The sequence below is a fragment of the Massilia atriviolacea genome, from assembly GCF_003953935.1.
Classification (GTDB): domain Bacteria; phylum Pseudomonadota; class Gammaproteobacteria; order Burkholderiales; family Burkholderiaceae_D; genus Telluria_A; species Telluria_A atriviolacea.
Map to the genome: position 1 here is coordinate 222,170 of NZ_RXLQ01000008.1, position 56,812 is coordinate 278,981.

General features: G+C 66.5%; 46 protein-coding genes and 6 tRNA genes (2 of these 52 cut by a window edge). 24 read left to right on the top strand and 28 right to left on the bottom strand.

The window, feature by feature from the left end:
• From cheY to EJB06_RS16855, 5 genes are all read left to right on the top strand, one after another.
• On the top strand, positions 1-388 hold the 3' portion of the coding sequence (gene cheY, locus EJB06_RS16835; protein ID WP_054267179.1) for a chemotaxis response regulator CheY. 11 nt of this gene lie to the left of the window's left edge; the window shows 388 of its 399 coding nt (coding positions 12-399); its start codon lies beyond the left edge, outside the window; the stop codon is at positions 386-388.
• A gap of 2 nt (positions 389-390) precedes the next feature.
• Complete coding sequence (gene cheZ, locus EJB06_RS16840; protein WP_126075187.1) at positions 391-1,056, top strand: protein phosphatase CheZ; 666 nt, start codon at positions 391-393, stop codon at positions 1,054-1,056.
• Between the two features lie 76 nt (positions 1,057-1,132).
• A complete protein-coding gene (locus EJB06_RS16845; protein WP_126075188.1) occupies positions 1,133-2,341 on the top strand; it encodes an EAL and HDOD domain-containing protein in 1,209 nt (402 codons plus the stop codon).
• A 273-nt stretch (positions 2,342-2,614) separates the two neighbouring features.
• On the top strand, positions 2,615-2,920 hold the full coding sequence (locus tag EJB06_RS16850; RefSeq protein ID WP_126075189.1) for a cyclic-phosphate processing receiver domain-containing protein: 306 nt from the start codon (positions 2,615-2,617) through the stop codon (positions 2,918-2,920).
• A gap of 34 nt (positions 2,921-2,954) precedes the next feature.
• The gene (locus tag EJB06_RS16855; RefSeq protein ID WP_126075190.1) at positions 2,955-3,281 is read left to right on the top strand and encodes a hypothetical protein; all 327 of its coding nucleotides are present in this window, start codon (positions 2,955-2,957) and stop codon (positions 3,279-3,281) included.
• 835 nt (positions 3,282-4,116) lie between these two features.
• On the opposite strand, the gene panC is transcribed toward EJB06_RS16855, so the two are convergent.
• The 6 genes from panC to metG form a co-directional block, all read right to left on the bottom strand.
• The gene (panC, locus tag EJB06_RS16860; RefSeq protein WP_126075191.1) at positions 4,117-4,956 is read right to left on the bottom strand and encodes a pantoate--beta-alanine ligase; all 840 of its coding nucleotides are present in this window, start codon (positions 4,954-4,956) and stop codon (positions 4,117-4,119) included.
• Between the two features lie 35 nt (positions 4,957-4,991).
• Complete coding sequence (locus tag EJB06_RS16865) at positions 4,992-5,888, bottom strand: segregation and condensation protein A (protein ID WP_126075192.1); 897 nt, start codon at positions 5,886-5,888, stop codon at positions 4,992-4,994.
• Positions 5,889-5,905: 17 nt separating this feature from the next.
• Positions 5,906-6,115, bottom strand: coding sequence for a DUF3460 family protein (locus tag EJB06_RS16870; RefSeq protein WP_126075193.1), 210 nt, complete (start codon positions 6,113-6,115; stop codon positions 5,906-5,908).
• 115 nt (positions 6,116-6,230) lie between these two features.
• Positions 6,231-7,547: an enoyl ACP reductase FabMG family protein gene (locus EJB06_RS16875; protein ID WP_126075194.1), complete on the bottom strand. Its 1,317-nt coding sequence runs from the start codon at positions 7,545-7,547 to the stop codon at positions 6,231-6,233.
• 175 nt (positions 7,548-7,722) lie between these two features.
• Positions 7,723-8,202, bottom strand: coding sequence for a GNAT family N-acetyltransferase (locus tag EJB06_RS16880; RefSeq protein ID WP_126075298.1), 480 nt, complete (start codon positions 8,200-8,202; stop codon positions 7,723-7,725).
• A 5-nt stretch (positions 8,203-8,207) separates the two neighbouring features.
• Positions 8,208-10,337 (bottom strand): methionine--tRNA ligase, encoded by a 2,130-nt coding sequence (metG, locus tag EJB06_RS16885; RefSeq protein WP_126075195.1) that lies wholly within the window; start codon positions 10,335-10,337, stop codon positions 8,208-8,210.
• Between the two features lie 173 nt (positions 10,338-10,510).
• Between metG and apbC the strand changes: the two genes are divergently transcribed.
• The 4 genes from apbC (at position 10,511) to EJB06_RS16905 (ending at position 14,299) form a co-directional block, all read left to right on the top strand.
• Positions 10,511-11,599, top strand: a complete 1,089-nt coding sequence (apbC, locus tag EJB06_RS16890) for an iron-sulfur cluster carrier protein ApbC (RefSeq protein ID WP_126075196.1) — start codon at positions 10,511-10,513, stop codon at positions 11,597-11,599.
• Between the two features lie 151 nt (positions 11,600-11,750).
• The gene (locus EJB06_RS16895; protein WP_126075299.1) at positions 11,751-12,098 is read left to right on the top strand and encodes a DUF4399 domain-containing protein; all 348 of its coding nucleotides are present in this window, start codon (positions 11,751-11,753) and stop codon (positions 12,096-12,098) included.
• Between the two features lie 57 nt (positions 12,099-12,155).
• Positions 12,156-12,932 carry a substrate-binding periplasmic protein gene (locus tag EJB06_RS16900; protein WP_229427127.1) on the top strand — a complete coding sequence of 259 codons (777 nt, stop codon included), beginning with the start codon at positions 12,156-12,158 and terminating at the stop codon, positions 12,930-12,932.
• 173 nt (positions 12,933-13,105) lie between these two features.
• The gene (locus tag EJB06_RS16905) at positions 13,106-14,299 is read left to right on the top strand and encodes a right-handed parallel beta-helix repeat-containing protein (RefSeq protein WP_229427128.1); all 1,194 of its coding nucleotides are present in this window, start codon (positions 13,106-13,108) and stop codon (positions 14,297-14,299) included.
• A gap of 45 nt (positions 14,300-14,344) precedes the next feature.
• Here the strand turns inward: EJB06_RS16905 and EJB06_RS16910 are convergent, their stop codons facing one another.
• From EJB06_RS16910 to EJB06_RS31910, 6 genes are all read right to left on the bottom strand, one after another.
• On the bottom strand, positions 14,345-15,502 hold the full coding sequence (locus tag EJB06_RS16910) for a VWA domain-containing protein (protein WP_126075198.1): 1,158 nt from the start codon (positions 15,500-15,502) through the stop codon (positions 14,345-14,347).
• A complete protein-coding gene (locus EJB06_RS16915) occupies positions 15,492-17,768 on the bottom strand; it encodes a DUF5682 family protein (RefSeq protein WP_126075199.1) in 2,277 nt (758 codons plus the stop codon). The genes EJB06_RS16910 and EJB06_RS16915 overlap by 11 nt, the downstream gene beginning before the upstream one ends.
• A gap of 7 nt (positions 17,769-17,775) precedes the next feature.
• Positions 17,776-18,858: an ATP-binding protein gene (locus tag EJB06_RS16920; protein ID WP_198420851.1), complete on the bottom strand. Its 1,083-nt coding sequence runs from the start codon at positions 18,856-18,858 to the stop codon at positions 17,776-17,778.
• A 5-nt stretch (positions 18,859-18,863) separates the two neighbouring features.
• Positions 18,864-20,462 (bottom strand): DUF5691 domain-containing protein, encoded by a 1,599-nt coding sequence (locus EJB06_RS16925; RefSeq protein WP_126075201.1) that lies wholly within the window; start codon positions 20,460-20,462, stop codon positions 18,864-18,866.
• On the bottom strand, positions 20,459-21,811 hold the full coding sequence (locus EJB06_RS16930) for an SWIM zinc finger family protein (RefSeq protein ID WP_126075202.1): 1,353 nt from the start codon (positions 21,809-21,811) through the stop codon (positions 20,459-20,461). The genes EJB06_RS16925 and EJB06_RS16930 overlap by 4 nt, the downstream gene beginning before the upstream one ends.
• Before the next feature lie 232 nt (positions 21,812-22,043).
• Entirely contained in the window at positions 22,044-23,543 is a 1,500-nt protein-coding gene (locus tag EJB06_RS31910) for a vanadium-dependent haloperoxidase (protein ID WP_164557943.1), read from the bottom strand.
• A gap of 322 nt (positions 23,544-23,865) precedes the next feature.
• On the opposite strand from EJB06_RS31910, the gene gltX reads away from it, so the two are divergent.
• The 8 genes from gltX (at position 23,866) to EJB06_RS16975 (ending at position 28,063) form a co-directional block, all read left to right on the top strand.
• A complete protein-coding gene (gltX, locus tag EJB06_RS16940; RefSeq protein ID WP_126075203.1) occupies positions 23,866-25,260 on the top strand; it encodes a glutamate--tRNA ligase in 1,395 nt (464 codons plus the stop codon).
• Positions 25,261-25,324: 64 nt separating this feature from the next.
• Positions 25,325-25,400: transfer RNA gene (locus tag EJB06_RS16945), tRNA-Ala, on the top strand.
• A 59-nt stretch (positions 25,401-25,459) separates the two neighbouring features.
• Positions 25,460-25,535, top strand: a tRNA-Glu gene (locus tag EJB06_RS16950).
• Between the two features lie 174 nt (positions 25,536-25,709).
• Positions 25,710-25,785, top strand: a tRNA-Glu gene (locus EJB06_RS16955).
• Between the two features lie 65 nt (positions 25,786-25,850).
• Positions 25,851-25,926: transfer RNA gene (locus EJB06_RS16960), tRNA-Ala, on the top strand.
• Between the two features lie 55 nt (positions 25,927-25,981).
• Positions 25,982-26,057, top strand: a tRNA-Glu gene (locus tag EJB06_RS16965).
• A 140-nt stretch (positions 26,058-26,197) separates the two neighbouring features.
• A complete protein-coding gene (earP, locus tag EJB06_RS16970) occupies positions 26,198-27,370 on the top strand; it encodes an elongation factor P maturation arginine rhamnosyltransferase EarP (RefSeq protein WP_126075204.1) in 1,173 nt (390 codons plus the stop codon).
• 117 nt (positions 27,371-27,487) lie between these two features.
• Positions 27,488-28,063: an elongation factor P gene (locus EJB06_RS16975; RefSeq protein WP_126075205.1), complete on the top strand. Its 576-nt coding sequence runs from the start codon at positions 27,488-27,490 to the stop codon at positions 28,061-28,063.
• Between the two features lie 66 nt (positions 28,064-28,129).
• Here the strand turns inward: EJB06_RS16975 and EJB06_RS16980 are convergent, their stop codons facing one another.
• The 12 genes from EJB06_RS16980 to EJB06_RS17035 all read right to left on the bottom strand — a co-directional run bounded on the left by EJB06_RS16980 (position 28,130) and on the right by EJB06_RS17035 (position 37,833).
• On the bottom strand, positions 28,130-28,594 hold the full coding sequence (locus tag EJB06_RS16980; RefSeq protein WP_126075206.1) for a TssQ family T6SS-associated lipoprotein: 465 nt from the start codon (positions 28,592-28,594) through the stop codon (positions 28,130-28,132).
• An 18-nt stretch (positions 28,595-28,612) separates the two neighbouring features.
• Complete coding sequence (locus EJB06_RS16985) at positions 28,613-30,310, bottom strand: serine/threonine-protein kinase (protein WP_229427129.1); 1,698 nt, start codon at positions 30,308-30,310, stop codon at positions 28,613-28,615.
• Positions 30,307-31,080, bottom strand: a complete 774-nt coding sequence (locus EJB06_RS16990; RefSeq protein WP_164557944.1) for a PP2C family protein-serine/threonine phosphatase — start codon at positions 31,078-31,080, stop codon at positions 30,307-30,309. Before EJB06_RS16990 ends, EJB06_RS16985 begins: the two co-directional genes overlap by 4 nt.
• Complete coding sequence (gene tagH, locus EJB06_RS16995; RefSeq protein WP_229427130.1) at positions 31,073-31,687, bottom strand: type VI secretion system-associated FHA domain protein TagH; 615 nt, start codon at positions 31,685-31,687, stop codon at positions 31,073-31,075. Before tagH ends, EJB06_RS16990 begins: the two co-directional genes overlap by 8 nt.
• A 323-nt stretch (positions 31,688-32,010) precedes the next feature.
• Positions 32,011-33,420, bottom strand: a complete 1,410-nt coding sequence (dbpA, locus tag EJB06_RS17000; protein WP_126075210.1) for an ATP-dependent RNA helicase DbpA — start codon at positions 33,418-33,420, stop codon at positions 32,011-32,013.
• Positions 33,421-33,515: 95 nt separating this feature from the next.
• The gene (locus EJB06_RS17005) at positions 33,516-33,749 is read right to left on the bottom strand and encodes a hypothetical protein (RefSeq protein ID WP_126075211.1); all 234 of its coding nucleotides are present in this window, start codon (positions 33,747-33,749) and stop codon (positions 33,516-33,518) included.
• Between the two features lie 94 nt (positions 33,750-33,843).
• Positions 33,844-33,920 (bottom strand) — tRNA-Met (locus EJB06_RS17010).
• A 128-nt stretch (positions 33,921-34,048) separates the two neighbouring features.
• Positions 34,049-34,438, bottom strand: a complete 390-nt coding sequence (locus EJB06_RS17015; RefSeq protein ID WP_126075212.1) for a hypothetical protein — start codon at positions 34,436-34,438, stop codon at positions 34,049-34,051.
• Between the two features lie 231 nt (positions 34,439-34,669).
• Positions 34,670-35,446, bottom strand: a complete 777-nt coding sequence (locus EJB06_RS17020; protein ID WP_126075213.1) for a substrate-binding periplasmic protein — start codon at positions 35,444-35,446, stop codon at positions 34,670-34,672.
• The gene (locus tag EJB06_RS17025) at positions 35,425-36,582 is read right to left on the bottom strand and encodes a methyltransferase (protein ID WP_126075214.1); all 1,158 of its coding nucleotides are present in this window, start codon (positions 36,580-36,582) and stop codon (positions 35,425-35,427) included. Before EJB06_RS17025 ends, EJB06_RS17020 begins: the two co-directional genes overlap by 22 nt.
• 94 nt (positions 36,583-36,676) lie before the next feature.
• On the bottom strand, positions 36,677-37,516 hold the full coding sequence (locus EJB06_RS17030; protein WP_126075215.1) for a hypothetical protein: 840 nt from the start codon (positions 37,514-37,516) through the stop codon (positions 36,677-36,679).
• Positions 37,517-37,620: 104 nt separating this feature from the next.
• Positions 37,621-37,833, bottom strand: coding sequence for a hypothetical protein (locus EJB06_RS17035; RefSeq protein WP_126075216.1), 213 nt, complete (start codon positions 37,831-37,833; stop codon positions 37,621-37,623).
• 125 nt (positions 37,834-37,958) lie between these two features.
• Between EJB06_RS17035 and EJB06_RS31915 the strand changes: the two genes are divergently transcribed.
• Entirely contained in the window at positions 37,959-38,111 is a 153-nt protein-coding gene (locus EJB06_RS31915; RefSeq protein ID WP_164557945.1) for a hypothetical protein, read from the top strand.
• 34 nt (positions 38,112-38,145) lie between these two features.
• Here EJB06_RS31915 and EJB06_RS17040 read toward each other — a convergent pair whose 3' ends face one another.
• The gene (locus EJB06_RS17040; protein WP_126075217.1) at positions 38,146-41,898 is read right to left on the bottom strand and encodes an AAA family ATPase; all 3,753 of its coding nucleotides are present in this window, start codon (positions 41,896-41,898) and stop codon (positions 38,146-38,148) included.
• Positions 41,895-43,169 (bottom strand): exonuclease SbcCD subunit D C-terminal domain-containing protein, encoded by a 1,275-nt coding sequence (locus EJB06_RS17045; RefSeq protein ID WP_126075218.1) that lies wholly within the window; start codon positions 43,167-43,169, stop codon positions 41,895-41,897. Before EJB06_RS17045 ends, EJB06_RS17040 begins: the two co-directional genes overlap by 4 nt.
• A 144-nt stretch (positions 43,170-43,313) precedes the next feature.
• Here EJB06_RS17045 and EJB06_RS17050 point away from each other — a divergent pair, with 144 nt between their 5' ends.
• On the top strand, positions 43,314-46,025 hold the full coding sequence (locus EJB06_RS17050; RefSeq protein WP_126075219.1) for an ankyrin repeat domain-containing protein: 2,712 nt from the start codon (positions 43,314-43,316) through the stop codon (positions 46,023-46,025).
• Positions 46,026-46,302: 277 nt separating this feature from the next.
• Here EJB06_RS17050 and EJB06_RS17055 read toward each other — a convergent pair whose 3' ends face one another.
• A complete protein-coding gene (locus EJB06_RS17055; protein ID WP_229427131.1) occupies positions 46,303-49,245 on the bottom strand; it encodes a PAS domain S-box protein in 2,943 nt (980 codons plus the stop codon).
• 463 nt (positions 49,246-49,708) lie between these two features.
• On the opposite strand from EJB06_RS17055, the gene EJB06_RS17060 reads away from it, so the two are divergent.
• From EJB06_RS17060 to yiaA, 5 genes are all read left to right on the top strand, one after another.
• Positions 49,709-50,347 (top strand): hypothetical protein, encoded by a 639-nt coding sequence (locus EJB06_RS17060; protein WP_126075220.1) that lies wholly within the window; start codon positions 49,709-49,711, stop codon positions 50,345-50,347.
• Between the two features lie 159 nt (positions 50,348-50,506).
• Positions 50,507-53,059: a DUF349 domain-containing protein gene (locus tag EJB06_RS17065; protein WP_126075221.1), complete on the top strand. Its 2,553-nt coding sequence runs from the start codon at positions 50,507-50,509 to the stop codon at positions 53,057-53,059.
• The gene (gene moaE, locus EJB06_RS17070; protein WP_126075303.1) at positions 53,059-53,514 is read left to right on the top strand and encodes a molybdopterin synthase catalytic subunit MoaE; all 456 of its coding nucleotides are present in this window, start codon (positions 53,059-53,061) and stop codon (positions 53,512-53,514) included. The genes EJB06_RS17065 and moaE overlap by 1 nt, the downstream gene beginning before the upstream one ends.
• Entirely contained in the window at positions 53,511-53,885 is a 375-nt protein-coding gene (gene crcB, locus EJB06_RS17075; protein WP_126075222.1) for a fluoride efflux transporter CrcB, read from the top strand. Before moaE ends, crcB begins: the two co-directional genes overlap by 4 nt.
• 21 nt (positions 53,886-53,906) lie before the next feature.
• The gene (gene yiaA / locus EJB06_RS17080; RefSeq protein ID WP_126075223.1) at positions 53,907-54,344 is read left to right on the top strand and encodes an inner membrane protein YiaA; all 438 of its coding nucleotides are present in this window, start codon (positions 53,907-53,909) and stop codon (positions 54,342-54,344) included.
• A gap of 88 nt (positions 54,345-54,432) precedes the next feature.
• Here the strand turns inward: yiaA and pepN are convergent, their stop codons facing one another.
• Positions 54,433-56,812, bottom strand: the 3' portion of a protein-coding gene (gene pepN, locus EJB06_RS17085; protein WP_229427132.1) for an aminopeptidase N. The gene runs 257 nt beyond the window's last position; the window shows 2,380 of its 2,637 coding nt (coding positions 258-2,637); its start codon lies off the right edge, out of view — the gene reads right to left on this strand; it ends in the stop codon at positions 54,433-54,435.

Below are 56,812 nucleotides of genomic sequence, written 5' to 3' on the forward strand. Positions count from 1 at the left end.
AAAGATGCGTTTTTTAGTTGTTGACGATTTCTCCACGATGCGCCGCATCGTGCGTAATCTGTTGAAAGAACTGGGTTATGCCAACGTCGACGAGGCGGAAGACGGCGTCATGGCGCTGGCCAAGCTGCGCAGCGAAACATTCGACTTCGTGGTCTCGGACTGGAACATGCCGAATATGGATGGCCTGACCATGCTGCAGAACATCCGCGCCGACCCCGCGCTGGCCAAGCTGCCGGTGCTGATGGTCACGGCCGAGGCCAAGAAAGAGAACATCATCGCTGCCGCCCAGGCGGGCGCGAACGGCTACGTCGTCAAGCCGTTCACCGCGGCCACGCTCGATGAAAAGCTGAACAAGATTTTCGAGAAGCTCGAAAAAAGCGGAGCATGACCATGAGCGAGCACCTCAGCGCAGGCGCGGGCACGTCGGCCGCAGGCTCGGACGAGCCGGGCGTCCACGACGAGTTCCTCAGCCGGATCGGGCACATGACGCGCGCGCTGCACGAGAGCCTGCGCGGCCTGGGCCTGGACAAGCTGATCGAAAAAGCCGCCAGCGACATTCCGGATGCGCGCGACCGTCTCGACTACGTCGCGCGGCTGTCGGAACAGGCTGCGCAAAAGGTGCTCACCGCGACCGAAGCGGCCGGACCGCTGCAGGACCGGATCGACGGCGACGCGGCCAGCCTGACGGCCGAATGGCAGGCGCTGCTCGACGCGCCGGCCACCAGCGACGCCGAATGGCGCGCGCTGGCCGCACGCAGCATGGCCGCCATGGCCGAGGCGCGCACGGCCAGCAGCGCCACCAAGGGCTACCTCATGGACATCATGATGGCCCAGGACTTCCAGGACCTGACCGGGCAGGTGATCACCAAGGTGACCACCATTACCCGCAACCTGGAACAGCAACTGGTGCAGATGCTGGTCGATTTTGCGCCGGCCGAGGTCAAGCGCGAATACGACAACGGGCTGCTCAATGGCCCGCAGATCGACCCTACCCGGCACGACGTGGTATCGAACCAGGGCCAGGTCGACGATCTGCTGGACAGTCTGGGCTTTTAAGCTGGCTGGCATTTTTCAGCTGGCGGCGGGGCGCATTGCCCCGCTTTCGCATGGCATTACCTAAACGACCCATACAATGCACGAATCAAACTTTATCGTCCGCGAACCCCTGCTCGATCCGAAGCAGCGCGTGATCGGTTATGAATTATCCTGGCAGCACCACGAAGGCGAGCCCGTCACCGACGAGGAGCTCGAATCGCTGATCGGCTTCGTCGCCGAAAACGTCAATGACGACGAGCACGGCTGGCTGCTGAAAGACAAGGTCCTGTTCCTGGACGCGGTCCCGAACATGCTCTCGACCGACGCCCTGTTCGCCATGCCGCCCGAGCGCACGGTGCTGACCATGAAGGCTTCCGACCTGGCCGATCCGGACACGCTGGCCGCGGTGCAGGGTTTGCGCGCCGGCGGCGTCGGCATTTCGGTGCGCGACGGCGACCTGGCCCACCTCGGCAAGAACCTCGGCATGAGCGCCTCCTACATCGAAGTGCGCTTCTCGGGCGCCGACGTGGCGGCCCAGGCCCGCACCTATGCCGCCGCCAAGCAATCGTCGGTGCGCATGGTCGGCCGTCCGGTCACCACCTGGGCCGACTTCGACGCCTGCGCCGCGCTCGGCCTGGACGCCTTCGTCGGCAAGCTGCACCTGACGCCAAGGCCAGGGATTCCCGTCAAGGGCCTGAACCCGGCCCAGACCATCATCCTGCAACTGATGCAGATGGTGCAAAAGAACGAAGACATTCCCAAGATCGAAAGCGTGCTCAAGCGCGATCCGGCGCTCTCGTACAAGCTGCTGCGTTTCATCAACTCGGCCGGTTTCGGAGTCGGGCGCGAGATTCAATCGCTGCGCCAGGCCATCACCATGCTTGGGTACTCGCCGATGTACCGCTGGCTGACCCTGTTGCTGGCCACGGCCAGCACCAGCGGCTACTCGCCGGTGCTGATGGAAACGGCGGTGGTGCGCGGTCGCCTGACCGAACTGCTCGGCAACAAGGGCTTGCCACGCAGCGAAAGCGAAAACCTGTTCATGACCGGCATGTTCTCCCTGCTCGACCGCCTGCTGGGCCTGTCGATGAAGGAAGTGCTCGACACCATCCAGCTGCCCGATGAAGTGGTGCGCGCGCTGCTGACCCGTGGCGGCGCGTACGGGCCTTACCTGGCGCTGGCCGAAGCGTGCGAGCTCAACTCGCAGCTGGTGGCCTCGCTGGCCAAGTCGATCAACATCGCGCCGGTGGACGTCAACAAGGCTCACCTGTCGGCACTGGCCTGGGCGCAAAACCTGACGACCTGACCCCAGATCCTTCCGTATTGCCTAACCGGGGTCAGAGCGCCGATTCGACATCGTTCGAATCGGCGGTCTGACCCCGGTGTCGTATGGTGCCCGTTCTGGCGCACCTGCTGTTGGTGACAGTAAACAATTTTGCGCGATCTTCTACTTCAAAAGATATAATTACAGCAATGGGAATGGGTGAGGATGTCTTGCCCCTCTTGTTTCGCTAATACAAACGCCTGCGTGCTGGAGCCACATGAAACTGGTGTGTTTTCCGCGCCTGGGCCGCCTGACATGAAAATTTACTTGGACGACGAGCGCCGCACCCCGGACGGCTGGGTGCGTGTGTACTGGCCGGACGAAGCGATCGACTTGCTGCGCACAGGGGCAGTCACCGAGATCAGCCTCGATCATGACCTCGGCGACGACGCGCGCGGCACCGGCTACGACGTGGTGCTGTGGATCGAAGAACAGGTCATGACGGCCGGTTTTCGGCCGCCCGTGATGCGGGTGCATTCGGCCAATGCGTCGGCACGCGAAAAAATGCAAGCAGGTATCCGAACAATCGAAGCCTATGCCGGCCGGGCCGGCGCTGAATAGAGGAAGTTTTGTGGGGAAACAACTGATCTCGCGAATGGCCGCAGGCATCCTGATGGCGGCGCTGAGCGGCGCGGCCTTTGCCAATCCGGTCCACCTCAGCATCGCCAAGATGACGCAAACCAAGCGCCAGGCGGCGCTGGGCGAGATGGTCAGGCAGGCGGGCATCCGATGCATCGGCATCAAGCGCGCGATCTACCAGGGCAGCGACGAGCGCGGCATGGCGCTGTGGAGTGCGCGCTGCGCGGACGGGCGCCTGTTCGCGGTGGAGATCGACAACGATGCTGCCGGCACGGCGCGCGTCGTCCCATGCAAGTCGCGCAAGCGCGGCGTCAGCACCTGCAAGTTCAAAGGCAGGTTCTGAACTTCCTCAACCGGGGTCAGAGCTTTAACTTGAAAGATTTCTGGTTAAAGCGCCGCCCCCGGCGCGGAGAAGTTGCGGAAATGCCGCCCAGTCTCCTGAAGTTCCTTCCGTATTCGACCAACGAACGCGATTCCGGTCGGGGCGAAACAAAAAATTGACAAACTTTCGACTTAAAGCTCTGACCCCGGTTTGGCGGTTCTGAACTTCCTCAACCGGGGTCAGAGCTTTAACTTGAAAGATTTCTGGTTAAAGCGCCGCCCCCGGCGCGGGGAAGTTGCGGAAATGCCGCCCAGTCTCCTGAAGTTCCTTCCGTATTCGACCAACGAACGCGATTCCGGTCGGGGCGAAACAAAAAATTGACAAACTTTCGACTTAAAGCTCTGACCCCGGTTTGGCGGTTCTGAACTTCCTCAACCGGGGTCAGAGCTTTAACTTGAAAGATTTCTGGTTAAAGCGCCGCCCCCGGCGCGGGGAAGTTGCGGAAATGCCGCCCAGTCTCCTGAAGTTCCTTCCGTATTCGACCAACGAACGCGATTCCGGTCGGGGCGAAACAAAAAATTGACAAACTTTCGACTTAAAGCTCTGACCCCGGTTTGGCGGTTCTGAACTTCCTCAACCGGGGTCAGAGCTTTAACTTGAAAGATTTCTGGTTAAAGCGCCGCCCCCGGCGCGGGGAAGTTGCGGAAATGCCGCTCAGTCTCCTGAAGTTCGTTCTTTAGTCGACCAACGAACGCGATGCCGATCGGGGCGAAACAAAAAATTGACAAACTTTCGACTTAAAGCTCTGACCCCGGTTTGGCGGTTTTCTGACCCTGCCTTGGCGTTTTCTGAGGGGTCAGATTTCGAGGTTGTCGATCAGGCGGGTGGTGCCGAGCTTGGCCGCGGCGAGGACCACCAGCGGCGCGCCTTGCGCCAGGTCGCCCGCACTCGGCGGCTGCAGGTCGTTTTGCTTGCGGATCGAAATGTAGTCCGGCTTCCAGCCGCGCCGCGCCAGGTCTTCCATCGCCTTGTGTTCGAGCTGGAAGATGTCGAGGTGGCCGGAGCGCACTTCGTTGGCCACCGCATTCAGGCTCTGGTACAGCGCCGGCGCCTCGGCCCGCTCCGCTTCCGACAAATACATATTGCGCGACGAGAGCGCCAGCCCGTCGTCCGCACGCCAGGTTTCGGCCGCGATGATCTGCGTCGGCAGGGCGAATTGACGGCTCATATTGCGCACCATCATCAGCTGCTGGTAATCCTTCTTGCCGAACACGGCCACTTTCGGCTGGACGCAGGAAAACAGCTTGAGGACGATGGTGGTGACGCCGGTAAAGAATCCCGGGCGGAATTCGCCTTCCAGCGTGTTGCCGAGGTCTTGCGGCGGGCTGACGCGGAATTCCTGCGGTTCCGGGTACAAATCCTTTTCGGTCGGCGCGAACAGCACGTAGACGCCTTCCTTTTCCAGTTTTTCGACATCGGCCTGGAAGGTGCGCGGGTATTTGTCGAAGTCTTCGTTCGGCCCGAATTGCAGGCGGTTGACGAAGATCGAGGCCACCACCGGGTCGCCATGCTTGCGCGCCAGGCGCATCAGCGAGAGATGCCCTTCGTGCAGGTTGCCCATTGTCGGCACGAAGGCCGTGCGCAGCTGGCCGCTGAGCTGGTCGCGCAGTTCTTCAACGGAAGAGATGATTTTCATGGGGCTTTCCTCAAACGGGTATCAAATGGATCGGCTTATGCCGGGGAGTAGGCGAGGCGCACGTAAATCGGCGCGAACGGCTCGGCCTGGGTAATTTCGATCAGGGTTTCCTTGGCCAGTTCCAGCATGGCAACGAAGTGCACGACGATAATCGGCACGCTGCCCTGGCCCTGGAACAGGTCGGCAAATTCGACGAAGCGGGCCGATTGCAGCTGCCGCAGGATCGAGGTCATGTGCTCGCGCACCGACAGTTCCTGGCGCCCGATGCGGTGGTGCTGGGTCAGCTTGGCGCGCTTGAGCACGTCCAGCCAGGCGCGCTGCAGGTCGTGCGGGTCGACATCGGGCCAGTTGGGGATGTTGCTCTGCTCGACGAACAGGGACGGCCGGATGAAGTCGCGGTCGAGCTGGGGAATGGCGTTGATCTCGTACGCGGCCAGCTTGATCTGCTCGTAGTCGAGCAGGCGCCGCACCAGGTCGGCGCGCGGGTCGTAGGTGTCGAGCAGGTCGTCGTCGGGCAGGCGCTGCGGCAGCAGCATGCGCGACTTGATTTCGATCAGCATGGCGGCCATCAGCAGGTATTCGGCGGCCAGTTCCAGGTTGTGCAGGCGGATCTGGTCGACATATTTCAGGTATTGCAGGGTGACCTGCGCCATCGGGATGTCGAGGATGTTGAAGTTTTGCTTGCGGATCAGGTAGAGCAGCAGGTCGAGCGGACCTTCGAAGGCGTCCAGGAAGATTTCCAGCGCGTCCGGCGGGATGAACAGGTCGGTCGGCATGCGCAGCAGCGGTTCCCCGTACAGGCGGGCAAACGCGGGCGTGTCGGCCGGGCTGTCCAGCACTGCCGGCAATTCGACCGGGGCGGCCGGCGCGTCGACGGCCGAGCCGCCCGGCTCGGCGGCGAGTTCTTCCGTCGCCGCCTCTTCTGGCAACATGGTCTCGCCCTGAACCGTCAGAGTTTGTTCTGGTACACGTAGGCTTGCTGGCGTACGCGCGATTCCTTGTTTTTATCCTGCTCGGCCAGGGTGGTCGGGGCCTTGTCCCACAGCAGCGCGCGGCCGGCGATCTGGCCCGCTTCCATCTCGGGATTCTTGGCCTTGAGCTCGCGGATGAACTTGGTGTGCTCGGATTCGTAGAGCTGGAATTGTTTGGTCAGTTTCATAATTGGACGTGGGTAGCGACGTGGGTAGCGAACAATGCTATTTTACCGCGAGCAAGGCGGCAGGGGGAATCCGTCGGGCGCCAGCGGCGGCCCGACGCTGGCGCCTTGCGGGCGCTTAGGGGTGCAGTGCGTTCAGTTGCTTGGCGATGATGTCGTGGTTGAGCCACACCACCGGCGCGATTTTCTCGGCGGCGCCGTAGAACATCAGCGGGCCGGCGCTTTCCAGCACCAGCGCGCTCAGGTGGTCGGTGATCAGGGCCTTGCGGTCCTTGTGCAGCTTGGTCATCTCGTCCGAGGTGCCGATCATCACGTCCGCCAGGGCAGGGGTGTTGTCCATCGGCCAGGCGTCGAAGTTGCGGAAGCTGGCGCTGACCGGGTCGTTGTTGTAGGCCTCGATCTGGTCGATCAGGCTTTGCAGCGACACGCCGTCGTTCAGCAGGTCCTGGCAGGCTTCCCATTGTTGCAGGGCCCAGGCGGCGCCGCCTTCGCGCTTGAGGGCGCTGAGCAGGGGGAACAGGGACAGCTCGACGCCGGCAAAAATATCGGAGGAGTTGGTACGGATTTCAGGGCAGTTGAACACCGTTGCCGCGATCCCTTGTGCCCAGGCAGCTTGCGCCACGCTTTCGAGGCGCATCTTGGCGTAGCCCTGGGTATAGTTGGTGTAGGTTTGCCACTGGTACTTGCCGTCGATCAGGATTTCGCTGCCGTGGTAGCCGTAGGCCGTGTAGCGCACTTCGCCGCCCTTGGCGGTGATGCGGTCGCGGATGGCGGCGCTGGCGGTAATCAGGTGTTGCAGGGTGTTGGCGGTGACTTCGTCGAAGTTCATCAGGATCAGCTTGCCGAGGTCGCTGTCGAGCAGCTCGCGCGAGGACATGAAGCGCTCGCCGCGGCCCTTGTAGATGCGGTTGGCGATCGCCAGGAAGGCCTTGACCTTCGGAATGCCGCCGGCCATGGTGTGGGCGAAGAAGACATTGCTGCCGTCCGGGATCAGTTTGTCGATCTCGGCCATGGCCTGGGCGGCGGAGCTGGCGAAACGGCGCACGCCGACGTCGCGGCAGCGCTCGACAGCGGCCCAGTCCAGCTTTTCTTCCTGCCAGTTCTTGAGGGTGAGGCCGGACAGCATCTCGGTCGGGTTCTGCTCGCCTTCGGGGGCGTCGAGGTCGAAGCCGGCCATCAGCGGCACGTTGATGATGCGGCCGCCCAGCTTGGCTTCGGCTTCGGCCAGTTCTTCTTCGTTGAGTGCGCGCAGCGCGTTGTTCTCGTCGCGGCGGCCGACGGTGATGCCGACGATGGTCATGCCGGCCTTGCGTGCCTCGTCGATCAGGCCGTTAGCATAGCCGCGGCCGAACAGCTCGCCGAACAGTACGAAGACGTCGCCTTTGCGAAACAGATTGGCGTGCGGGATGTGCCTCAAGGAAGTCAATTCGGTCATAGATACCACTCAAAAGTAAGAAGGTTCGGGCGCCGGGCCCACCACCCCGCGCAGTTGCCGTGTTGCCGGCGGCTGGCATGCGGGGCATGTTGTTTTTCTCGTCAAGCGCGACATTATAGCCTTCGATATCGGCGTTCCGGTATTGACGCGCTGCGATTCATTGCAAGGATGGTCTTCAGTGGCGCAGCACGCGACGCATCACGCGCGGCGCCGGTTCCGCCTCGTTCGCGTGGGAATAGTCGAGTTCGTCGGCCAGGTCGAACTGGTAGGCCGCGTACAGGTCGATCAGGCGCGGCTGGTCGCTGCGCACGGCGAGCCGCAGTTCGTGCACGCCGCTGGCCAGGCCCTGGTGGATCACCGCTTCGAGCAAGTGCTGGGAGAGGTTGGCGCCACGGCAGTGCGGCAGCACGCCCATGCGCCGGATTTCCCACACGTCCGGCTCGAATTCGTGCGGCGTCCAGCGCACCGAGCCGACCGCCGCCTCGCCCTGCAGCAGGAGGAAGGCGCCGCCATCGCGCAGCTGTTCGGCCACGCGCTGGGCGGTCTCGCGGTGGCCGCTCGAGGTCACCGCCACCGTGCCGGCCCAGCACGCCCGGGTCAGGTCGGCGATCAGCTGGGCGTCGTCGTCGACGGCCTGGCGCACCACGAGGTTCACCGGCATTAGCGGATGCGCATGCCCGGCTGCGCGCCCGGCCACGGTTCCAGCACGTACAGGCCTGGATTGGCCTTCTCGTCGGCGGCGGAGGCGCACAGGACCATGCCTTCGGAGACGCCGAATTTCATCTTGCGCGGCGCCAGGTTGGCCACCAGCACGGTCAGCTTGCCGATCAGTTGCTCCGGCGTGTAGGCCGACTTGATGCCGGAAAACACATTGCGCAGGCGGCCTTCGCCCACGTCCAGGGTCAGGCGCAGCAGCTTGTCGGAGCCGTCCACGTGTTCGCAGTTGACGATCTTGGCGATGCGCAGGTCGATCCTGGTGAAGTCGTCGATCTTGATTTCCGGCGCCAGTTCCTCGATGTCGCCGCGTGCCGGCGCGTCCAGGACCGGCGCGGTAACCACGGCCGCTGCGGCCGGGGCGGCCACCGGCGGCTTGTCGATCAGCGCCTCGACCATTTTCGGATCGATGCGGGTCATCAGGTGGTCGTAGGCGCCGATTTCGCGGCCGAGCATGGTCTCGAAGACGGCCGCGCCGGTGGTGTCGCTCCAGCTCAGGTCCTCGTCGCGCAGGAAGGCGGCCACCTTGGCTGCCACTTGCGGCAATACCGGCGAGAGCATGATGGTGACCTGGCGGAACAGGATCAGGGCCGTGGTGCACACGTCGTGCAGTTCGGCCATCTTTTCCGGGTCCTTGGCCAGGATCCATGGCTTGTTTTCGTCGACGTACTGGTTGGTGATGTCGACGATTTCCATGATTTCGCGCAGCGCCTTGCCGAATTCGCGGTTTTCGAAGTTGGCGGCGATGCGGGCCTGGCGTTCGTTGCCGTCCACCGTCAGCGCGCGGCCGATCCATTGCTGCGCCTTGGGCGAGAGGGTGGCGCTCAGTTTGCCGTCGAATTTCTTGGCGATGAAACCGGCGCAGCGGCTGGCGATGTTGACGTATTTGCCGATCAGATCGCTGTTCACGCGCGCGATGAAGTCGTCGCCGTTGAAGTCGAGGTCTTCCACCTTCGAGTTCAGCTTGAAGGCGATGTAGTAGCGCAGCCATTCCGGATTCATCTTCAGGTCGAGGTAGCGCAGCGGCGAAATGCCGGTGCCGCGCGACTTGGCCATCTTTTCGCCGTTCAGGGTCAGGTGGCCGTGCACGTTGACCTTGAGCTTGTCGATCACCGGGTGGCCGGCAAAATTGAGCATCGCCGGCCAGAACAGCAGGTGGAAGGACACGATATCCTTGCCGATGAAGTGGACTTGCTCGGTGTCCGGGTCGTTCAGCAGGGCGTCGAAATCGATGCCTTTCTTGCTGCAATAGTTTTTGAGGCTGGCGAGGTAGCCGACCGGCGCGTCCAGCCAGACATAGAAAAACTTGCCCGGCGCATCTGGAATCGGGATGCCGAAGTAGGGCGCGTCGCGCGAAATATCCCAGTCGGCCAGTTTCTCGCCGGCTTCACCGAGCCATTCGGAGACCTTGTTGACCATTTCCGGCTGCAAGCGGCCGGGCGTGTTCAGCCATTCCTTGAGGAAGGTGTAGCAGCGCGGGTCGGACAGGGCGAAGAAATACTGTTCCGACGGTTTCAGGATCGGCGTGGAGCCGGTGAACACGGAAAACGGGTTCACCAGTTCGGTCGGCTGGTAGGCCGCGCCGCAGACTTCGCAATTGTCGCCGTACTGGTCCTTGGCGCCGCATTTCGGGCACTCGCCCTTGATGTTGCGGTCGGCCAGGAACATGCCCTTGACCGGGTCGAAGAAGCGGTCGACCGTCTTGGTGACGATCAGGCCGGTCTCGCGCAGCTTGCGGTAGATGCCTTGCGACAGTTCCACGTTCTCCGGGGAATCGGTCGAGTACCAGTTGTCGAAGGCGATATGGAAGCCGTCCAGGTACTGCGGGCGGTCGGCGGCGATCTCGGCCACGAATTCCTGGGGCGTGATGCCTTTTTTCTCGGCCGCGATCATGATCGGCGTGCCGTGGGTGTCGTCGGCGCAGACGAAGTGGACTTCACGCTGGGCGTCGCCATCGCGTTGCATTCGCTGGAAGCGTACCCAGATATCGGCCTGGATGTATTCCATCATGTGGCCGATATGAAAAGCTCCGTTGGCGTAAGGCAGGGCGGTGGTGACGAACAGCTTGCGGGTCATGGTTAAGATGCGCTTATTAATAAGTTTATTAGGAAATACAGAGGAGCATTTTACCAGCGGATGACCCGACTGCGCACGGGGCTTTGCCCGGATTTGCCATTCAGTCAAGGCTGGCGCGGGCGATTTGCGCTAAACTTCGGCAAGTTTCGGCATCCTATTCCTTGGAGATTTACATGAGCATCACAGTAGAAGACGTCAGGAATGCACTGACGGCGGTTATCGATCCGAACACGCAGAAAGATTTCGTTTCTTCCAAGGCGATCAAGAATATCAAGCTCGACGGCAACGACATCGCGCTCGACGTCGAGCTCGGCTATCCGGCCAAAAGCCAGATCGACGCCATCCGCAGCGCGATCGTGGCCGCCCTGCAGGCGCTGCCGGGGGCGGGGCGCATCAACCCCACTGTGTATTCCAAAATCCTGTCGCACACGGTACAGCGCGGCCTGAAGATCATGCCGAACGTGAAGAACATCATCGCGGTGGCCTCGGGCAAGGGCGGCGTCGGCAAGTCGACCACGGCGGTCAACCTGGCCCTGGCCCTGGCGGCCGAGGGCGCCAGCGTGGGCGTGCTGGACGCGGATATCTACGGTCCGTCCCAGCCGATGATGCTGGGAATTAACGGCCGTCCGGAAACGACGGACGGCAAGACCATGGAGCCGCTGCAAAATCACGGCTTGCAGGTGTCCTCGATCGGTTTCATGATCGATCCGGACGAGCCGATGGTGTGGCGCGGCCCGATGGTCACGCAAGCCTTGCAGCAGTTGCTGGAGCAAACCAACTGGCGCGAACTCGATTACCTGGTGGTCGACATGCCGCCAGGCACCGGCGACATCCAGCTGACCCTGTCGCAAAAAGTGCCGGTGACGGGCGCGGTGATCGTCACCACGCCGCAGGACATCGCCCTGCTCGACGCGCGCAAGGGCTTGAAAATGTTCGAGAAAGTCGGCATTCCGATCCTCGGCGTGGTGGAAAACATGAGCACGCACATCTGCTCGAACTGCGGCCACACGGAAGCGATTTTCGGCCATGGCGGCGGCGCCAGGATGTGCGCCGATTTCGGCGTCGAGTTCCTCGGCGCCTTGCCCTTGACCATGTCGATCCGCGAGCAGACCGATTCGGGCCGCCCGACCGTGGTGGCCGAGCCCAACGGCCCGGTGGCGCAGATCTATAAGGAGATCGCGCGCAAGGTGGCCATCAGGATCGCCGAGAAAGCGAAAGACATGAGCAGCAAGTTCCCGAGCATCGTCATTAAAAACGACTGACGCTGGTGAAAGGTGTGGCGCTTTGCCGGCGCCCGCGTGCAAAATAGGCAATGTTGGCGATTATCACGCCAACCCGCCTTTTACCAACTGCGAAGGAATCCACTTGAAATCGTTCATCCAACACCTCGTCTTTTCCGCATCCCTGCTGGCCATGGCGGCCGCGTCGGCGCAATCGGTCTCCTTCGTCGAACCGTCCGACGGCGCGACCGTGAAGAGCCCGTTCAAGGTCAAGTTCGCCGTCGACGGCATGGAGGTCAAGCCGGCCGGCGCGCTGGTGGCCAATTCGGGCCACCATCACCTGCTCATCAACGGCGCCGCGATCAAGGAAGGCGAGTCGATTCCTTTCGACGACAAGCACTTGCACTTCGGTAAAGGCCAGACCGAAACCGAAGTCAAGCTGCCGCCCGGCGAATACACCCTGACCATGCAGTTCGCCAACGGTGCGCACCAGTCCTACGGCGCGCCGATGAGCAAGTCGATCAAGGTCACCGTCAAGTAATTCCCCCGCGAGCGCTGGCGGCAGTACAATTGTTTTACCGAGAAAACAGTTACTGCCATGAAGCGCTCCGATTCTCCTGTCGATCTTGCCAGGCGCTCACTGATGCTGGGCGCGGCTGCCGCGCTGGCGCTGCCGGCCGGGGCCTCGCCGCGCGAGCTGCTGGTGGTCGGCGCCCATTTCGCGCGCGTCTACGAACGCGCCAACGGCGAATTTTCGGGCATGGCGGTCGAGATCATCCGCGCCATTGCGGGCGAACTCGGGCAGCCGGTGTATTTCGAGCTGTATCCGTGGGCGCGCGCGCAGTCGATGGTGGCCCAGGGCCAGGCCGATATCCTGGTCGGCCCCTACAAGTCACCCGAGCGGCTGGACTCGTTTTCCTTCTCCGAGCGTCCGTTCTACCAGGACCAGATGGTGTTCTTCTCGCGCAGCAATGCGCCGTTTGCCTGGGATGGCAGCTACGCTTCCCTGCGCAGCAAGCGCATCGTGATCATCAACGGCTGGGCCTATGGCGACGAATTCAATGCCGCGCGCAAGGATTTGTCGGTCAGCGTGACCAATTCGGTGGAGTCGGCGCTGACCATGCTCGCGCACGGGCGGGTCGAGCTGTTCGCCAGCAATGTGCGCAACACCGAGCCGGTGATTCCCCTGCTGGCGCTGGAGGGCAAGGTGTTGCCCGTGGGCCGCACCATTTCCCTGCAGCGCGGTTATTTCGCCTTCCCCAAGCGACCGGAATACGAGGTCATGCGTGCGCGCTTCGACCGCGCCTTCAATGCCTACGTCGACAGCGGCGAACTGCGCAAGCTCGGCAAGCGCCTCAACGTGCAGGTGCCCTGAGCGGCCAGCGGGCGCCCGCCTGTTGCTGCGGCGCGACGGCCAGCGCCGCATCCTCGTAGAATCCTCAGCGTGCGGTTACCATACGCCGCATGACGTTTTGATAACGATCATATTCCACCTTGATTTTTCGCAGACGATGCCGCTGTGCGTCCGCTGCACCCAGGAGACATACAATGATGAAGAAGAAACTTGCGCGCGCCGCTTGCGTGTCGGCGCTGGCGGCATGGGGTATGCAGGCGGCCTCGGCGGCGATTCTGTCGGTCGGTCCCGGCAAGACCTATGCCAGACCGTGCCAGGCGATTGCCGCCGCTAAAAATGGCGACACGGTCGAGATCGACGGCGGCCTGTACAGCGGCGATGTGTGCGGCGTGTATGCCAGCAACCTGACCATCCGGGGCGTCAACGGGCGTCCCCGCATCGATGCGGCAGGCAGGAACGCGATGGGCAAAGCGATCTGGGTGATCGTCGGCAACAATGTGCTGATCGCCAATGTGGAAATGTACGGCGCCAAAGTGCCTGACCGCAATGGCGCAGCCTTGCGCCTCGAGGGCGCGGGCTTTACCTTGCTCAACAGCTTCCTGCACGATAACGAAAACGGCATCCTCAGCGGCGCGAATGCGGCCAGCGACATCGTCATCGAAGGCACCGAGTTCGGACGCAATGGCTACGGTACCGGGCAGACGCACAACCTGTATATCGGCACGGTGCGCAGCCTGATGTTCCGCCGCAATTTTTCGCATGACGCCCACGTGGGGCACAACCTGAAATCGCGCGCGCAGACCAACTATATTCTCTACAACCGCTTCTCCAGCCTGCGCCCGGGCGAGACCGGCTCGACCGCGGCCGGCCAGCCGAGCTACGAGATCGATCTGCCGAATGCGGGGACCTCCTACGTGATCGGGAACGTGATCCAGCAGCCGGCCGCGAACCAGAACGGGGCCATGCTGGCCTACGGGGAAGAGGGCGCCAGCAATGCCGGGCACGATTTATACGTGGTCAATAACACCTTCCTGAACGACGACCCCGCGCGCGGCGTGTTCGTGATGGTGGGCTCGGGCGTCACCAAGCCGGTTCTGCTGCAGAATAATATCTTTTCCGGGATCGGGACCTTGAGTACGCAGGCCAGCACGGTGGCCAGGACCAATTACCGTTCGGTGGCGCCCGGCTTCGTCAATCGCGCGACCTACGATCTGCGGCCGACGCCGTCGCCGCTGGTGGTCAACGCGGGGACCGATCCGGGCGTCTCGGCCACCGGCTTCGTGCTCAAGCCGGTGGCGCAGTACAAGCATGTGGCGTTCTGGATCGGCCGCCCGGTCAACAGCGAGCTCGATATCGGCGCCTACGAGGCCAATTCCCTGGCGCCGTAAGCGCCCACCCCGCCTGCGGCGGCGCCGCAGGCGGGGTGGGCCCGATCAGGGCTTGATCCCCACGATCCCCGCTTGCGCGGCCCACTGTCCCAGGTCGCTGCGCTTGATCGCGGCCGCCATCAGCTCCGGGAACAAGTCCGGCGTACAGGCAAAACACGGGGCGCCCAGCGCGGCGAAATACGCCGCATTGCCATGGTCGTAACTGGGCGCGCCGTTGTCGTCGAGCGCCAGCAGCACGATCACCTGCACCCCGGCCGCCACCAGCGCCGCCGCCCGCTTGCGCATCTCGGCATTGTTCCCGCCTTCGTACAGATCGCTGATCAGCACGAAAATGGTATCGGCCGGGCGCGCGATCAATCCCTGGCAATAGCCGAGCGCCCGGTTGATATCGGTGCCGCCGCCAAGCTGGGTGCCGAACAGCACATCGACCGGATCGGCCAGCATCGGGGTCAGATCGATCACCGCCGTATCGAACACCACCACCTGCGTGCTGACCGCCTTGATGGTCGCCAGCACCGCCGCGAAGACGCTGGCGTACACCACCGACGGCGCCATCGACCCGCTCTGGTCGATGCACAGCACGATATCGCGCAGCGACTGGCCCTTGCGCCCGAAGCCGATGCGGGTTTCCGGAATGATGGTCCGGTATTCCGGCTGGTAATGGCGCAGATTGGCGCGGATCGTGCGCAGCCAGTCGATTTCGTGATGGCGCGGGCGGCGGTTGCGCGTGGCCCGGTTCAGGCTGCCCGTAACGGCTTGCCGGAACGGATTGGCCAGCCGGCGCTCGAGTTCCTCCACCACCTGCCGCACCACCATGCGCGCGGTGTCCTTGGTCTTGTTCGGCATCACCTTGTTCAGGCTGAGCAGGGTGGCGACCAGGTGCACATCCGGTTCGACCGACTTGAGCATTTCCGGTTCCAGCAGCATTTGCTCGAGGCCGAGCCGTTCCAGCGCATCCTTCTGCATCACCTGCACCACGCTCGACGGGAAATACTGGCGGATGTCGCCCAGCCAGCGCGCCACGTTCGGCGCCGACGCGCCGAGCCCGGCGCCGCGTCCCGACGGCGGGTTGTACAAGGCCGACAGCGCCCGGTCCATGGCCAGGTCGTCCGCGCCCAGCGAGGCTTGCGGCTGGCCCGGTTCGCTGCCCAATACCATGCGCCAGCGGCGCGTCTGTTCCTGCGGGGGGATGTCATGCGCCATGCGCGGCCTCCGTTGTCGATGTTGCGGCGCTGCTGCCGAGGATCATGCCGAGCACCGGCAGTATCCGTGCCGCGCGCGCTTCATCGAGATTGCCGGCCGCCGCGGCGGGCGGCACGGCGCCGCCGGCGCTGCCGGCCCGTTCGCTCAACTGGCGCCGTTCCGGCGCTTCGAAGGCGCCGAAGGTGCGGCGCAGCAGCGGCAGCAATTCGACGAAGCTGTCGGCGTCGAGTCCGTTGATCCAGTTATTGACCAGCGTCCACAGGCTGTCGTTGTGCAGCAGCAGGGCCGCGCTGCCTTGCAAAAAGCCTTCCAGCCAGTTGCCGCTGGCCAGCGGCGCGCTGGCGTGCGAGCAGCGCAAGGCCAGGGCGCGCGCCGTGCGTTCCTGGTCCCAGTACCCTTGTTCCGACAAAATCCGGGCGCAGCGCCCGCCGATCAGCGGATGCGACAGTTCGTTGCCGGCCACCTGGTCGAGTGCGCCGAACCAGGCCTCCAGCAACGCTTCGTCCTGGATCAGGCGGATGGCGCGGTCGGCGGCGATGAGCTCCCTGACCAGCGCCGCCGCCGGTTCGTCGGCCATGCCCAGCACGCCGAAGGGCAGGGCGATGCAGGCGCGCGTGACCAGGCCGTCGACCACCTGGCCGATGGCGCCGGTATCGGTGCCGCGCACGCTGCCGTAGCGCATCACGCCGGCCAGCGGCGGCAGGGCCGCCAGCATGAAGCCGACGTCGGGCGTGAGGGCCCCGACTTCCTGGATGCGCCGCATCAGCAAGTCGACCGCGTGCGGCAGGTCGGCCAGCAGCACCTGTTCGATCAGGGCCGTCAGTGCGGGCAGGGTTGTCGCTTGCCTGGCCTGGCTGACCGCCTTGCCGGTGGCGGCCGCTTCGACGCTGCCGCCCCAGACGTTCGCTTCGATCAGGCGGATGGCAAACTCCGGCTCCCACGCCAGGCGCCACCATTCGTGGAAGGTGCCGGACTTGCCGCTCACCCGTTCGCTGCGGCCCCAGTCGACGCCGAGCAGGGCCAGGCGGTGCAGCAGCACGCTTTTTTCCAGGTGCGCCGGCTGGCGCAGGTCGAGTTCGAGCTGGCTGTGGTCGGCCTTGACCGGCAGGCGCAGGCGTTTTTGCTGGGCCTGCACATCCTGCGGCAGCGGCAGGGTCGGCACGCTGTCCGGCACCTCGCCCAGGCGGTCGTTGATCAGCAGGGCCTCGTGGATCAGGCGCAGCGGGGCGTCGCTGTCGTAGCAAAATACGGCGCGCACGGCTTCCTGCAACTCGCCCAGTCCCGCACGGGGCCGCTCGCGCATGGCCGCCAGCGTATCGGCCAGGCGCACCGCTTCGATGATGCTGGCCGAGGACGCATCGAGGTCGTGCTTGCGCAGCAGGACGGCAACGTCGGTCAGCCAGTACAGGCTGGCCTGGGCCGGGTGGTTCCACAGGTGATGGTACCAGCCGGGCGCAGTGACGCCCGCGCCGTAGCCGCTGCGAAACGCCAGGCGCCCGTAACTCCACGGGGTCCAGGTGGCGGCCAGTTTGACCTTCGGCAAACCCTTCAGCAAGTCGCTGTCGCTCCTGGCGGAGGGCATGCTGGCCAGGGCCGGCACGTGATACGCGCCGCACACCACGGCGATGCGCTGGTGGCCCTGTTTCTCGGCCAGGCGGATGGCGTTGCGCATCCATGCCTCGCGCTGCTGCTCGCGCAGATCGGGCGGGGCGGCGATCTCGGTGCGCACGGCGGTCATCATTTCGGCGATGGCGGCGAACAGCGCGAGACTGTCGGCGCGCTGCTCGACCAGGTGTTCCCACCAGGTGTCGGTGTCCGAAAAACCGGCCGCGTCGGCCAGCCAGCGCAGCGGGTCGTCGTGCAGGTCCGCGCTGCCGGGGGCGGGCGGCGCTGGCGCGTCTTCGTTCTCGTCCGTGTCGTCAAGCGGCGCGGCTTCGGCAGGCTCCGGCTCGGCCAGGCGATGCGTCTGCGGCAGGTCGCAAAAGCGCACCGGCACGCCGTTGGCGGTGGCGTAGCGCATGGCCTGCCATTCCGGCGAGAATTCGGCGAAGGGGTAGAACACGGCGCGCTGCGGCGTGGCCGGCACATAGACCAGCAGCGCGACCGGCGGCTTGATGGCCGGATCGGCGGCAAAGGCGATCAGCTCGTCGGCCTCGGGCGGGCCTTCGATCAGGATGCAGTCCGGCCGCAGCGCCTGCAAGGCCTGCGCCAGGCTGCGCGCGCAACCGGGACCGTGGTGGCGGATGCCGAATAAATGAACGCTCATCGGCCACTCAGTTCATCACGTCGCGGCAGGCCCGGTACAGGTCTTTCCAGCCCTCGCGTTCCTTGACCACGGTTTCGAGGTATTCCAGCATCACCACGCGGTCCTGGACCGGGTCCTTGACGATGGCGCCGATCATGCCGGCGGCCACGTCGGCGCCGCGCATGGTGCCGTCGCCGAAGTGGGCGGCCAGCGACATGCCGTTGGTAATCACCGAAATCGCTTCGGCCGTGCTCATGCTGGCGCTGGGGGCCTTGATCTTGCGCTTGCCGTCGGCGGTGACGCCGGCGCGCAGTTCGCGGAACACGGTGACCACGCGGCGGATTTCTTCCAGCGCCGGCACTTCGCCCGGCAACTCGAGCGCGCGGCCCAGGCTGGCCACGCGCGTTTCGACGATGCGCACTTCCTCGTCGGCGCTGGCCGGCGGCGGCAGCACCACGGTGTTGAAGCGCCGCTTGAGCGCGCTCGACAGCTCGTTCACGCCACGGTCGCGGTCGTTGGCGGTGGCGATGATGTTGAAGCCTTTTTGCGCCAGCACTTCGTCGTCGAGTTCGGCGATCGGCAGCATTTTTTCCGACAGGATGGTGATCAGGCTATCCTGCACTTCGCTCGGGATGCGGGTCAGCTCTTCCACGCGGGCGATTTTGCCGTCGCGCATGGCGCGCATGATCGGGCTCGGCACGACTGCCTCGAGCGAGGGGCCCTTGGCCAGCAGTTGCGCATAGTTCCAGCCGAAGCGCACCGCTTCCTCGCTGGTGCCGGCGGTTCCCTGCACGATCATGGTGGAATCGCCGCTGATGGCGGCAGCGAGGTGTTCCGACACCCACGACTTGGCCGTGCCCGGCACGCCCAGCAAGAGCAGGGCGCGGTCGGTGGCGAGCGTGGCGACCGCGATTTCGATCACGCGCGCGTTGCCGATATATTTGGCGCTGATTTGCACGCCGTTGTCGAGCGTGCCGCCCAGCAGGTACCTGGAGACGGCCCAGGGCGACAGCTTCCAGCGCGGCGGACGCTGGCGCGTATCGACCGCGGCCAGCGCTGCGAGTTCCTCGGCGTACTGGGTTTCGGCGTGCTGGCGCAGGATGGTGGAAATGGCGGTCATGCAGATTGCTCCTGGAAAGGTTGGTACATATCGTGTCGGAAACGCAGGGTGCGCAGGAATTTGTCGACCGTCTCTTCCCACTGCGCGAATTCGGGAATGTCTGTCGGCCAGCCGTTTTCGTAGGCCTCGATGCCGCGCGGGTCGAGCACCAGCGCCAGGGTGGCCATGGTGTAGCTCAGCGACCAGCTCTGCAAGGTGTTGGCGGCGCAGCCGGCCTGGATGCGGCTGACCACGGCTTTGGACAGGTCCAGCGGCCAGTTGCGCCTGGCGTTCTTGGCGGCGTCGTCGAGCAGGTCGATCAGGCTCGAATGGGCGCGCATCCAGGCCGCCGGGGTGGCGTTGACGAGGGTGCCGAGCAGCTCGTCGGCGGCGTCGGCCGGCAGGCTGCCGAACAGGCCGAAGAAGTCGCGCGGCATGTGGGTGTGGATGCCGGTCGATTTCAGGTACAGGTCGAGGAAGGCGGTGAACCAGGCATGCAGGCCGGCATCGTAGCCCGCTTGCAGGCTGCGTTGCAGCGCACTCGACCAGCCGAGCAGCAAGGTATGTTTGAACTCGCTGGCCATGGCCAGCGTCAGACAGCTGCGCGGCGATGCGCCGAAGGCCGTCGACCAGTAGGTCGGTGGCACGGCGGCAAGAATGTCGACCAGCCAGCCCGACTTTTCGCCCATGGCGGGGTAGAGGCCGGCGCCGACGCCGTCGCGCTGCATGCTTTTGTCGCGCTCTGTCGGCACCTCGACCAGCAGGTGGGCCGTGTCGCCGTTGCGCTCGACGCGCAGCAAGGGCACGGCCCGTTCGCGCATGCGTTGCGCCAGTTGCGCGCCGGGCAGGCCGGCCAGCAGGCGCTGGGCCACGCTGCGCACTTCCTTGCGCTTGTCGTCGAGCGCGCTTTCCAGGAAGGCTTCGTCCGCCAGGCTCAGCCCGGCCGAGAGGCAGCCGAGCAGGGTGGCGCGGTGTTCCGGCGTTTCGCTGGGCCAGGTCGCTTGCAGGGCCAGCACGGCGGCGGCGGAATCGCGCTTGCGCATGTCGCGCAAGGCGTTGGCGCGCTGCTCGATATTGCCGTCTTCCCACAGCGCGTGCATGTCGCTGCTCTGCGCGCCGACCCAGTGCCAGTCGGGATTGTGTTTGGCCAGCCAGTGGCCGCGCGCGCCCAGCACGCCTTCGATCAGCGGGCGCAGGGGGCGCTGCGCCGTGCCCAGGTCGAGCACGCCCGGCAGCAGGCGCGGCGGCAGGCGGCATTGATGGGCGTTGGCCAGGCGCAGCCATTCCGGTCGCACTTGCGGATATGCGTCGAGCAGCAGCAGCGCCAGCGCTTTCTCGGCTTGCGCCGGGCAGGGCCGCAATGTGTCGCTGTCGCTCGACGGCGTGGCCGGCGCGGCGTGCGCCGGGGTGCCGGGCTGGTAGCCGGCGCGCTGCCACAGGGCGTGCGCGGCCAGCGAGAGCCACAGGGTTTCCTCCTGCGTGGCGGCGTTCGCGCCGGGCCGGCTGCGCAGGCTGTCGCGCAGGGGCGGCGGCAAATCGTCGTCGACACCGGGCGCGGCGCGCGAGGTGCCGATCTGCAAGGTCTGGTGGATTTTTATCGGGAGCGGGGAACTCATGCGACGGTCTCGTTGTCAAAATGATGCAGGCGGCCTTCGGTGAACACGCTGAGCGGGATGACGGCGTCACCGTCCCACTCGGCCATGACCGTGAGCGGGTGGCCGCCGCTGAGCGCGAGTAGCGGCCACAGGTGGCGGAACCCCGCGTGCAGCGGCACGATGCGGCCGTCAGCGCCTTCCAGGTGCGGCGCGGCACCGGCGCGCGGCACCACGGCGTCGAGCAGCAGCGGAAAGCGGTCGAGGAAGGGGTTGCGCGCCAGCGCATCGGCGTAGGCCGCCAGCGCGGCATCGAGCGTGGGGGCGGGCGCCGGAGTCGTGTCGAGCGGGGCAAAGGCATCCTGTTGCCTGATCAATGCGCGCAGCGGGTAGGCGCTCGGATAAAAACACAGCTCGCCGTCGAACTCGGTGGCGGGCGCGAGCACCTTGTCGTAGCCCTGGGTGCCGGCGGCGTAGTGCATGATCGTCGCCCAGCGTCCGCTCCTTGTCCCGCGCAGCCAGCTGGTGCGCGCGCGCACGCGTTCGCTGTCGCTGGTGTGCTGGGCCAGCACCTGCCAGCGGTCCTGCACGCCGGCCTGGGCCAGCACGTCCTCCTGGCTGACGGTCCAGCCGACCAGGGCGCGCACGTCGCTTTGCAGTGGCGGCGCCAGGTCCGGCAGGCGGCGGCAGGCGCTGCCGAGCAGGTAGAGGGAGGCCAGTTCGCGCGCCAGCCGGGTTTCCCAGTCGGGCAGCCTGGTATCGAAGCACATGCCGCTGGCGCGGCGCAGGCGCGCAGCCAGGCCGCCGGCCTGGGCGTCGACCATGCGCGCGGCAATGTCGTTCCAGAATGCCGGGCCGCGCGCGCGCACGGTCGACAAGCCTTCGCGCGCCAGGTCTTCCAGCCAGGTTTGCAGCTCGACGATGCCGGCTGCCACCTTGTTGTCGCGCTTTTCTTCGCGCTTGTGCGCGGCCGCAGCCTGGGCGGCGGCTTGTTCGGGCGTGGCGGCGGCTTTCTCGGCGGCGCTCTGCTGTTTCTTCTCGCTGCGCTGCTGGCGGCCGTCGAGCCAGTCGCTGACCCACTGCGGCGCCGGCCCGGCGGCAAACAGCGCTGCATGACTGGCCAGTAATAAGTACAGGCCGATTCCGTGCTTGCACGGAAACTTACGGCTGGGGCAGGAACACTTGAAGGCCGGCTCGCCGAGGTCGATCTGGGTACGGTAGGGAACTTTGCCGCTGCCCTGGCATTCGCCCCACACGGCGCTGTCGGTCCGGCCCAGCTTGCCCCACTTCGCGGGCCCGGCCAGCTGGCTGCCGGCTTTGGCGGAACTCGCATCGGGCGCCAGTGCGAGGATTTGATCGGCGTTCAAAGTCATGGAGGGAACAATGCCGATGGCCAAAGACCGTTGGCAAATGATTAAAGCCAGTAAATTAACCTCTGGCGTTGTTTTTGGGAAGACCTTTTTTGCGGGAAAGCCAGGTGCGGCAGGGGACGCTGCGGCAAGGGGGGAAGGCGCGGCGCACCGCGCCGCGTGGGGCGCGAGTGCGGGCTGGCGCGTTGCGAACCCGCATGGCGGGTCCGGCGTGATGCGCTGCCCAGGCGGCGCCTCAGGCGTAACCGGTCCAGAGCGCTGTCGCTCGGGCGAACACGGCGGCGCCGACCTGTTCGCCGAGCCTGCGTCCCTCGGCGCTGGCGCGCTCGAAATGGATGCCGGCGTACACGCGCGCGATGCCGGCCTCGGCCACGGCGTCGCTGAAGGTGTCCCAGGCCAGGGTGAGCGGCGCTGCCGGCAGGGCCGGGTCGAACAGCAGCGAACGGGCCGGCACGGTGACCGCGTGCCTGAACGAATCGCTGCCGGTAAAGCGGCGCAGTATCTCGGCCGAGGCGGCGCTGAAGGTGCTGTGGCCCGAGACATGGTCGGGGAAGGCGGGCGTGGGCGCGCTCGCCGGATGGAAGGGCATCCATGCTTCGCCGGCGACCGGGCGCAGTCCGCCGGCCGGACCCTGGGGCCCGAAGCTCTGGATGACGCGGCCCTGCATCAGGTAGCGGATGGCGCTGATCGGGCGCGCCGAATCGTAGGCGCGCTTGGCGTCCCACGCGGCAATGCTGGCGTCGAGCACCGCGTTGGACAGGGCGAAGAAGAGTTTGACGTCCTCATCGTCGGTGTAGGCATGGCGCTGCGCGATGAGCTGGGCGAAGCGGCACCAGTAGTTGCCGGGCAGTTCGCCGGTGGAGCCGCCCGCCCAGAAATCGGCGATCGCCTTCTGGCGCTCGGTCAGCCTGGCCTGGGTCTGCACGACGTGTTCCGCCTGGTCGAGGAAGGCCTGGCTGCCGAAAGCGGCCGGCGCGGGCGGGCGGAACTGGCTGCCGGCGCCGAGCGCGAACGGACGCACCTGGCCCCAGAACGGCGTCAGATAGACTTGCGTGCGGCGCACACCGGCGCCATCGTCGAAGGACAGCGGCTGCCAGCGGTCGGGGTAGGGGATGCCGGCGCGCGTGGCGGGCACGCTCACCAGCAGCGGCGGATTGCGCGGCTGGTAGCCGCTGTAGTCGGCGAAGGGCACGCCGCCGGCAGTCCGTTTGCCGTCCTGGTTGGCGCCGTCGTTGCGGCGCTGGTCCAGCACCGCGTGCGCGGCAATCGTGCCGAGGCGCGGTGCGGTGGCCGTGTTGTCGAAGGCGTCGATCGGCCTGCTGCCGAGCCTGGCAAGGTGCGCGTCGAAGGCGGCCTGCTGCGCGGGAAACTGGTCGAGCAGGGCCGCGTAGGCGGCGAAGCTCATCGCCAGCGCCTTGTTGGCCGCAGTGCGTTCCAGGGACGGCCTGCGCAACTGGGCGCCCAGGTACTGGCCGAGGGCCACGCTGTCGTAGGCGGCCCAGGCTTCGTACATGGCGCTGTGCACGATCGCCACTGCGCGCGCCGCGATGGGCGGCGGCATGCGGAGGGCGCGCACTGCGTCGAGTGCGCTGTTGTTCCACGCAATCACCGTTCCCGACTGCGTGGGCTGTTCCGGCTGGAAAGGCGGCGGCGCCTCGTCCGAGCCGCCGCATGCCGTCAGGGCGCTGCCGAGGGCGGCAGCGCCGCTCAGCGTTAAGAAGGTGCGTCGTTGCATGATCGATTCCCTGTGAGAGGCTTCCGGCCGGGAAGCGCGGGGATGCCGGCAAGTGCGGTGCGGTGAAGGGCATACGTGCGGACGATAGCCTGCCGCCGCCGGACAAGTGTTGCGCCGACTCACGGGGGGGCCTGCAGCAGCCTCAGTGTCACGGCGCAGTGCGTCTTCAGCCCCGGCATGGCCGGCGCTTGCGATATCGCGCAAGACAGATTCGGGCGCTGTCCGGCCGGCGCCGCCGCCAGGGACAGCCTGCCCGCCATCTCTGGTACGGCGCTGCGGCAACGCTGTAAAATACTTCTCTTTATCTCAGCATACCGATCCCATGACCGTCGTCCGCACCCGTTTTGCCCCCAGCCCTACCGGCTACCTCCACCTTGGCGGCGCCCGCACCGCGCTCTACAGCTGGGCGTATGCCCGCCATTTCGGCGGCACCTTCGTCCTGCGTATCGAAGATACCGACGTCGAGCGTTCCACCCCGGAAGCGGTGCAAGCCATTATCGAAGGCATGCAGTGGCTCGGCCTGGCGCACGACGAAGGCCCGTTCTATCAGATGCAGCGCATGGAGCGCTACCGCGAGGTGCTGGCCCAGATGCTCGACGCCGGCAGCGCCTACCACTGTTATTCCTCCAAGGAAGAAGTCGACGCCATGCGCGAGCGCTTTAGCGCCGCGGGCGACAAGCCGCGCTACGACGGCACCTGGCGTCCGGAACCGGGCAAGACCTTGCCGCCGGTCCCTGCCGACCGTGAGCCGGTGGTGCGCTTCAAGAATCCGCTCGACGGCGACGTGACCTGGAACGATGTGGTCAAGGGGCCGATCACGATTGCCAACAAGGAACTAGACGACCTGGTGATCGCCCGTCCGGGCGGCGTGCCGACCTATAACTTCTGCGTGGCGGTCGACGACTGGGACATGCAGATCACCCACGTGCTGCGCGGCGACGACCACGTCAATAACACCCCGCGCCAGATCAATATCCTGCGCGCGATCGGTGCGCCGCTGCCCGAGTACGGCCACCTGCCGATGATCCTCGATCATGAAGGCAAAAAACTGTCGAAGCGCACGTCCGCCGTCAGCGTCATGGATTACCCGGCCAAGGGTATCTTGCCGGAAGCCATGTTGAACTACCTGGCGCGCCTGGGCTGGAGCCACGGCGACGATGAAATCTTCTCGATGGCGCAGTTCTGCGCATGGTTCAACACCGATCACCTGACCAGTTCGGCTGCACAGTTCGACCTGGAAAAACTGGCCTGGCTGAACAACCACTATATCAAGCAAGCCGATAACACCCGCCTGGCCGCGCTGGCGCGTCCGCTGATGGAAGCGCAGGGCGCCCGGTTCGACGGCGCGCCCGACCTGGCCGCCGCGCTGGCGCTGATGAAGGACCGCACCAATACCGTCAACGAACTGGCCGACGCCGCCATGCTGTTCTACCGCACGCCGCAGCCGGACGCGGCGCTGATGACCCAGCACCTGACGGATGCCGTCAAGCCGGCCCTGGCCCAGTTCGCCGAGCGTTGCGCCACGGTCGAGTGGACCCGCGAAGCGCTGGCCGCGATGATCAAGGAAGTGCTCGCCGCTCACACGATCAAGATGCCGGTGCTGGCGATGCCGCTGCGCCTCTTGCTGACCGGCCAGTTGCAGACGCCGGCCATCGATGCGGTGCTGGTGCTGCTGGGACGCGAGCTGGTCCTGTCGCGCCTGAAAGCCGCAGTGTAAATTGTTTTTGCCGGGGCTTTGCATATTGCAAGCCCTAGTATATAATTCTGCTTCTTCGACGGACGGGGGTATAGCTCAGCTGGGAGAGCGCTTGCATGGCATGCAAGAGGTCAGCGGTTCGATCCCGCTTACCTCCACCACTAATCGAAGCAGTTGTAATGTGTTGCAGGTAGATGCCACTACCTGATTGCAGTATCGGGTCCCCATCGTCTAGAGGCCTAGGACATCACCCTTTCACGGTGAGTACAGGGGTTCGAATCCCCTTGGGGACGCCAGGAATAAAGCAGTATGCAGTATGCAGTAAGTTGTAACTAGTAACTGGTAAGTAGCAGCAAGATGCAGTATAATGCAGCCGCAGTTTAGTACCGCTAAACGCCCTGACAAGTCAGGGTTTTTTATTGGTGCAGCAGGGCAGCTCAGGATGTAGAATACGTCCAGGACAGATTTCTGTCCCCATCGTCTAGAGGCCTAGGACATCACCCTTTCACGGTGAGTACAGGGGTTCGAATCCCCTTGGGGACGCCAGTTTTACCAGGGAGTCGTTGAAACGGTTCCTTGTTATTCCAGCGCCAGGTAGTTCGCGTTACATGGGGGGTATAGCTCAGCTGGGAGAGCGCTTGCATGGCATGCAAGAGGTCAGCGGTTCGATCCCGCTTACCTCCACCAAGTTTTGATGTAGAAGTACATTGCAGGTAGTTGCCGCTACCTGACAACAGTTCAGGTCCCCATCGTCTAGAGGCCTAGGACATCACCCTTTCACGGTGAGTACAGGGGTTCGAATCCCCTTGGGGACGCCAGTCAGTGCAAAAAGCCGCCTTGTGCGGCTTTTTGCATTCCGAGCGCCGCTAGCTTGGCGTCGTCCCCGGTGCGTCATCCCGCCTGCGCGGGGATGGCGGTTTTCAAGTCAGCGGTTTTATGCTCGGAGCGATCATTCCTCATGCCTCTTACTGATCCAGCACTCACCCTCGCCCTGTTTTGCCGGGTCGTCGACAACTACGGCGACATCGGCATTTGCTGGCGCCTGGCGCGCCAGCTGCAGCGCGAGCACGGCATCGTCGTCACCCTGTGGGTCGACGACCTGCGCAGTTTCCAGCGCATCTGCCCGCAGATCGACCCCGCCGCCGCGCTGCAGCAGGTCGAAGGCATCGGCGTGCGCCACTGGGCCGGCCAGGATGGGCAGTTCGCTCCAGCGGACATCGCCGATATCGTCATCGAATTTTTCGCCTGCGACATCCCGCCCGGCTACATCGACGCCATGGCCCGCTGCCAACCGCGCCCGGTCTGGTTCAACCTGGAAGGCTTGACGGCCGAAGAGTGGGTCGAAGGTTGCCACACCTTGCCGTCGACGCATCCGCGCCTGCCGCTGACCAAGTATTTCTTCTTTCCGGGCTTTACCGCCAAAACAGGCGGCCTGATGCGCGAAGCGGCGCTCGACGAGGCGCGCCGCCAGTTCCAGCAAGACCGCGCCGGCATGGCCGCTTTCCTGGGTCGTTTCGGCGTCACGCCGCAAGAGATGGCCTCGACCACAATCTCGCTGTTCTGCTATCCGCACGCCCCGGTCGCCGACCTGTTCGCCGCCTGGCAGGGCGGGGCGCACGCCGTCACCTGCCTGGTGCCGGAAGGCGTGGCGAAGGAGGTGGTCGCGCATTTCCTGGAGGCGCCTGCCAACGCCGGCGCTTCCCGCGCGCGCGGCGCGCTGACCGTGCGCGTGCTTCCCTTCGTCGCCCAGCCCGACTACGACCGCCTGCTGTGGGCCTGCGACCTGAACTTCGTGCGCGGCGAGGATTCCTTCGTGCGCGCGCAGTGGGCCGGCCGCCCGTTCATCTGGCATATCTACCCGCAAGATGACAATCTGCACCACAAGAAGCTGCGCGCCTTCCTGCAGCGCTACGCCATCGGGCGCGACAGCCTGTCCGCGCTGACGCTGTGCTGGAACGGCGCCGCCGCGGGCGGCGCCGGCCCGGGCGCCTTGTGGCCGGCATTTCATGCCGCCATGCCCGAATCGCATGCCCATGCCGCCGAATGGCAGCGCCAGATGTTGGCAAACGGCGATCTGACCAGTAATTTGCTGAACTTTGCCTCTTCGCTTAGGTCATCGCGCCCCGGATAAGGTACAATATTCGGTTAATTTCCAAGGTATTTTTACCCGATCAAACGTGAGCTTTTGGCGTCAAGCCAGCAGGCGACAGATGATTTTTATGCAACCCACTTTTTACGTACACTCTTTATGAAACCTGCAAAAGAAATTCGTGTTGGCAACATCATTATGGTTGACAGCAAGCCTATGATCGTGTTGCGTTCCGATGTCAACGGCTCCAGCCGCACGGGCTTCACCTACAAATGGAAGATGAAGAATCTTCTGAACAATAGCCCAATGGAAAACGTGTTCCGTGGCGACGACAAGTTCGACGTCGTCGTGCTGGACAAGAAGCCGGTCACCTACTCGTACTTCGCCGATCCGCTGTTCGTCTTCATGGACGCCGAATACAACCAGTATGAAATCGAAGAAGAAAACCTGGGCGATGCACTGCATTACCTGAAGGACGGCATGGAATGCGAAGCCGTGTTCTACGACGGCAAGGCCATCTCGGTCGAACTGCCGACCACGATCGCACGCAAAGTGGCTTACTCCGAGCCTGCAGTCAAGGGCAACACGTCGGGCAACGTCCTGAAAGAAGCCAAGCTGGAAAACGCGATCGAAGCGCACAGCCACTCGGTCCAGGTTCCGCTGTTCGTCAGCACCGACGACGTCATCGAAATCGACACCCGCACCAACGAGTACAAGCGCGTTGTCCGCAACTGATCGCGCCGCGGCTCCAAAAGAAACGCTGCCTCATGGGCAGCGTTTTTTTTCGTCTGTTGCTTCGGATTATTTGGACTTTTTGGCGCGGGCGAACACCGGGCCCCACAGCGGATGCCCGCTTTCGCCGGGCGCCAGGGCGAAGGCCGGATCGAGCTTGAATGCGCGTTCGAAATGCTGGCGGCAGGGCGCCGGACGCGAGGTCACGCAGTAGCTGAAGGCGATGTACTTGTGCGCGATGACCTGGTTGGCTTTCGAGCCGCCGGTCACATCGGCCGCGCCGAGGCGCTTGATGGCTTCGTTGTACGAACCCTGGTTGTACAGCTCGATGCCTTCGTTCAGGGCCAGCTGGTCGGCGCTGGGCGCCTGGGTGGCCGGCACCACCGGGGTCGGCGGACGCGGGGCGGGCGGACGCGCCGGCGCCGGCTTGGCGGCCGGGCTCGGCTTGGCCGGTGGTTCGGTCGTGACGCAGCCGGACAGCGCGAAGCTGCCGGCCAGCGCGGCGGTCATCAGAAAGTGTTGGGATCGGTTCATGCCTCGATCTTAATGCGTTTATTTGGGCTGCGCTGTGAAATCATGTTCAATCGTGCGTGACTTGTTTTTGCTGGTATCGATATTCAGCGTGAAATCCTGGAAGCCGGGATTGGCGATCCGGATCTTGTGCTTGCCGGCGGCCAGGGTCAGTTTTTTCAGGGGCGGCGTCACGCCCGCCTCTTTCCCGTCGACATAAATGGTGCCCCAGGGCTTGATCGACAGCTTGTAGTTGAACGTTTCCGGCGCGGCTTCGGGGGCCGGTTCGGCCAGCACATCGGCGGCGGCGACCGTCTCGGCCGGTGCCGTGGCGGCCGCCGTGACGGTTTCCGCCGGCGCCGGCGCCGGCTCGGCCGGCGGCGTGGCCGCGACCGGCGCTGGCGGTACCACGGCCGGCGGCGGCAGGGCCGAGGCGTCCGGGATGGCGGGCTGGGCCGGCGCCACCATGATCGTGTCGGACGGCTTCGACAGCAGCGAATACACGCCCACGCCGATCGCCGCCACCATCACCACGGCGGAGGCGGCGATGCCGGTCCACGGCGGCAAGGCTTTCTTGGCCGGCTTGCCCGGTTTGGCGGGCTTGTCGGCTTTGTCGGCCTTGTCGGCTTTATCGGCCGCTTCCGGCTTCGGACGGCGCACCGGTTTTGCCTGCGCATCCGGTTTCGCCGGCGAGCCTGGCGCCTTCGACAGGTTCGGCCTGGGCGCTGCGGCATCGGCCGCGTTGGCGGCACCGGCTGCCGCCGCGCCAACCGCCGCGTCGGGAAGGCGGTCGAGCGTGGCGAAACGCTGCACCGGACCGGTCGGACGGCCGCGCGGCGCTTCGCCGCTGGTTTCGATGCCGAGCAGGGCGCGGAAGGCGTCGATCGTTTGCGGCCGGTCCTGGGCCAGCACGGCCAGGCCCTTGTCGATTGCCGCCAGGAAGGCCTGGGTGTAGCCGGGCAGGCCGCGTTCGGCCAGCGGCTTGACCGGATCGCGCACCATGCGCGCGATCGAGGTCGCGGGCGGTTCCTTGACGATGGCAAAGAACATCACCGCGGCCAGCGCATAGATGTCGGTGTACGGGCCCTGGTCGAGCGAGGCGTCGCCGGCATACTGTTCCACCGGCGCATAGCCGGGTTTCAGGATCACGGTCAGGCCGCGCGTGCGGTCGCCGATGATCTGGCGCGCCGAACCGAAGTCGAGCAGCACGGCGTCGCCGCTTTCCTGCACGATGATATTGTCCGGCGACACGTCGCGGTGCAGGATCTTCATGGTGTAGAGCATCTCGAGGGCGTCGAGTATCTGCTTCATCACCTTCTTGCACCACGCTTCGGTCACCAGCTCCGGGTTTTGCGTGACGATGTCCTTGATCGTGCGGCCGTCGTAATACTGCATGGCTGTGTAGGCGGTGCGGTTCTGTTCCCAGAAACGGTGCACCTTGACCAGCGAGGGGTGGTCGAACTGGGCCAGGAAACGCGCTTCGTTGATGAAGCTTTTCAGCCCCACGTTGAAGGTTTCCTGGTGCCGTTCGGCACGCACCATGATGCTGTTGTCGCTGGCGCGCGCGGCCAGCACGCCCGGCATGTATTCTTTCAGGGCCACGCTGCGCTGCAGCGAATGGTCGAACGCCATGTAGACGATGCCGAAGCCGCCTTCACCGAGCACGCCGGTGATTTCGAAGTCGGCCAGCCGGGTGCCGATCGGCAGGCAGTTTTCGGAGCCGGGGGCGAGGGCGTTCATAGGATCTCTCTCTCGACGCGGATGGCGTACGCGGAGAAATTGTCGCGTACCTTGTCGCTGCCTTCCATGGCGGCCTCGGCCAGCGCGCACATGGCGGTCAGCCATTGCTCGCTGTTGCCCGATTCGGCCAGGGTGCGTTCCATCTCGTCTTCGTGTACCCATTCCCACAGGCCGTCGCTGCACACCAGCAAGGCGTCGCCGTCGAGCAGCTGGACCGGGCCGTCGCCGAGCGCGACCGGGGTTTCGCCCTCGGCGCCGATGGCGGCGAACAGGATATTGCGCTGGGGATGGCTGCGCAGCTGGTCGGCGCGCGCATAGCCGGCGTCGATCAGTTGCTGGGTCAGGCTGTGGTCGCGCGTGGCGCTGACCAGCCTGGATTCGCGGAACAGGTAGATGCGCGTATCGCCCAGGTGCGCCCACAAGGCATGCGCATTGGCCTGGTCGACCAGCAGGGCGGCCACGGTGGCGCTCATGTCGTGGTTCTGCGGGTGCGTCTGTTTGTTTTTCGCAACACTTGCGATGGCGTGGGCCGTATACGACAGCAAGGCGTGGGCGCCGAAGGCCGGGACGCTGGCGAATTTTTCCAGCATGGCTTCGACCACGATGTTCGCGGCCACTTCACCGCCCTCGTGGCCGCCGGCGCCGTCGGCGATGATGAAGCAGGAAATATCGCCGTGCTGGGCTTCGCCGACAGCGTCCTGGTTGGTGGCGCGCATGCCGATCTCGCTGATGCGGGTCCAGGCCAGCCGGATCGGATTGCGCTCAACCATTGCTGGTGCCGGCATTCGCGCGCTCGACTTCCTTTTCATAGGCGGCCAGGAAGGCCGGGCCGAAAATGGTCTTGAACTGGTCCTTGGCTTCGGTCTCGGCGGTGTGGTAAGCCTGCTTGTAGGACTTCCAGCTTTCGGCCTGGCGGCGCGAGGGAATCAGGGTGCCCATCATGCCGCCGCCCGACACTTCGGTCTCGAACAGCTCGGGCTTGAGGCGCGCCATCATGGCGCCCATGCTGGCGCGGGTGCCGGCGACCATGCCTTTCTGATGACTGCGCAAGTCATTGTAGGCATCGTCGATCGATTCCAGCGGCTCCATGAAGCCGGGCATCTTCTTGCGCAGCATCTGGGTCAGCACGGTCTGGCTGTCGGGGAAGAATTTGAGGGGGTTGTTGTTGCGCATCACCACCATCGTGACATCGGCCTTGACCTCCTGCTTGACCAGCGAACGCAGGGCCAGCAAGTCGATCGTTCCCTGCAGCGAGCTGGCCATCAGCTTGCCTATCAACTCCATTAACTCCGGCGTCAGGCCGGAACCGAGCGCATCGGCGGGTATGCCGGCGCCGCGCAGGAAAGCCTGCTTCAGTGTTTCAATGTCATCAAGCACGACGTTATTATTCATGAGTGCGGGGCCGCAGTGGAGCGTCGATGTTTATCTCAAGCAATCATGCCAGATTTAACGATTAAGCGCATCATCCGGATGAGCCTAATTTACGCATTTTGCCTCATGACAACGCAATTTGCCGCATCTTCCGACATGAGCGCCGTCGTGGGGGCGTCATGCGACGGTCCGGCTGCTCATTTATTCATCACTCTGTGTGCAGCAGGACGCGTGACACGTTTAGTGTAGCTGCATAAGTACCCTGCCGCAAAGCCCAGCTTGTCGGATGCGCAACACAATTCCTTGCAGAATGGTTACCAGATGTTTCTTCAGGCCTCGATGAAGCGCATCTTGAAGCTGCGGCCCTTGATGTTGCCGAAGTCGCGGCCCAGCTTGTTGCCCGCGTTGAGGCGCTGAAAGGCTTGCTCGGCCACATGGCGGTCGAGCGCCACATAGGTCATGAATTCGAAGACATTGATCTTGCCGACCTGTTCCTTGGTCAGGCCGGCGTCGCCGGTCAGCGCGCCCAGCAGGTCGCCCGGACGCAGCTTGTCCTTTTTGCCGCCCATGATGACCAGGGTGACCATCGGCGCCGGCGCGGCCGCTGCGCCATCGTCGGCCAGTTCGTCCAGCCGGTGCCAGGCCACCGGCGCATGCTGGTATTGCTCGATCAGCGTGACCCATTTCTTTTCGTTCGGCGCGCACAGGGTCAGCGCCAGGCCCGATTCGCCGGCGCGGCCGGTGCGGCCCACGCGGTGGATGTGCACTTCGGTATCTTTCGAGACGTCGGCATTGATCACCGCGCCCAGGTTGGCGATGTCGAGGCCGCGCGCGGCGACGTCGGTCGCCACCAGCACCGAGCAGCTGCGGTTGGAAAACAACACCAGGATCTCGTCGCGCTCGCGCTGCTCCAGTTCGCCGTACAGCGCCAGCGCCGAAAAGCCCTGGGCGCGCAATTCCTCGGCCAGTTCGCGGCAATGCACCTTGGTGTTGCAAAAGGCCAGCGCCGAGACCGGCTTGAAATGCTTCAGCAGGCGGCCCACGGCCTGGTCGCGGTTGTCGAAGCCGACTTCATAGAAGCGCTGCTCGATCTGCTCGCCGCTGTGCTGGGCCTCGACCACCACCTCGACCGGGTTGCGCAGGAATAATTCGGTGGCGCGGCGGATATCGTCCGGATAGGTGGCCGAAAACAGCAGGGTCTGGCGGCGCGACGGGCAGGCGCTGACGATGCCGGCGATCTCGTCGTAGAAGCCCATGTCGGTCATGCGGTCCGCCTCGTCCAGCACCAGGGTCTGCACCTTGGACAGGTCGATGCTGCCGCGTCCCAGGTGGTCGCGGATGCGGCCCGGGGTGCCCACCACGATGTGGGCGCCGTGTTCGAGCGACGCGACCTGCGGGCGCATCGGCGCGCCGCCGGTCAGGGTCAGCACCTTGATATTGCCTTCGCCGCGCGCCAGGCGGCGCAATTCGTTGGCGACCTGGTCGGCCAGTTCGCGCGTCGGGCACAGCACCAGGCCCTGCACCGCGAACCAGGCCGGGTTGAGCTTGTGCAGGATGCCGATGCCGAAGGCGGCGGTCTTGCCGCTGCCGGTCTTGGCCTGGGCGATCAGGTCGCGCCCGTCGAGCACGTGCGGCAGGCTCTTGGTCTGGATGTCGGTCATCTCGCGATAGCCGAGCGATTCCAGGTTGGCCAGGAAACTGGCGGTCAGCGGCAGGGTGGCGAAGGCGTTTGGATTCATGGCGTGCTCTGGCAAAAAGGGAACGGGCCCAGTCTAACAGGCAAGCTGAGAGAGGGCGGATGGCGCGGATCGATGTGCTATCGCGCGCCGGGGAATTACGCGGCGGCCCAGTTGGGCAAGCCGGTCAGGTCGGTGTTCTCGTCGCGCCGCCAGACGGGCAGGCCGCTGGCGTCGGTTTCTTCGAGCAGTTCGAGCTGTTGCTGGCGGATGACGGTTTTACGCTGGCGCGGCACCGTGGTGCGGCGCGCTTCGGCAGGGGGATGAACGAGCGGCGCAGCCGCGCCGAACCCCGGCAGATCGAAGGTCGCGTTATCTTTTTTGTCTCTCATGGGAAGCGCGGTGGATTAGCTTGAAGGCAGCTAACCCCTTTCTAAAAACAAAAGCCCGGCTGTGTGAAGAGTCGGGCTCAGTTCAAAATGTGTTTGGTTGCGGGGACAGGATTTGAACCTGTGACCTTCGGGTTATGAGCCCGACGAGCTGCCAGACTGCTCCACCCCGCGTCTGAGCGGCGAATTGTACAGGGGTTCTCCCACAAGTGCAATGCCCGCTGAAAATTCCTTCGGGGAGGAGGCCATCCGACCCGGCGCCTGCCGACCGCGCGCATGGCGCAGGCAGCGGCTGCACGCCCTTATCTGGTGACGCCGGTATTGCAGCCGATATAGATCCAGTCATCGTTGCCCGCGTCCACCCCCAGCAGCGCGGCGGAGAACCCGGAACCCCACGGCTGACCGGAATCCCAGGAGCCGCCGGACGACGATTTGGTCACTTCGATCGCTTTTATCCATGCTTGCGGATTGCCTGGCTGGCTGCCGCTGTAGATTGCCACGGCAAGTCTGACCATGCCCTGAAAGTTTTCGGTCCAGCTGATGTGGGCCCGGCCTTGATATTCGTACAGATTAATCCCGAACGCGGCGCTGGTGCTGGCCGACACGGGATTGACGCTGCTTGCTTCCACTTGCGCGATGTTGAGAGATTGATTACCCATATTTAATTCTCCTGAGATTAAGCGATTAAACATGAAAAATACATATGCCCTGCATGAGGCGCTCGCCTACAAGCTGCCGCGAACATCTACTGCAAAAAATCATGGAAGATCGAAAGCGAAAACCGTCCCGTTCCCGTTATGCGAACATGATGCCGATGGCCGGTCCGTATCGCTTATGAAATCGATTATAGGCGCGCGCCGCTGGAAAACGGCCTCATTCCATACTCTCAGTTCGGCTAGCATCGGGCGCATGCGCCGCACGTGCTATCGCAGGCCGTAGCGCGCGCGCAGCGCCTGCAGGCTGCCATTCTTTTCCAGGCGGGCGATCGCCGCGTTGATGCGCGCCAGGTCGTCCTCGGTGGTGCTGGCGCGGCTGAGCATCAGGTGCACCGGCGCCTGCGCCAGCACGAAGGGCAGCTGGCGCAGCGCCAGCCGCTGGCGCTGCGCTTCGTACATGATGGCGGCGCGGTCGCCCATGATCAGCGGCGCGCGCCCGGCGCCGAGCATGCGCAAGCCCTGGTCGAAGCTGCCGAATTCGAACAGGCGTCCGGCGGCGCGCAGGCCCGGTGCGGCGCGCGCGAAGTCCTGCCCGTACCAGCCGACGCGCGGCGCCAGTACCGCCGCCTGGCCGCGCGCCAGGGCCGCCATGCCGTTGATGCCGGCGTAGCGCGCATAGTCGCGCGCCAGCGCGAACAGCGCCACCGTCTCGTGGCGGTAGGCGTTGGAAAAGCGCGCAAAACGGCGCCGTTCGGGCGTGTCGGTGGCGGCCAGCATGAGGTCGAATTCGCCGCGCTCGAACAGCAGGGCGCGCCGCACCGACGGCAGCGGCGGCGCCGTGACCAGGGTGCAGCCGGCTTCCTTGAGGATGGCCTTGGCCATGTCCATATCGAGCCCGGTCTGCAGGTTCTCTTCGTTGGTGTAGGAGTAGGGCGGCCACTCTTCGCTGACCATGTTGAGCGCGCGGCTGCAGGCGCCGGCGTGCGCACACGCCAGCAGGCAGGCCGCGGCCAGCAGCGCTCTTACAGTGCGCGCAGGCGCCATAGCGAAGTCAGTTCGGCGGCGCGCGCGGCATGCAGCGGGTCGGCGGCGTCGCTGGCGCGCGGATGGGTGGGACGCACATCGATGCGCTCGGCCACCTGCAGGCCGCCGGCCGCGATCAGCGCCAGCAATTGCTCGCGCGGGCGCAGGCCGAGGTGCTCGGCCAGGTCGGACAGGATCAGCCAGCCCTCGCCGCCGGGCGCCAGGTGGGCCGCCAGGCCGTTCAGGAAGCCCTTGAGCATGCGGCTGTCCGGATCGTACACCGCGTATTCGATGGAGGAACTCGGGCGTCCCGGCAGCCATGGCGGATTGCACACCACCAGGTCGGCGCGGCCCGGCGGGAACAGGTCGGCCTGCAGCACCTGCACCGAATCGGCCAGGCCGAGGCGCTGCAGGTTTTCGCGCGCGCAGGACAGCGCGCGCGCATCCATGTCGGTGGCCACCACGTGCTTGACGCCGCGCCGCGCCAGCACGGCCGCCAGCACGCCGGTGCCGGTGCCGATGTCGAACGCCAGCGCGCACCCGGGCGCCAGCGGCGCCTCGGCCACCAGCGCCACGTACTCGCCGCGGATCGGCGAGAACACGCCGTAGTGCGGGTGAATGCGCGCGTCCAGCGCGCCAATCTCGACCCCGTTCTTGCGCCATTCGTGGGCCCCGATCAGGCCGAGCAGCTCGCGCATGGAGGCCACGAAGGCGTCGTCGCCGCGTCCGTAAGCTTCGTTGCAGGCTTGCCTGACGTCGGGCGCGCGCCGCAGCGGCACCGTGTAGTCGGCCTCGAACGGCAGCAGCAGCATGGCCAGCGTGCGCGCGCGCTGCGACTGGGCCTGGCGGTGCAGGTGGAAGGCGTCGGCCGGCGAGGCGGGCACCTTGGGCGCCCTGGCGCGGCCGCCTTTATGGTCGGCGCGGCGCGCCAGCGCCTGCAGCAGCTGGCGCGCGTTGTGGAAGTCGCCGCGCCAGAGCAGGGCGGTGCCTTCGCAGGCAAGGCGGTAGGCCACGTCGGCCGGGGTCTTGTCGTCGGCGATGACGACCTTCCTGGGCGGCGGCATGCCGCTCTCGGAGCGCCAGCGCGCGCTGCGCGGCTGGCCTTCTTCGGTCCAGTGGATGCGCGCCGGGGCGTCGGCAGTGTGTTCAGGTGGCATTGGGGCGATCGGTCAGTATTGCGAAAAAAACGGCAAGCGCCCCGTGCGCACACGGGGCGTCAATCTACGTATTATACGTGGGCTTGGAGCGCTGTCAGGCGCGCGCCAGCATGCCGGCGCCCGCCGGCGCGCTGCCGTAGGAGCTGGCCAGGGCCTTGCTGCGGTCTTGCGCAGGCGGCTCCGGCTGGTCGGCGCGCGGACGCGGCGCCAGCAGGGCGGCACTGTCGACCAGGCGCAACAGGCGCAGGCTGAGATTGCCGCCGTTTTCCCCGGAGGCGCCGTTGACGTTGGCCTCCAGTTCGCGTCCGAGCAGCTTGAACAGGTCGTCCAGGCTGCCGGGGTACTTGACTGGCGGCAGCGGCTTGCCGGTCAGGACCAGCACGTCGGGCAAGGCAATCCTGTCCGGACGGGCGCCGGCCGGCGCCTCGCCGGTCTCTTGCGTGGCCGCGCCGGCGCTGGCTTCGTACCTGACTTCCAGCTCGAAGTCGAAGCTGCGGCCATCGGCCGTGACCAGCTGGCCGGTGCCGATGAAACTGGCCGACTCCTGCAGCGAAAAGGCGCTGCTGCGCACGCTGCCGGCCTGCGTGTTCGCTGCCGCAAACGCCGACTGCGCCTGCACCGCCACGGCGTCGAACCTGACCGTGGCGCCCTTGGCGGCATCGCCGAACAGCTTGCCGACAAAGGTATCGAGAAAACCTTGCGCCGACTCGACGGTGGAGCTGGCCAGCTCGCCCACCCGGTTCATCATGCTCTGTGGCGACAAGCTGACGTTATCGTTGTACAGCGACACCGGATCGACCACCGGCATGCGCGGGGCGATATTGCCGCTGGCCGGCGTCAGCTGCGCGCCCACCGACCGGCCGCCAGCCTGCACGGCGGCAGGAAGGAGGGCGGAAGCGGGCGCACGGGCGCTCAGGGCGGACAAAAAAGACATGATGGCCAGACAATAAAAATGTTGCGGTACTGACCATAACGGCAGCCATGCCGATTACTTTAGTTATTTTTCTATTATTTTTTTATTGCCTTGAGGCATCTCAATCAATGGTGATGGGACCATTGCCCTTCTGGCGAAGCGAGATAGGATTCAACAGCGTCCTTGCTTCCTGTCGCATGGCGCTTCAGTTCGCCGCAGCCGCACACGCCCTGGTAAGGCTGGATGTGGGAGCAGGCGGACACTTTCTGCAGGAAGACTTTGACAGGTTTCTCGCACTTGACGCATTTGAAGGTCAGCACGCGGGCGGGTTTTGACATGGGAAAGATCCGGACGTAAAAAACGCGCATTTTATCACCGGGGTGCGCCGACGCAGTCAACTGCTGGCCTGGCGCAGCGTTAATGGAGCAGGCCCTCGGGCGCCGTCATTGAGACAGGAAGCAACATGAACAGCGACAAGCAACCAAGCAAGGAAAGCGTGCGCCAGTGGCTGCGCGCGCAGATCGCCCAGCGCCGGCCGCCGCCCGACGCGCAGGAGATCCGGCGCGAGCTCGGATGGGAACTGGCCAAAGTGCGCCCGGCCAAGGCCAAGCGCTAGTTCCTCCCGTTTTTTACACCGTCCTTGGCACCGCTTATTGCACTGTCACGGTGCTGGTGCCGCCGCCGCCCGGCTGCACCAGGATGCGCGTGGCGATGCGCTCGGTCATTTCCTGCACGTGCGAGATCACGCCGACCTTGCGCCCCATCGATTGCAGGCCGTCGAGCGCATCCATCGCCACGCGCAGGGTCTCGCTATCGAGGCTGCCGAAACCCTCGTCGATGAACAGCGACTCGACCCGCACCCGGTTCGACGAGAGCGAGGCCAGTCCCAGCGCCAGCGCCAGCGACACTAAAAACGATTCGCCGCCGGAGAGCGAATTGACCGAGCGCACCTCGCCGCCCATGTCCTGGTCGCGCACCATCAGCCCGAGCGACGGGCCGGCCGGGTTGAGCACGCGTTCCAGGCGATAGCGCCTGGCCAGGTGATGCAGGTGGCTGTTGGCATACCCGAGCAGTACATCGAGGGTGAACTGCTGCGCGTAGTTGCGGAACTTCTTGCCGTCGGCCGAGCCGATCAACTCGTTCATCCTGCCCCAGCGCCGCTCGTTCGACTGCTGTTCCTCGATCTGCGCCATGACCGACTGCGCCTGCACGCGCCGCACGTCGTCCTGCGCGATCTGCAGGCGCAGCGCGGCCGCGGCGTCGGCCGCCGCCGCGCGTTCGCCGAGCAGCTGGGCCAAGCTGTGCTCCAGCAGCGTCTCGGTGGCGGCCGGATCGTCGCCATCGCGCCGGTTCTGCTCGTGCAGTTCGCGCTGGGCGCGGCGCTCGGCCAGCACCGCTTGCGCGTTGGCGCTGCGCGCGTCGATTGCCTGCAAGGCTGCGCGCTCCGCGGCGATGACGCCGGCGTCGAGCGCCAGCAGTTCGGCCAGGCGCGCGCCATCGGCCACGTTGTCGAGCGCCGGATGGCGTTCGGCGTAGCTGGCCAGCCATTGTTCCAGCCGCTGGCTCACCTGCTGCCTGCCGGTCTGCGAGGCCGTCAGCCGGGTGCCGGTGTGCAGCAGCGCCGCGCGCGCGCCGGTTTCGGCCTGCGCGGCTTGCTGGGCGGCGTTTTGCTGCCGCGTCAGGGTCGCGCGCGCCGCCTCGACGGCGCCGGCAAGCCGCGCTTCGATCTCGCGCACCGGCCGGCCGTCCCACAGCGCGGCGCGCTGCGCCCGCATGGCCTGGACCTCGGCATCGATGCGCGCGAAGTCGGCGCTGGCGGCGGCGTCGCCCTGGTGCGCGCGTTCCAGCTCGGCGGCGGCGGCCACGTGGGCCGCTTCCAGCGTGGCGATCGCAGCGGCGCGGCTGGCATGCAGCGCCGATTGGCTGCGCCACTGGCGCGCCTCGGCGGCGCGCGCGTCGCGAAAGGCCGCCGCATCGTGGCGCCACGCGCTTTGCCAGTCGCCGGGAAAGGCGGCATCGAGTTCTTCCAGCAGCTGCGCCAGGGCGCTTGCCGCGCGGGTGCGCTTGTCGGCCAGCGCCGCATGCTGCGCCATGGCCTGGGCCTGGGCGGTGCGCGCGTCGATGGCGGCATCCTGCAAGCGCGCATGGGCGCTGTTGGCGCTGTCGCAGGCGCGCTGGGCGGCGTCGCGCGCGCTGGCGGCCGCGCGCATGTCGCGTTCGCGCTCGTCGAGCTGCCGCGAACGCGCCTTGAGCGCGGCCGCTTCGCTGGCGAACCAGGCGCCGCGTCCCGCTTCTTCCGGCGCGCTGCCGGCCAGCCGATGCTGGTCCCACGCCGCGTGCGCCTGCGCCAGGGTGGCGTCGAGCAGTTCGCGCTCGCGCGCGCCGGCGTCGAGCTGGGCTTCGGCCGCTGCGGCGACCGCGCGTTCGGTGGCCTGGGCCGACAGGTTCTCCTGCAGCGCGGCGCGGCAGGCTGCCACTTCGGCGCGCAGGCTCTCCAGCATGGCGCGCAGGCCCGCATCCTGGTGCTGGTAGGGGTGCTCGGCGCTGCCGCACACGGGGCAGGGTTGGCCGTCGTCGAGGTTGGCGCGCAGGTCGACGATGCTGTCGGCGCAGGCCAGTTCGGCGATCTTGAGCGAGCGTTCGGCCTGGACCAGCGCCGCATCGTGCGCGCCGGCGGCGGCCGCGCGTTCGGCCAGCGCGCTGTCGGCGGCCTCGATCGCGCTGCGCGAACGGGCCGCGCTGGCGGCGTTGTGCCGCTGGCGTTCGCGGGTCGAGCTCAGGCCGGCCCAGATTTTCTCGGCCTCGACCAGGCTGTCGCGGTGCCTGTCGAGCGCCGAGCGCTCGGCGCGCAGCTGGTCGGGGTCGAAGGTGTCGAGCGCCGTAATAGCTTGCTGGCGCGTGGTTTCCAGCGCCTGCAGCTGCAGCGTCGATGCGGCCAGCGCTTCGGCGGCGCGGGCTTCGCTGCCGGTGGCGGCCAGCATGGCTTGCTGCGCCGCGTCCAGCGCGGCGGCGCTGGCGCTGTCTTGCGCCGCCGCCTGCGCGGCCTGGGCGAATAGCGTATCCCAGCGCGGCCACTCGGCGGCCAGCGCTTCCCAACCGGCCTGGCGCAGCAGCCAGTCGGCCCCTTGCCGGTGTTCGCTGCGCAGCGCGGCCAGGTCGCTGGCTTTGCCTTGCAATGCGGCGCCGGCCAGGGCGGCCTCGCGCGCCGCCTGCTCGCGCAGCTGCGCCGCCTTGGCGTGCGATGGCGCCAGTGCCGCGATGCTGGCGTCAAAAGCCTTGGCCTGGTCCAGTTGCGGCGCGGCGGCGCGCAGGGCCTGCTCGGTCTCCTGCATGGCGGCGCTGGCGGCGGCCAGGGCGCCGCTGGCGCTGTGCTGCAGGTCGAGGGCGCGTTGCAGATCGTCGCCGGCGCTTGCCAGCGCTTGTTCGAGCGCCGCGATGTCGGCCTCGAGCCGGGCCTGTTCGGCCAGCAGCGCGCGCGCCGGTTGCAGCGCATCGAGCGTGGCGAGGTGGCGCCGGCGGGCGTCGGCTGCCTGGGCCTCGGCGCGCGCGCTGGAGAGGGCTTCTTCGGCCAGCAGTTCATTGTTCCTGAGGCGGGCGCGCTCCTGGTGCCAGCGCAGCTGGTGCTCGAGCAGCGCCTTGCGCTGGTCCAGCGCCGCCAGCGCGATGTCGGCGGCGCCGCTGCGTTCGTCGATCTCGGCGCGCACCTCGGCGGCCAGCGGGGCCTGGTCGGACAGGCGCGCGCTCAGGCGCTCGAGTTCCTTCTGTTCGAGCCTGAAACGCTCGAAGGCGCGCCTCGAGATGGCGGTGTAGATGGCGCTGCCGGTGAGCGTCTCCAGCAGTTCGCCGCGGTCGTTGTCTTCCGTTTTCAGGAAGGCCGAAAACTCGTTCTGCGCCAGCAGCACGGCGCGCGTGAACTGGTCGAACGAGAGTCCGATGCACTTGACGATTTCGTCGAGCACCTCGGTCTTGGTCCCGCCCAGCGGGATCAGGTCCGGCAAGCGGTGCAGGCTCATGGCGGACGGCTGCAGGGCGCCGGCCGACTTGCCGCGCGAGCGGCGCACGCTCCAGCGCGCGCGGTAGCGCAACTGGTCGTTGCCGATAAAATCGACTTCGGCATGGGCTTCGCCCGCGCCGCGCCGCAGCAGGGTGCGCGGATCGTAGGGCGAGACCGTGTCCGCGCCGACGTCGGGGAGCAGGCTGCTGTTGCGCACGATCTTGAGCAGCCGTGGCGTGGCGTTGTACAAGGCCAGGCACAGGGCGTCGAGCAGGGTGCTCTTGCCGGCGCCGGTCGGGCCGCTGATGGCGAACAGGCCGGCCGCCGCGAGCGGCTCCTGCTCGAAGTCGACGCAAAATTCGCCGGCCAGCGAGGCCAGGTTCCTGCCGCTGATCCTGAGGATCTTCATACGCCGTCCCCATGTGCGCCGGGCAGCATCAGCTCCGCGAAAGCGCTCAACTGGTCGGGCGGGGCCTCGTCGCCGAAGCGCTGGCGGTACAGGCGGCGGAAAATATCGTCCGGCTGGATCTGCGCCAGCTGCTCCAGCGAGAGCGCCGTGCCTGCCTCGCCCGCGTCATTGTGCCTGCGGGTCGGTTCGATTTTCGCCAGGCGCACCGGCTTGCCGGCGATGGCCGCCTCCACCCGGCCGCGCAGGCCAGGCTCCGGCGCGTCCAGCAGGACCCGCACTTCGAGGAAGGGCTGGGCCGGCAGCGGCAAGTCTTCCAGCTCGAGCGCGGCGAGGGCGGCCAGTGCTTCTTCCAGCGGCGCCGGTTGCGGCGGCACGCGCAGCAGGTCGACCGCGCGCGGCACCAGGAGCGCCTCGACCTCGGCGGCGCCGCCGGCCAGGTCGATGCGCAGGATCTGGTGGCGGTAGGCGACTTCGGAAAACGACAGCGGCAGCGGGCTGCCGCTGTAGCGCACCTGTTGCTTCTGGCCGACGCGCTGCGCCAGGTGCAGGTGGCCCAGCGCGGCGTAGGCGATGGCCGGGTCGAAGATCGCCGCCGGCAGCGCTTCGGTGCCGCCGATGACGATGCGGCGCTCGGAGTCGAGCGAGGCCTGGCCGTCGACCATGTGGCAGTGGCCCATGGCGACCACCACCTGGCCGTTCCGGCAGCGCGCCTGCGCCAGTTCGAATACCTGCCGGTAGAGCAGGGCGATGCCGTTCAGGTAAGGGTCGGGCGGCGGCGGCGCCTGCGCTCCGTCGGCCAGCGGGGCGGACGCGGGCAGGCGCGGCACGTCGCCCGGACGCAGGAAGGGGATCGCGATGCACCACGCGGCCACCGCGCCGCTGGCGTCGTGCAGCGGCACGATCAGGCGTTCGAGGTCGATCTCGCCGTCGCGCCGGCGCGCAACGTGGCCGACCACGGTGGTGCCGTAGGCGTCGAGCAGCGGCGCCGGCGCTTCCAGGCGGCCCGGCGAATCGTGGTTGCCGGCGATGATGACGATGTCGAGCTGCGGCGCACGGCCGCGGGCCTGCTGCAAGAAGCGGTACAGCTGCTTTTGCGAGGCGGCGGACGGATTCGCGGTGTCGAACACATCGCCGGCCACCAGCAGGGCGTCGGGGCGCTCCAGCACGATGGTGTCGAGCAGCCAGTCGAGGAAACACTGGTGCTCGTAGGTACGGTCGTGATTGTGGAGAGTCTGGCCGAGATGCCAGTCGGAGGTGTGCAGCAGGCGCATAGGGTTCTTGAAGCGGAGGACAGGCGCTCAATATAGCGCATGTTGGCGGTCTGGCCCGGCGCGCCGTGTTTTGCTATCGACGTGGAAAGTTCATTTGTCCTTTGGCATAATTGAAAACTTTTCCACGAATTCATCAGGCGCCGCATGCAAACCTCTCTCTTTCTGCGTCAACAACTCAACAAGGCCATTGCGGCCGGCGACCTGGCGGCCGTCGCGCTGGCCGTGGAGGAGTGCAAGGGGGCCGGCGCCAGCCGCTTTGCCGAGGTATTCGCCCCGGAGGACCTCGACGATGGGTCGGCGCTGCCCTTGTTCGAGGCGGTTCGCTGCGGGCAGGACGACATCGTCGCTTTCCTGCTGGCGCAGGGATGCGACCTGGAGCAGCGCGACAAGGCGGGCGCCACGCCGCTGTTCCAGGCCTGCGCCGCCAGGCAGATGGCGGTGGCCGGACAGCTGATACAGGCGGGCGCGGATATCCGCGCGACCAGCGCGCTCGGCACCCGCGTGCTCGACATGGTGCTGGCCGGCGGCACGGCGGAGCAGGTCGCTTGGTTCGAGCGGCAGGGCGTGGCGCTGGCCTCGGTCGACGACAGAGGCAACACGGCCCTGCATTATGCCTGCCGGTCCGGCAATGTCGCGCTGGCGATGCGGGTCCACGCGCACTGCGGCATCGGATTCGACTGCGCCGCCCTCGACGGGCGCCGGCCGCTCGACTGGTGCGCCAGCTACGCCTTGTTTGCCGCGATCGTCGCGCGCTATCCGGGCATCGCGCCCGACATCCGTTTCGGCAACGGCAGCTGTTCGCTGCATGCGTTCGCAAAGCGCGGCAGCCGCGAGATCGTGTGCCATCTGCTCGATGGCGGCAGCGATGCAAGACAAGTCGATGGGTACGGCAACAGTGTCATGCATGCGGCCGTCGCCTCGCACCAGGCGCAGCTGGTGCAGGAACTGTTGCGCAGGAAGCTGCCGGTGGAGGGCCGCAACACCTATAACTACCGGCCCCTGCATTGGGCCGCCATGCAGGGCGACCTGGACATCGTCAAGCTGCTGGTGGAGCAGGGCGGCGCCAAGGTCAACGTCAAAGGCAACCACAATTTCATCATCCGCGAAACCAAGACGCCGCTCTACATGGCGATCGAAGAAGGCCACGCCGACGTGGCGCGCTACCTGGTGCAGCGGGGCGCCGACCTCGATGCCCTGAACGACCAGTCGAACCGGACCGCCGTGCACGCCGCCGCCGGGCGGGGCGACGCGGCGCTGCTGCGCTTCCTGCTCGAACGCGGCGCATCGCCGAACGGGGTCAACCGCGATCCCGCGCGCACCAGCGCCGACTTTTTTACCTTTCCGCTGGCGAACGCCGCGAATGCCGAGGTGGTCGATGTGCTGATCGCATCCGGCGCCGACTTGCACGCCGAAAATTCTCATTGGATGAGGCCGCACGGCGCCTTGCGTTCCCTGGTCGGGCTGGTCGATAAGCAGGACCTGGAAACGGCATGGGGGCGCGGGCGGCTGCTGGCGATCGAGGCGCTGCTGCGCCATGGCGCCAGCCTGACCGACGGCGCCGGCCAGGTGATCGATGACGCCAAATGCGTCGAGGTCACGCGCCTGCTGCGCGCGGCCGAGCAGCGCCGGCTGGCCCCGGCGGCCGGATCGGCGCAAGCCGAGGCCGGCCGCGAGCGTCGCGCCTTCGTCATGGACATGGCCAATCTGATGAGCGGCGGCCGCCATGAAGAGCGCATGCGGGAGCGGGAAACGGAATTGCGCCGCACGGGCCTGGGTATCGCCCTGTTCCAGCAAGCCCTCCATTGCAGCAAGGTCGACAAGCTCGAGATGGTGATCGACTTATTGCACGAGGCCGATACCGAAGCCGTCAACTACGCCAGCGCGGACAGCTACCATGACGAGGCGACCACCCTGCATCGCGTCCTCAGCAGCTTCGGCTACTACCAGCCGGAGCGGGGCGATGCGCCGATCGCGATGCTGCGCCAGTGCGTCAAGCTGCTGCTCGAGAAGGGCGCCAATCCGGATGCGCTCGAGTCGCTGTACGACGAGACCCCGTTCCACAAGGCGGCCAAGGTGGCCTGCGGCGCGTATGGACGCGGATGCCCTGACGACGATGCCGCCGTGCTGGCCATGCTGGAGGACTTCAGCGCCGCCGGCGCCAATCCGAACATCCCCAACGAAGATGGCGCCCATGCGATCGACCTGCTCCAGCATCCGGAGCTGGTGGCGTGGATGCGCGCGCGCCAGGGCCGCCATGGCGACTATCCGGACGCCTTGTTCCGTGCGGCCGGTGCGTACGACGCCGACCGGCTCGCCGCCCTGATCGGCGGCGCCGGCAACCGCTTCGGCGTGAATGCGCATGGCTGCGACCTGCTTGCGTACTGGGCGATGGATACCACGCGCGAGGTCGACTGGCCGAAGGCCTTGCGCGTGCTGGCGATTTTGGAGGAACACGGTTTCGTCGCCAACGCGCGCAGGGACGATGGCGGTACGGCGCTGAGCCTGGCTTGCCAGAAGGGATCGCTCCTGGCGGCGGAATGGCTGCTGTCGCATTACGCATGGGACTTGAATGCGCAGGACGATGGCGGCCGCGTGCCGCTGGGTTTGCTGGTGGCGGCGGATTATCCGACGGTGCTGGACGGCCACATGACGCCCAAGGCGTTCCGGGCCAGGCGCGATGCGCTCGCCGTCGCCATGGTCAGGCAGGGCGCGCGCCTGGACCTGGCCGATGACGATGGCCGAACGCCGCTGAGCCTGTGCACGACGGCAGGCTTGCGGCAGGCGCTGGAACGGGCGGCGCGCGCTGCCGCGAAGGCGGCGCAGAAAAGCCAGCGGGGCAGGGCTGCCGGCGCGTAGCAGATGCTTGCGCGTTTGCCGGGCGCTTCACTGCGCAGGTGGAGGAACGACGTGACTGACTTGCACAACGGCGCGTGTCGCCAGTGCGTGGGAAATGCCGACATGTGGGCCGGAGACATCCTTCTTGTCGCGTGTGATGATGGGCCGCCCGGTCCCGTTGGCAGTAGCCTCAATGATCGCGCCATTCGTCTGGATTACCTTCGGTCCCGTGCGTCGCAAAAAGGCGGGTGCGAGGTTTCTGCGAGCGGGTGCTTGGCCGGGAGCCTAGCGCCGACCGTCACGCCGCCGCGCGCCAGGTATTGCGCCCGGCCTGCTTGGCCTGGTACAGCTGCATGTCGGCCTGTTGCAGCAGCGCGTCCGGATCCGCCGCGCCGCCGCTGAAGTATGCCAGTCCGATGCTGGCCGAGACCGACACCGTCACCGTCCCCAGCTCGAACGGCGCCTGCATCGCGCCGACGATCTTGGCCGCGATGGCCGCCGCGTCTTCCGGGCGCGCCAGCTTTTCCATGATGATGGTGAATTCGTCGCCGCCCATGCGCGCCACGGTGTCGCTGGCGCGCAGGGTCTGCGTCAGGCGCGCCGAAAACGCCTTGAGCAGGGCGTCGCCCACATGGTGGCCGTGGGTGTCGTTGACCGGCTTGAAATGGTCGATGTCCATGTACATCAGCGCCATCAGCTGGCCCTCGTCGGCGCTCTCGCGCATGGCCATCCCGAGCTTGTGCAGGAAGCCGGCGCGGTTGGCCAGCCCGGTCAGGGCGTCGACCTGGGCCAGCTTGAGCAGGCGCTTCTTCTCGCGCTTCTGCGAGGTGATGTCCTGGCGCATGACGTGGAAGCCGACCACGGTGACGCCATCCTCGCCCAGCTGCGGAATGTAGGTCACTTCCAGCGCGCGCTCGCCGCCGTCGCCCTCGTCGTGCTCCTCGAAGACCAGGGTCTCGCCCTTGAGCGCGCGCAGGATGTACGGTTCGAGCGTGGCGAAGCGCTTTTCGCCGACGGTCTGGCGCACCGTCATGCCGGACATGCACGCGCCGCCGCCGCCGAACTCGCGGTCGTAGGCCCGGTTGTGGAAGCGGTAGACCTGGTTGGCGTCGATGTAGGCCACCATCGCCGGCAGGGTGTCGGCGATGGTGCGCAGGCGCGCCTCGCTTTCGCGCAGCGCCATCTCGGCTTCGAGCAGGGTGGTGATGTCGTCGATGGTGCCGACGAAGCCTTCGATGCGTTCGCCGATGCGCACCGCCGCCACCTTGATCGAGGCCCATACCAGCCTGCCGTCCGGATGCAGGCAGCGCACCACTTTCTTGAACGGCTCGGCATTGCGGCGCTGGTGCTGGAAGATGCCGTCCAGGCTGTCGCGGTCCTGCGGATGGAGCGCATCCTTCCAGCCGCGGCCCAGGGCCTGCTCGCGCGCCAGTCCGGTGATGGTTTCGAACATGCGGTTGACGTAGGTGCACGCGCCGCGCAGGTCGGCGCGGATCAGGCCGAGCGGCGAGGCGTTGGTGATCGCGGTCAGCTGCGCTTCGCTGTTGCGCAGGTTCTGGTCCTGTTCGTGGCGCCGGGTCACGTCTTCGGCGATGCACAGGATGTACTCGATCACGCCGTCGTTGTCGAACAGCGGCACCGACACCGTGTGCAGGTAGCGCAGTTCGCCGTCGGGCCGGCGCAGCGGCTTTTCGGGCAGGTCGACCGCCGCCGGGCTGGCCATCATGGCGCGGTCTTCTTCGGGACTGCACAAGGCGAAATCGGGCGCGAAGGCGCTGCAGTCGGTCTTGCCGATCACCTCGTCGGCGGCGTAGCCGGTGGCCGCTTCGGCCGCCTTGTTCCAGACCACCATGGTGCCGAAACTGGCCGGGCGCACGCTCTTGACGTAAATGAGCAGCGGCAGGTGCTCGATCAGCGATTGCAAAAAGCCGCGGTTGCCGCTGATTTCGAGTTCGGCCAGCTTGCGCGCGCTGATGTCGCGCCAGCTCACCGCCACGCCGTCGGGCAGCGGCACGATCTGGTGGCGGATCCAGGCCACGCGCTCGCCCGGGGTACGCAGTTCGACTTCTTCTTCCAGCGGACGCGACTCGCTTAGCACCTGCGCGTAGCGCGCCAGGAACGGCGGCTCGACCCCGCCCGGCAGCAGCGGCAGGATGCCTTGTCCGATCAGGTCGGCGCGCGCGTGCCCGAACAGGGCCGCGCCCTTGTCGTTGATGTCGGTGATGCTGAAGTCGAGCAGCTCGCCGTGGGCGTTGCGGCGGGCCTTGAGGAACATGACCCCATCGAGGCTGCCCTCGGCCGCCGCGCGCGAGGTGGCCTGGGCGTCGCGCGCGGCGCGCATGCTGGCGCGCAGGCGCGCGCTCTGGCGCATCAGCAGCGCCGTGACCAGGACGATGGCCAGGGTCGCGCCCAGCGCCATCGACAGGTAGCGGATGCGGTGGCGCTCGAATTTCGCCATCGCGGAGCGCTCGGTGATGCCGACCACCGCCACCAGGGCGTAGCGGTCCATGTCGCTGAAACTGTAGATGCGCTCGATGCGGTCCGGCGGCGCGGTCGGCACCAGTTCGTCCGAGCCATGGCTGCGCGCGCGAAAGCCCAGCTTCTCGCCGACGAACAGGCGTTCGCCCACGCGGCCGATGGTCAAGCGGGCGTCGTGCGCCCACAGGAACAGGGCCGCTTCGTCGTCGACGTGGACGCGGTCGTAGTCGTCGACGAAGTACAGCGGGTCGATCATGATCACGATGGCGCCTGCGAAGCGTCCCGCGCCGGCGTTGAGGCGGCGCGCGATCTGGATCATCCACTTGCCGCTGCGCGCTTCGATCAGCGGGGTGGTGAACTGGGGCGTGTCGCCGCTGCCGCGCGCCAGCGCCTGGAACCAGGGTGCGCCGGCGGCGCCGGCGGCCGCGAAGCCGTTGGCGCTGTCGACCACCTGGCCGTCGCGGTCGAGCAGGGCCATCGGCAGGTTGAGCTTGGCAGGCAGCACGCTGTCGAGCAAGCCGTTGCGCTGGCTGAATTCGGGCAGGCGCAGGGCGCCGTCGGTTTCCTCGAACTTGAGTTTGAACAACTGGGTCGCATGGTCGCTCTGGCGCAGGATGTGGCTGACGTGCTCCGACAGCACGCGCGCCAGCGCCTGACTGCCGACGACCGCGTCGTGATGGGCGGCGGCGCGCTCGACCCCCATCTGGTGGAACAGGGTGATCCACATGGACGCCACCAGCGCCAGCGCGAAGCAGGGGAGCAACAGAACCCGGAACAGGCGCCTGGCTGAGCGGCGAAGTGCGCTGGCGGAAGGAATAGGCATCCCCATGATGGTTGAGTGGCATCGGACGACAGGGCGCAGCCGCACGTGGTTGAAATGTGGCCGCACGCTGACTTACATTCTGCGCGCAATTTCCGGCGCTGTGCTCCACACGCTTGAAAAAATCTTGGGTGCAAGAACAAAGCGTGGCATTTCGTTAAAACATTCCGGTAGTCACGTTGCGATGTGCCGACAAGACAATCCGCTGATGACGCGCGCCTTGCGCTAGATCAAACGGGTGGTGTCGGAGTTCTTTACACTGGTTTCTCCGGGCTGAGGCAAGAGTTCATAAATAGCAACTCCAGGGGCTTCCTCCAAGCCTGCCTGACCACACGAATCGAGCCAGGTTTCCCGGCGTTTCCAGCGACCGGGTCTTGCGTATGCGGGCAACTTCTGAGGAGAACGAATGTTAACGGCGACATATACCCTGGTTGCGCTGTCTGTCGAGCAAGTGAATATCCGCAAGCAAGTGCAGGCATTGCAAAAGTTGCTTCATTCGGCCTTCGCGCACCAGAATGCGCTGGCCGCCGGGCAAGTCGGCGCCGCATGCGAGATGGTCAAACGCCTGTACGACAATTGCCACTGGCGCAAGGTGGATATGTTCCTGGTGCCCGCCATCCGCAAGGTCAGTGCGGCCGCCGACCGGCTGCTGCTCGACCTCGAGGAGCTGGGCCGGGTCGCCACCGACGCGGTGGGCGTGCTGGTGGTGCGCTTCGGCGTCGCGGCGCTCGACACCTACGCCGTCGTGGCCCAGTTCTGCGCCGCGCTGGAAGCCTTTTGCAGCGCCACGCTCAAGCGCCTGGAGCGCGAGGAGCAGGAATTGTTCCCGGTGGCGCGGGCGGTGATTTCCGGCGAGGCGTGGTTTTCTATTGCCAATCAAATGCTGCTGCATGATGCTTACGAACAAGACCGCAAGCCGGCGCGCCAGCCTGTCGCGCCGGCCAGGCGGGCGCGCGACGCCGCCCCGGCGCGGGCCGACGAGTCCGGGGCACGCCAGCCGGCCAGCCAGTGGGCGAGCCAGTTCGCGACCCCGCTCGCCCACTGAGGGCGGGCTGACGACAGCGGCGGGCGGGCCGCCTGCGGCCGCGCGTGCAACGCGCGCGGCCTCGCCACCGGCGGTATCGGGCATTAATACTCGATCCGATCGCGTGCTTTCCGCGCCATTCTTGCTATCATGGTGGTTTTGAATGGTTGATATCACGTCATGTTCGAATTCCTTTTCAAGCGACCGGCCGACAAGTCCGACACCCCTGCCGGGAAGTCCGCGCAGGCGAGCCCGCATCCGGCGCCGCAGCCCTCGCAGACCAGCGTGCTGCGTGCCCAGCAGGCCGAAAAGGTAGCCGCGCTGGCCGGCGACGAAGCGGCCGCCGTCGAGTTCATCCTGCAATCCGATTTTTCCGAGCTGCGCCTGGCCGCCGCCGAGCACGTCCATACGGCCGCCCAGCTCGAAAAAGTCCACGCCGCCATGCGCAACACGGACCGCCGCGTCGCCAAGCTGATGCAGTCGCGCCTGGACGCCTTGCGCCATCACCAGGCCGAACTGGCGCGCGGCCAGGCCTGCATCGAGCAAGCCCAGGTGTTGCTCGCCGACGAAAAACTCTCGCCCAACCAGGTGGCCGACCTGGACCGCCGCTGGTCGGTGATCGCCGCGCCCGAGCTGGCCGGGCAGTTCGACGCCATCCGCGCGCAGCTGGCCCAGCGCCTGGAAGCGCAGGTGACCCTGCAGCGCGCCATGATCGACAGCCTGGGCGCCTTGCGCGCGCTGGAAACGAGCGGCCTGCGCGCCGCCGAACTGGCCGAGCGGCTGGAGCGGATGGCCGAGACCCAGGCCGCCGCCCTGGCCGCGCCGGAACACGTCTCGCTGCCGCGCAGCCTGACCAACGAATTCGCCTCCGAGCACGCGCGCCTGACGGCCTCGCTCGGCGCGCTGGAGCAGGGCCAGTCGGCCGTGATCGCGCGCGAGACGGCGCTGGCCGAATGGCGCGCCACCCCGCCCGGCAATGTCAACCAGGAGCAGCTCAAAAAAGCCTGGCAGCAATTGCCGCCGGCCCCGCCCGCGCAAGCGGCCGACCTGCAGCAGCGCTTCGAGGTGCTGCTCGCTTCGTTCCCGGCGCCGGCCCCGGTGCCGGGCAAGCCGGCCAGGGAGCCGCGCAAGAACACGCCGGCGCAGGCGCCCGACCAGCACTTCATCGACGCGCTCGACGCCATGGAAGCGGCCCTGCAGCAAGGCTCGCTGGGCAGCGCGGCCGAGATGGACAAGATCCTCAAGGACAGCAAGGGCACGCGCCCCACGCCCGCCATGTCGGAGCGCCTGGCGCACGCGCGCGCCGAACTCAAACGCCTGTCGGACTGGGCGCGCTGGGGCGGCAATGTCTCGCGCGAGGAACTGATCAAGGCGGTCGAGCAGCTCACCACGCAAAAACTGGCGATGAGCGAACTGGCCAAGAAGGTCGGCAGCATGCGCGAACGCTGGAAGGCGCTCGACACCTTGTCCGGCGCCGCGCCGAAGAGCCTGTGGGAGCGCTTTGACGCCGCCTGCAGCGCCGCCTACGCGCCGGCGGCCGCCCACTTCAAGCACCTGGCCGACGAGCGCCACACCAACGCGGCCAAGGCGCAAGCCCTGATCGCCGAAGCGGCGCAGGAAACCGCCAAGCTGGCCGGCGGCGAGAGCGTCGACTGGAAGCACATGGCCGCCACCGTGCAGCGCATGCGCCTGGCCTGGAGCCACCTGGGCGCGATCGACCGCAAGGAAAAGAAGCGTCTCGACCACGAATTCACCGACGCGCTCAACACCTTGCAGGCGCCGCTGGAACAGCAGCGCAAGAACGAAGTGGCCGAACGCGAAGCGATGATCGCCCAGGTGGCCGCGCTCGACGCCCACGACCGCCACGCGCTCGACACCCTGCGCGCGCTGCAGGAACGCTGGCAGGAACATGCCAGGGCCGTGCCGCTCGAACGCAAGTCCGAGCAGGCCCTGTGGCAGAAATTCCGCGCCGCCTGCGACGCCGTCTTCGCGCGCCGCAAGGAGAGCGCCCACGCGGCCGACGCCGAACGGCGCAGCCACCAGGAAGCCAAGGACGCGATCAGCGCGCGCCTCGAACAGGCCGCGGCCGAGCCTGACGCCGCCGCCCATGCCGGCAGGCTGCTGCGCGAAGCGGCCGCCGAATGGCACGCCATCGGCGCCGTCCCGCGCGCCAACGAAGCCAAGGTCGAGAAGCGCTATCACGCCGCCATCGCCGCGCTGCAGCACCATCTGGACGCCGCCAGGCGCGACGCCAGCCGGGCCCAGGCCAGCGCGCTGCGCGACAAGCTGCGCCTGTGCCAGGAACTCGACGCCGCCGTCGCCGCCGGCGCCGAACAGGCCGAGGGCAGCGACTGGGCCGCCCGCTGGAGCGCCTTGCCGGCACTCGACGCCAGCTACGAACGCACGCTCAGGGCCCGTTTCGATGCGGCGCTGGCGGCGCGCGGCGAAGGCCGTGCCGCGTATGCCGCGCTGCTCGAAAAGAACCGCGAGCCGCTGCTGCACGAGATCCTGCGCCTCGAAATCGCGGCCGGCATCGACAGCGGCAGCGAGTTCGCGCGCGAGCGCCTGAAACTCCAGGTCGAGACCCTGCAGTCCTCGCTCAAGTCCGGGCAAAAGCCGGGCAACCAGGCGGCCCAGTTCCTGCAGCTGTGCGCCACCCCGGCGCTGGTCGACGACCGCACCGCGTCGCGCATCGAACACCTGTTCACGCGCATTGCCAGGGACGGCAAATGATGGCCGTGCGGGTGCAGACCGCCGACTTCGACCTCAGTACCGAGATCGCCGCCCTGCGCGCGCAGGATGCGCGCATCGGCGCGGTGGTCAGCTTCGCCGGCACGGTGCGCGACATGAACGACGGCGCCAGCGTGGCCGCCATGGAGCTCGAACACTATCCGGGCATGACCGAACAGGCGCTGGAAAAGATCGTGGCGCAGGCGGCCGAGCGCTGGCCGCTGTACGGCGCGCTGGTGGTGCACCGGGTCGGTCCGCTGGCGCCGCTCGACCAGATCGTGCTGGTGGCCTGCACCGCCGCGCACCGGGGCGAGGCGTTTGCGGCCTGCGAATTCATCATCGATTACCTCAAGACGGACGCCCCGTTCTGGAAGAAGGAGCAAACGCCGGACGGCGCGCGCTGGGTCGACGCCCGCGTCAGCGACGACGCCGCGCTGGCCAAGTGGGCCGACAGGTGAATGCGCTCGCCGTCGGCGTGGGAGCCGCGCTCGGTGCGTGGCTGCGCTGGGGAGTGGGCGTGTGGATGGGCGCCTGGCACCCGAAGCTGCAACTCGGCACCCTGGCCGTGAACCTGGCCGGCGGCTACCTGATCGGCGTGGCATTGGCCTTTTTTGCGGCGCACCCGCAACTGCCGCCCGAATGGCGCCTGTTCGCGGTGACCGGATTCCTGGGCGGGCTGACCACGTTTTCCACCTTTTCGGGCGAAGCGATGGCGCTGCTCGAACGCGGCGACTATGGCTGGGCGCTGGCGCATGCGGGGCTGCACCTGGCCGGATCGATTATCTGCTGTATCGCCGGCCATGCCAGCTGGCGCGCTTTATCCACGTGACGTCAAACCAAGGAGAATTCAATGTCCAAGCAACTGCCGCAACGCCCTACCGGCGCCTTTATCGGCGCATCCTGGGCCGCCCTGTTCGTCGGCGCCGGTACCTTTCTCGTCGGGCTGTGGAACTCGACGATGCAGCTCAATGAGCGCGGCTACTACTTCACCTTGCTGATGTACGGACTGTTCGCCGCCGTGTCGCTGCAAAAATCGGTGCGCGACCGCCTCGAAGGCGTCAAGGTGACGGGGATTTACTTCGCGCTGTGCTGGGTCTCGGTGCTGCTGTCGGTGCTGCTGCTGACGGTCGGCCTGTGGAACGCCACCCTGGCGCCGAGCGAAAAGGGCTTCTATGCGATGTCCTTCGTGCTGAGCCTGTTCGCGGCGGTGGCCGTGCAAAAGAACGTGCGCGACGTCGCGCTGTCGCAGGAGGCGGGCGGCACCTACTTCGACGCGGGCAAGGAATAAGCCGTGCCGGCCGGGCCGCCATGGCCCGGCCGTCCTTGCCATCCTGGCCGCCATGGCCCGGCCGTCCTTGCCGTCCTGGCCGTCCGCCTCACTCCTGCGGGAACGTCATCGCCTTCCTCACCGCCAGGCAGCGCCGCTCGTTTTCATGCTCGTCGCGCAGCGCGCGCATGGTCCCTTCCGATAATCCCCTGAACTGCCGGCCCGCTTGCGCCAGGCGCGCCACGCTGGCCGGCGTGCAGTCTTTCGGTATCAGCGTCGCGGCCCAGGCGCGCATGTAGACCGGGCCGGCGGCCTTGTCCAGGGCCGGCAGGCGGCGCAGGCGCTCGGCCGCCGTCAGTTCGCTCAGGGCGCGCTGCCGGGCCGGATACAGGTTTTCCATCGCCGTGCGTACGCGCGAGAACGGCAGGGTGGTGTTCAGGTCCATGACCGTCGCCAGCCACTGGCGCTTGACGGCGGCGTCGGGCCGGAGCACGGTGGCGCGCAGCGCGGCCGCCTGGCCCGTATCGGAATTGTCGCGCGCCTGTTCCGCCGCGACCAGCGCCGCGCTGCCGGCGTAACCGGCGCGGCTCAGCGCCTCGACGATCTTCCAGCGCAGGTCCTGGTCCAGCGGCACGCCTTCGAGCACGGTGCCGCCGTCCAGGATCGATACCAGCCGGTCTTGCGCCTGCGCGGTGGTGGCGGCGTTCAGGTAAGCATCCATCCAGCGGTGCGTGAAGTTGGCGTTGCCCCTGCTCGCTTCCACCCCGCGCCAGGTCATCGCTTCCAGTGCGGCGATGGTCTTGTGCGCGTAGCGCGGCGGCGCGTGCATCACGTCGAGGTAGTACTTGGCGCCCGCCACCTTGCCCAGCACGTCGCCGAGCAGCTTGTAGTTCTGCTCCGCCGGGGCGTTGGCCAGCGCGGTCTGGATGAAGCGTTCCAGCGGCAGTTCGCCATCGCGCACGCCGTCCCACAGGCTTTGCCACATCATCGCGCGCAGCAGCGGCTCCTCGATGGCGCCCAGGTGGGCGCTGGCGGTGGCGAACGAGCGCTTGTCCAGCTTGACCTTGACGTAGCCCCAGTCCTGGTAGTTCGGATACACCAGGTCGGGACAGGCCGTCCCCACCAGCGCCGGCACGCTGGTCGAGGCGCCGCTGTAGGTAACCGCCACGGTCTTGCCCGGAGCGAGCTTGCCGCCATCGAGCACGAAGGTGGCGACCTGCACCCGCTGTTCGCGCAGGGCCGGCAGCGCGGCCGGGGCGCTCTGGCGCAAGGCGAAGCTGGCGACCTTGCCGGCGCTGCAGCGGTATTCGGCCGCCAGCGTGTTCACGCCGGCCTTGTACAGCCATTGCCGCGTCCACGGCCCGAGGTCGCGCCCGGCCGCCTCGCCCAGGCTGCCGATGAAGTCGTCGAGCCTGGCGTTCTTGTACTGGTACTTGACCAGGTAGTTGTGCACGCCCTTGCGAAATACCTCGTCGCCCAGCAGGTGGCGCAGCTGCTTGAGGGTGGACGCGCCTTTCGAGTAGGTGATCGCATCGATGTTGTCGAAGGCGTTGGCGCTCGACGCCACCGGCACTTCGATCGGGTGCGTGGCCGGGCTCTGGTCCTGCACGTAGGCTTCCTGCTTGCCTTCGCTGTAGAAGGTCTGCCAGGCGCCGCTGAATTCGGTCGCTTCGGCCGTGGCCATGGTCGCCATGAAGGAAGCGAAGCTCTCGTTGAGCCACAGGCCGTTCCACCATTTCATGGTCACCAGGTCGCCGAACCACTGGTGCGCCATCTCGTGCATGATCACTTCGGCCAGGCTTTCGCGCTGGGCGTCGGTCATGGCCGCCTTGTACAGAAAGCCGTCCTCGGCGAAGGTGACCGCCGCCGCGTTTTCCATCGCGCCGTACAGGAAGTCGGGTACCAGCAGCTGGTCGTATTTCTCGAACTGGTAGGGGATGCCGAAGTAATCGTCGAACCAGGCCAGGCCCTGCCGGGTGTAGCTGAACCAGTCGGCCGGCGCGACCTGCGCCGCCACCGACTGGCGCGCGAACAGGCGCATCGGATACGGGCCGCTGTTGTCTTCCCAGACCTTGTACGGGCCCGCGTGCATCGAGAAATTGTAGGAGGAGAGCTGCTTTGTGGGGGGGAAGGTCCAGCGCCGCGTGGCGCCGCGCTCCTCGACCGCGCTTTCGCGCCGGGTGGAGACCACCAGCCAGTCGGCCGGCGCGGTCACCGTCAGCTGGTAGCTCGCTTTCAGGTCGGGCTGGTCGAACAGGGCGAACATCTGCTGCGCCGCCGCCGGCTCGAAGTGCGAGTAGGTGTAGACCTTGCCGTCGACCGGGTCGAGCATGCGGTGCAGGCCTTCGCCGTTGGTGCTGTGGGCGCGCCGGTAAGCCACGGTGATGCTGTTGCGGCCCACCTTGAGGTCGCGCGCGGCGATGGTGATGTAGGCCTTGTTGTACCGGGGCGCGACCGTCACGCCGTTAACAGTGAGGCTGGCGATGCTC

What these genes read in the sequence shown, in the direction of transcription:
- EJB06_RS31915 (WP_164557945.1), top strand. Translation starts at nt 37,959, where the DNA reads ATGAACAGCGACAAGCAACCAAGCAAGGAAAGCGTGCGCCAGTGGCTG.
- EJB06_RS16875 (WP_126075194.1), bottom strand. Translation starts at nt 7,547, where the DNA reads ATGACCGAATTGACTTCCTTGAGGCACATCCCGCACGCCAATCTGTTT.
- EJB06_RS16905 (WP_229427128.1), top strand. Translation starts at nt 13,106, where the DNA reads ATGATGAAGAAGAAACTTGCGCGCGCCGCTTGCGTGTCGGCGCTGGCG.
- EJB06_RS16850 (WP_126075189.1), top strand. Translation starts at nt 2,615, where the DNA reads ATGAAAATTTACTTGGACGACGAGCGCCGCACCCCGGACGGCTGGGTG.
- EJB06_RS16925 (WP_126075201.1), bottom strand. Translation starts at nt 20,462, where the DNA reads ATGAGTTCCCCGCTCCCGATAAAAATCCACCAGACCTTGCAGATCGGC.
- apbC (WP_126075196.1), top strand. Translation starts at nt 10,511, where the DNA reads ATGAGCATCACAGTAGAAGACGTCAGGAATGCACTGACGGCGGTTATC.
- EJB06_RS16990 (WP_164557944.1), bottom strand. Translation starts at nt 31,080, where the DNA reads ATGGTTGAGCGCAATCCGATCCGGCTGGCCTGGACCCGCATCAGCGAG.
- EJB06_RS17065 (WP_126075221.1), top strand. Translation starts at nt 50,507, where the DNA reads ATGTTCGAATTCCTTTTCAAGCGACCGGCCGACAAGTCCGACACCCCT.
- EJB06_RS17020 (WP_126075213.1), bottom strand. Translation starts at nt 35,446, where the DNA reads ATGGCGCCTGCGCGCACTGTAAGAGCGCTGCTGGCCGCGGCCTGCCTG.
- panC (WP_126075191.1), bottom strand. Translation starts at nt 4,956, where the DNA reads ATGAAAATCATCTCTTCCGTTGAAGAACTGCGCGACCAGCTCAGCGGC.
- earP (WP_126075204.1), top strand. Translation starts at nt 26,198, where the DNA reads ATGCCTCTTACTGATCCAGCACTCACCCTCGCCCTGTTTTGCCGGGTC.
- EJB06_RS16855 (WP_126075190.1), top strand. Translation starts at nt 2,955, where the DNA reads ATGGCCGCAGGCATCCTGATGGCGGCGCTGAGCGGCGCGGCCTTTGCC.
- EJB06_RS17035 (WP_126075216.1), bottom strand. Translation starts at nt 37,833, where the DNA reads ATGTCAAAACCCGCCCGCGTGCTGACCTTCAAATGCGTCAAGTGCGAG.
- EJB06_RS31910 (WP_164557943.1), bottom strand. Translation starts at nt 23,543, where the DNA reads ATGCAACGACGCACCTTCTTAACGCTGAGCGGCGCTGCCGCCCTCGGC.
- EJB06_RS16930 (WP_126075202.1), bottom strand. Translation starts at nt 21,811, where the DNA reads ATGACTTTGAACGCCGATCAAATCCTCGCACTGGCGCCCGATGCGAGT.
- EJB06_RS17040 (WP_126075217.1), bottom strand. Translation starts at nt 41,898, where the DNA reads ATGAAGATCCTCAGGATCAGCGGCAGGAACCTGGCCTCGCTGGCCGGC.
- EJB06_RS17015 (WP_126075212.1), bottom strand. Translation starts at nt 34,438, where the DNA reads ATGTTTAATCGCTTAATCTCAGGAGAATTAAATATGGGTAATCAATCT.
- EJB06_RS16845 (WP_126075188.1), top strand. Translation starts at nt 1,133, where the DNA reads ATGCACGAATCAAACTTTATCGTCCGCGAACCCCTGCTCGATCCGAAG.
- EJB06_RS17050 (WP_126075219.1), top strand. Translation starts at nt 43,314, where the DNA reads ATGCAAACCTCTCTCTTTCTGCGTCAACAACTCAACAAGGCCATTGCG.
- cheZ (WP_126075187.1), top strand. Translation starts at nt 391, where the DNA reads ATGAGCGAGCACCTCAGCGCAGGCGCGGGCACGTCGGCCGCAGGCTCG.
- EJB06_RS16870 (WP_126075193.1), bottom strand. Translation starts at nt 6,115, where the DNA reads ATGAAACTGACCAAACAATTCCAGCTCTACGAATCCGAGCACACCAAG.
- EJB06_RS16900 (WP_229427127.1), top strand. Translation starts at nt 12,156, where the DNA reads ATGAAGCGCTCCGATTCTCCTGTCGATCTTGCCAGGCGCTCACTGATG.
- dbpA (WP_126075210.1), bottom strand. Translation starts at nt 33,420, where the DNA reads ATGAATCCAAACGCCTTCGCCACCCTGCCGCTGACCGCCAGTTTCCTG.
- metG (WP_126075195.1), bottom strand. Translation starts at nt 10,337, where the DNA reads ATGACCCGCAAGCTGTTCGTCACCACCGCCCTGCCTTACGCCAACGGA.
- gltX (WP_126075203.1), top strand. Translation starts at nt 23,866, where the DNA reads ATGACCGTCGTCCGCACCCGTTTTGCCCCCAGCCCTACCGGCTACCTC.
- EJB06_RS16915 (WP_126075199.1), bottom strand. Translation starts at nt 17,768, where the DNA reads ATGAGCGTTCATTTATTCGGCATCCGCCACCACGGTCCCGGTTGCGCG.
- EJB06_RS17005 (WP_126075211.1), bottom strand. Translation starts at nt 33,749, where the DNA reads ATGAGAGACAAAAAAGATAACGCGACCTTCGATCTGCCGGGGTTCGGC.
- EJB06_RS16895 (WP_126075299.1), top strand. Translation starts at nt 11,751, where the DNA reads ATGGCGGCCGCGTCGGCGCAATCGGTCTCCTTCGTCGAACCGTCCGAC.
- EJB06_RS17025 (WP_126075214.1), bottom strand. Translation starts at nt 36,582, where the DNA reads ATGCCACCTGAACACACTGCCGACGCCCCGGCGCGCATCCACTGGACC.
- EJB06_RS16985 (WP_229427129.1), bottom strand. Translation starts at nt 30,310, where the DNA reads ATGAACGCCCTCGCCCCCGGCTCCGAAAACTGCCTGCCGATCGGCACC.
- EJB06_RS16865 (WP_126075192.1), bottom strand. Translation starts at nt 5,888, where the DNA reads ATGTTGCCAGAAGAGGCGGCGACGGAAGAACTCGCCGCCGAGCCGGGC.
- EJB06_RS16980 (WP_126075206.1), bottom strand. Translation starts at nt 28,594, where the DNA reads ATGAACCGATCCCAACACTTTCTGATGACCGCCGCGCTGGCCGGCAGC.
- EJB06_RS17060 (WP_126075220.1), top strand. Translation starts at nt 49,709, where the DNA reads ATGTTAACGGCGACATATACCCTGGTTGCGCTGTCTGTCGAGCAAGTG.
- moaE (WP_126075303.1), top strand. Translation starts at nt 53,059, where the DNA reads ATGGCCGTGCGGGTGCAGACCGCCGACTTCGACCTCAGTACCGAGATC.
- EJB06_RS17045 (WP_126075218.1), bottom strand. Translation starts at nt 43,169, where the DNA reads ATGCGCCTGCTGCACACCTCCGACTGGCATCTCGGCCAGACTCTCCAC.
- EJB06_RS17030 (WP_126075215.1), bottom strand. Translation starts at nt 37,516, where the DNA reads ATGTCTTTTTTGTCCGCCCTGAGCGCCCGTGCGCCCGCTTCCGCCCTC.
- EJB06_RS16910 (WP_126075198.1), bottom strand. Translation starts at nt 15,502, where the DNA reads ATGGCGCATGACATCCCCCCGCAGGAACAGACGCGCCGCTGGCGCATG.
- EJB06_RS16975 (WP_126075205.1), top strand. Translation starts at nt 27,488, where the DNA reads ATGAAACCTGCAAAAGAAATTCGTGTTGGCAACATCATTATGGTTGAC.
- yiaA (WP_126075223.1), top strand. Translation starts at nt 53,907, where the DNA reads ATGTCCAAGCAACTGCCGCAACGCCCTACCGGCGCCTTTATCGGCGCA.